Source organism: Phaeovulum veldkampii DSM 11550 (genome assembly GCF_003034995.1).
Taxonomy (GTDB): domain Bacteria; phylum Pseudomonadota; class Alphaproteobacteria; order Rhodobacterales; family Rhodobacteraceae; genus Phaeovulum; species Phaeovulum veldkampii.
On sequence record NZ_PZKF01000001.1, the window covers coordinates 112,727 to 168,165 of the forward strand.

Sequence of the window (55,439 nt, forward strand, 5' to 3'; positions counted from 1 at the left end):
GCAAAGGGCCGTAGCGCCGCCGTCCCCTCGGCCTCGTCCGAGGGCAGATAGATCGCAGGCTCTACCCGGACGGCCTCCACCTCCAGCGCGCCCATCTGTTCGGCCCGGTCGATCCGATAGCGCCCGCGCGCCTCGGGCATGTCCAGCTCAAGCACATCACCCGCGCCCATATGGCCCAGCGAAGGCGGCAGCGAAAACCGCACCCCGTCGCGCGCCACCCGCGCCTCCGACAGCCAGCGTTCCACAATCCGCTGCGCCTCTGACCGCGTCAGCGCCAGCGGCAGTTCAGACTGCGCCGCATCGCCCCCTGCCTCGTCGGGAAAGACCGCCTCGACCGCGCTCACCTCATAATCGCCCTCGGCACCGACATAGGCGAGGCGGACCCGCCCCGCCGTCTCCGCCTCTGGCGCCCGCTCGGCCTGCAATCGCGGCCCCTCGCCCAGCGCCAGATCATCAGCGCCAAGCCGCAGACCCGCGCGCCCGTCGCGCAGGCGGAACACGATCTTGCCGTCACGCTCGGCTGCATCAAAGCCATAGGCCAGCATCAGCCCCTGCAACGCCGCCCGCCCGCTTTCGCCGCCGTGCAACGCATAGCCTCGCACCAGCCCGTGCAGCCGCGACACGTCGATGTCGCGCAGTCCCGCCGCAGCGCAGATTTCGGCCACCACATTGGCCAGAGGCTGCACACCCACCCGCCCCGAAATCCAGTGCCCGCGCGCGTAATTCGCGCCATCCGACCAGACATCGGTCAGCCCCGGAAACTGTGGATAGGGTCGCGCGTCCCAGGCCCATACATGCGCGCGCATCGCGTCCACCATCGGCCCGCCATAAAGATCAGACACGGGGTTGTTGGCAGGTTCCCCCCAGAATTCCATGACGGCCCGCAGATACTGCATCTGGATCAACTCGTCCCGCCGCCCGTCGGAATAATGGGGCAGCCCGGACTCCGAACTTTTGGGGTCCAGAAACCGATTGGGCTGGTTGCTGCCCTTGTCAACCGCGGCACAGCCGATCTCGGTGAACCAGATCGGCTTTGACCGCGGCACCCAGTCAGTCGGCTCTGCCGCCCGCACCCCCGCCACCCGGTCGTGGTGCACATTCTCCCACCAGCCGCGCAAATCCTTGTAGCGCCAGATCCAGTCCTCGCCATGGGCACCATCACGGATCGGCGTGCGGATTTGCGCATCACGGTGCTCGGGCGCGGCGTAATACCAGCTGTAGCCTTCCCCCCCCGCGATATTCGCCTTCAGATAATCCAGATCGTAGATCGAACCCCATCCCGCATCGGCGTGGTCGTCGCCGTCGCGCCAGTCCGACAGCGGCATGTAATTGTCGATGCCGATAAAGTCGATATTGACGTCCGCCCACAACGGATCGAGATGAAAGAACACCTCGCCATTACCCGGATGATCGCCGAAATATTCCGACCAATCGGCAGCATAGCCAATCTTGCAGCCAGGGCCGAGAATGGCGCGCACATCGGCCGCCAGCGCTCGCAGGGCAGCCACCGCAGGAAAGCTGTTGGCACTGCCCCGCACCCGCGTCAGCGAGACCAGTTCCGAGCTGATGCAGAACGCATCCACCCCGCCCGCCATGGCACACAGATGGGCGTAATGCAGCACGAAGCGCCGCAGCGACCATTCGGGCGGCCCAGCATAAACCAGCCGTCCCTCCTCGATGCTGAAATCGTCGGGCGCCGCCTGCCCGAAAAAGGCCGCGACCTCGTCCGCCGCTGTCGCGCTCCTGTCGGGGCTGCCGCTCTGACCCGGCGCAACCGACAGCGTGATCCGCCCGCGCCACGGCAGCGCCGCCTGCTCGGCCCCGCCCCAGGGGTCGGGCAGACCGTTGCCCTCCAGCTGATCCATCAGGATGAACGGGTAAAAGACCACGCTCTTGCCCGCGGCCTTCAGCGCCGCAATCGCCTCTCGCACCGACTGATCCGAGGGCGTCCCACCATAGACCGACCGTCCCTCGATCCGCGGCACCTCGTCGGCTTCGAGGCGCAAGATGCCCCCCGCCTGCCAGGCCATATCATTGTCAAACAACCCGAAAAGCCCGCGCTTTCCGGTCCGCCCCTCATGGTCCCGCGTCTCGACCTTGGGCCGGATACGGCAGGCCCCGCAGCGCAGATCATCACCAAACCACGACACCACCAGCGAGACCGACCCGCAGGCGGGCAATTCCTCGTCCAGCGCCCGCAGCGCCACGGCAAAGTCGGTCCCCCCCGCCGCCGAATGCACATTGGCAGCGACATTCTCGCCCAAGCCCTTGGCGTAATGCACCGCTGTTGTCGCCAACGCATATTCCCCGGTGCCCGGAATCAGTGCCACGGCGCGCACCGCACGTCCCAGATCAGACCCCGGCGCAACCAGCGGCCCCTGCGCCGGGCGCACCACCTCAAATGTCAGCTGTGGCACCCGGTTGCCAAACTTTTCCAGTTGCAGGTTCTCGAACACCACATAGGCAATACCGCGATAGGCCGGAGCCCGCCCCGCGCCCTCCACCGCCTCGATCTTCGGGTCTGGAAGCTGATCTTCCGACCCACAATAGACCCGCAGGTTCAACCCCGCGGTCTCCAACTCGATGCCATCGGCCCAGACCCGGCCCAGCCGGGTGATCTCGCCCTCGCACAGCGCCACCGCCAAACTGACGCTATAGCTGTATTGCGTCACGCTGGGTCCGCTAGGCGCCCCCTTGCCACCGCCGCTGGTGGTCTTTTTCTCGGCAAAGCGCGTGGCCCAGATCACCTGCCCGGCCACCCGCACCCGGCCCCAGATCCGCCCCACGGGCGCACCTTCGCTGGCCCCGGTCAGACGGAACCGGTCGATCCGCCCCGTCTCCACCGCGGCTGAACCCGACCCAAGCAACCTCTGATCAATCGCCCGACCTATGGTCGCGCCGACCGAACGGCCGATCACCGCCCCCGACAGGCCCAGAATCGTGCCGCCAAAGCCAGCCCCGAACGCCGCCCCCACCGCCGAAAGAACTATCGTCGCCATTACATCGCCCCTTCCGGAAACCGAAACCGCGCCACGATCCGGCGGCGCCACGGAGCCGAAAGCGGGCTTTCCACCACCGCGTGCCCCGAATAGGCGTGAATGAAACTGGCCTGCCGCCCGACCTGCCCCACCAGCCCCAGATGCTTGGCCACCCCGCCGTCGCGCATCCGGAACAGCAGCACCTCGCCCACAGCCTCCGGCTCCCGCCCCGGCAGCGCGATCAGATGCCGCCGCGCCCCCGCCCACAGCCGCTCCTCGTGCGCAGGCTCTGACCAGTCGGCGGTATAGGCGGGCACCGGCTCCGGCTCGGCGCCATACAACTCTCGCCAGACGCCGCGCAAAAGCCCAAGGCAGTCGGTGCCCGCGCCCTTTGTCGAATGCTGATGCAGATAGGGCGTCCCGATCCAGCCACGGGCCAAGACCGCGGCGCGTTCCCCGATCATCGCGACATCCTCCCGCCATCATTGCCGCCGGTCCGGGCGGGGTAGGAACTCATCCAGTCTTCGCCCGGCAGATGCGGAAAACCACGAAAGTTCAGAAAGTTTGCAAACTTTAGCCGACATGTCTCTTCGCGCCGGTCGCAACCGGCGCTGATCCGCACCCGGTCGCCCGGCGAAACCGGCGCGCGCAGCCCCTGCCACAACTCGATCCGGCGCTCGCCATCCGCCGCCAGCCGGTCGTTCTTGACGACCCCGACCAGCCCCGCCGCAGCGCCCGTCAACACATCGAAGCGGCCCTTTTCAAACCAGCGGTCAGCAAACCCCCGCAGATTGGCAAAGCCAAAGACCTGCCCGCCCGCCACCGTCTCGATCGTCACCTCGGCAAGGTAGCCCGCCTGGGCCAGATCAACCCGGCAGGCCGCGTCCCCCAGAATGGCCGAACAGCGCGGGTGATAAATCCGGCCCTGCTCACGCCCCAGCGCCTCGGCCAGCCCCCGTAGCTCGGCGGTAAAAGCCCCTTCTGCCCGGCGGATTTCGCCCAGATGACCACGAAACAGCAACGCCCGCTGCCCCACATCGGCCCAGTTCACCAGCCAGGCGCGCACCTCGGCCCCGTCATAGCGCCCGGCCTGAATATCGGCCTCGGTGATCGCGGCGCTGCTCAGCGCGCCCACCGCCTCGCTGTTGTCCACCGAAAGCCCGGTGGTCTGCGCCAAAGCCCGCGCCGTCATCCCCGACTCGGGGCGAAAGTCGATCCCGTCAAAGCCCAGCGCGCGGTCATGGTCGGTGAACCCCAGCACCCGCCCATCGGGCCGCGTCACCGCCCAGACCCGGCACAAGGTCGTGCAGCCGGCCGCCAGATGCGCCTTCAACGCCTCGCAATAGCCCATCAGACCCGCACCTCCACCACCGGAACCTGCGGCACGTCGCCCGCCTGAAACGAGGCGACCGACACCTGAATCCGGTCGGTATCAAACCGCACCGGCACGTCGAACTCATAGCCCGCCGTCACCACCGCCCCCTGAGGCGGCGCCACCGCGAACTGCACAAGTCCGGTGGCACAATCCACCGAAAATGCCGAATCCGTGCTCTGATGATGGCCCTGAATCCCCACCCGCACCGTTCCCGCCACCGGCTTGGTGATCGGCCGGGTATAGCTGACCCCGCCCGAAGCATAGATCTTGGACAGCGCAAACTCCGTGCTTCGGCCATCTCCGATGCCAATGAGCTGATCTTCCCAGCCCACCGCGCGCGACGCCGGACAGGATTTCCAATCCGACCAGTCCTTCCAGCGAAAGCCATGCAACTGCCCGCCCCGCGCCTCGAAAAAAGCAATCAGCGCCTCGACATCGTCCAGACTGCGCAAGCCCAGTCCGGCGTCGTAATATCGGCGTGAATGGGCCCAGGGCGTGTTGCGCTCCTCATGCCCCGAGGCCAGCGCCACAATCTCGGTGCGCCGCTCCGGGCCGCCGACCGAGCCGAAACTCAGGTTCGCCGGAAATCGAACTTCGTGAAATGCCATTTTCGTCTCCTCAGCGGTTGCGCTCGCCCCGCGCCAGCGCGCGGCTCAGTTGCGCCGCGATCTGGCCCTGGCTGCGGGCAAAACCCGCGGTGTCGGGCGTGGTGACATTCATCGTCACGTTGATCGCCCGGCCCCCGCCCGCCGCCTGCACCCCCAGCCGCCCGTCAGCACCGCGCGCCAGCGGCATGATCGCCTCCGGCCCCGCCTCGCCCATCAGGCCGGTGCCGCCGCGCATCGGGAATGCCGTGGCCTGCGCCACGACGCCCCCCTTGGCAAAGGGCATCACGCGGCCCTGCGCAAAGGCCCCGCCCGTCGCAAAAGGCAAGGCCCCGCTGAAAAGCCCGTTCAGCCCGTTGGCAATCGCCCCCCCCAGCGCGCTCTGGATCGGCCGCATCGCCACCGAATAGACGCTTTGTGCCATCGTCTCGGCCACGCCTTTCAGCGCCTCCGACAGCTTCATCCCGTCAAAGATCAGCCCGTCAAAGGCGCTGCGCAGCCCGCGCCCGATTCCGTTTGACAACTGGCTCACCTCGCGCCCGGTAAAGACCATACTCTCCCGCATCCGGCCCAGTTCGGTGTTGAAACTCGCCGCCATCACCTCGGCCCCGCCCAATGATTTCTCAAGCGCCGCCGCCTGCTGGCCCAAGCTGTCCAGCCCGTCCACCTCGATCATTCTCCGCTCCTTTCGCCTGATCCGGCCAGCGCGCGGCCAGTTCGTCCAGCCGCGCGCGCGTCAACGGTGCCGGTCCCGCATACGCCCCCAGCATCAGCGCCAGTTCGGCGGGCGTCAGCCGCCAGAACTCCTCGGGCTGCAGCCGCAACCCCACCAGTCCGCCCCGCATCAGCCCTGGCCAGTCCAGCCCGCTCATGGGGCGCCCGGCACCGTGAAGGCGCGCGCCAGCAATTGCGCCGCCAGCCGCGCCGCCTCTACCGGACCGCCACCAATCTCGACCGTGCGCATATCCTCGGCACTGCCCTGCCAGCCACCCCCGCGCAGCCCCGCGACCAGCAGCGCCAGCACGTCGCGCGTGGAAAACCGCCCGCCTTCGAACCGCTCCACCAGATCAATCAGGCTGCCCGGCTCCAGCGTGGCCTCCAACTCGGCCAGCGCCCCCAGCGTCAGCTTTGCCACATGGCGCCGGCCATCCAGCCAGACCTCCACCTCACCCGCCCAGGGGTTCGCCATCACAGCGCCGTAAAGCTCAACTGCCCCGCCGAGGCGAGGCTGATCTCATAGGTCGCCTCGCCATTGTGGCTGCCCGCATAATCGATCGACGAAATCAGGAACGGCCCCTGCACGATGCCGAAATCTGGGATGATGATCTGAAACCCAGGCGTTTCACCGTCAAAAAATATCTGGCGTGCGCGTTCATCCGTCACCGCATCCCGAAACACGCCCGAACCGCTGATCGAGGCCGATTTCACCCCCGCCCCCGCCAGCAGCTCGCGCCAGCCGCCCTGCGATTCAAGGCTCGTCACATCCACCGTTTCCGCGTTGAAGCTGATCCGCGTTGCGCGAAGCCCCGCCACCGTCTCGAACAGGCCGGAGCCATTCAGATCGACCTTCAAAAGCAGATCCTTGCCGTTCTGCGCTGCCATGTCTTGTCTCCGTTCTGTGTTGCTCAGGTTTCGATCCGGGCGCGAAATGTCAGGTCGATCCGGCGCAGGGCGCCGGTTTCCACCCGCCGGGCGCGCGCGCGCAGGAACCACAGCCCGACCAGATGCCCGCGGCTCAGCGTCAGGCCCGCCCCCCTCGCTGATGCCCCCGTCAGCGCCTCCGACACCGCCGCAGCCACCGCCTTGGCGGTCTGAAATCCGGCAGCATCGGTCACCACCGACACTGTAAAATCATGCTCGGCCCCGGCCCCCGTCGCATCCGAGGCATCGCGTACATCCTCGGGGCCAAGGCTGACATAAGTGCCCGCCACCGGGCCGGGCGGGGCCGCGTCAAACACCGCCTCGCCCACCAGCGCCGTCACCGCCGGATCATCCCGCAACCGCGCATAAACCGCCGCTTGCAACGCGGCGCCTGCTGCATAGCTCATGCCACCACCTCCTCTTGCGCAAAGCAGGTCAGATAGCGCGCGCCGGGGTCTGCCTCGGCCACCGCCAGAATGCGGAACACCCGCCCCCCCTCACGCAGCCGTTGCTCGGGCCGCGGGCGGCGCGGGCTGCCCTCGGGTGCCGCCCGCAGCGTGATCCGCCACGCCACCAGGGCCAGCGTCAGCAACTCGCCCGCCCGCTCGCGCCCCGCACCAGCCCGCACCTCGGCCCAGACCTCACCCAGACCGACCCAGTCCAGCACATGCCCGCCCGCGCCATCGGGGACGCGCCGCGCCTCCTCCAGCACCAGCCGCCGGTTCAGACGCGGCGCGCTCATCCCTGGCCCCCCAGCACACGCACCGTGCGCCAGCGCTCGATCAGCGCAAGCACACCAAAGGGCATCGCCTGCCCGCCACCGCCCTCATGGCGGCTTTCATAATATTGCGCGGCCAGCAAGAACACCGCCTGCGCCAGATCGGCGGGCAGTTCTGCCCACCCCGGCCCAAAGCCCGCGGTAAAAACGATCTCCACCGCGCCCCCCAAGGGGATCGGGGGCAGCACGCCCCCGACCCCCGCGATCCGCGGCCGCCCCAGATCACGGATCAGCCGGTAGCGCGCAGGGTCAACCACACTCAGCCCGCCCGCCCGATCCAGCAACCGCATCGCCTCGACCGATACCACCGGCGCCACTGGCAGCGGCTGCGCCCCGGTGCCACGCCAACACTCCAGCTCCAGCAGAAAACGCCGCGCCAGCAGCGCCTTTGCCGTCCGCCCCTCGATCGCCGCCAGCGCGGCCCGCAAATAGGCCTCCAGCGCTGCATCCTCGGCCGCCACATCGGCAAAGCCGCTGCCCAGCCGCAGATGATCGCGAAATGCCACCACCGGCAGCGCCCCTGCGGGCACCGGCTCCTGTTCGATCAATCTCATCCGATCTCTCCGAAAACGCCCCGATTGGTTCCGGACGCGGGCCCCCCGCCGCCGCTCGGACGGAGGGAGCAGCTAGACGACGGCAAGGCCGACCCGCGCCCGGAGCGCTGGGGCCGGTTTCCCGGCCCCGTTCACCGCCTCAGGCGACGGCGAATTTCAGCAGCTTGATCGCAGCAAAGTCGCTGACATCGCCGCCCACGCGCTTCGAGGCGTAGAACAGCACATGCGGCTTGGCCGAGAACGGATCGCGCAGCACCCGCAGATCGGGGCGCTCGGCAATGGTGTAGCCGTATTTGAAATCACCAAAGGCAATCGCATAGGTGCCAGCGGCGATGTCGGGCATATCCTCTGCAATCAGCACCGGATACCCCATCAGCCGCGCCGGCTCGCCTGCCGCCAGCCCGTCCGACCACAGAAACCGGCCATCGGCATCCTTCATCTTGCGCACCGCGCCCGCGGTTTTGGAATTCATCACGAAGGTCGCATTGGCGCGGTATTCGGCATCCAGCGCATAGACCAGATCGACAATCGCATCCGACGAATTCAACGTGGCGAAATCACCGTCATTGCCGGTCGCCACATAGCCCAGCTTGCCCCAACTCCACGCCGCCTCGGCCACTTTCGGATGGGTCAGAAAGCCGGTGGGCTTGTCGATCCCGTCGCCGATGACAAAGGCCCCCGCCTCGGCGCGTGCAAAACGGTCGGCAATGCGGTTGGCCAGCCAGTCCTCGATATCAAAGGCGCTGTCATCCAGCAGCCGCTGGCTCGCCTTCGGCATCGCGGCCAGTTCGTGCAGCGGAATGCTGATCCGGTCGATCTGCGGCGTCACGGTTTCGGTCAGCGCCGCGGTTTCCGACGCCCAGCCAGAGCCAAGCTCGGAATGGTCCACCAGCACATCGAACGAGGTCGCCTCGACATTCACCACATTGGCGATCTGGCGGATCGAGGCGGTGGCCTTCAGCACCCCGCGGATCGTCTCCGAAGTGCGCGGATCGACCAGATAGCCACCCTCACCGGCCACCTGCGTGTTCAGGGCCTTGCCCTCCAGCATCAGGCCCCGCAGCCCGTCATCATCGCCCGAGCGCAGATAGGCCGCAAAGGCCTTCTGATGCGGCGCGGCGGTCTCGACGGCGGCCGAAAGCGCGGGGCGGCCTGCGATATGGGATTTTGCGTGGATCATGGTCACTCGCTCTTCCTGCTGTTGAAGCTTCATCTTGATTTCGTCCTGAAAGCCTTTGACCTCATTCAGGAAATCAGCCAGGGCAGCCTTCACCCCGACGCCTTGGCCCTCAGACATGCCTGCCCCGATCCGGGACTTGGTCTCGGTCATCTTCGCTCTCCTCTTGCTTCAGTCGTGTCGGTGGCCTAACGGTCCGCCAGCATCCGGGCCGCATCGGCAAATGCCGCGGCCAGATCGCGCAGATCGTCGGCTCCAGGCACCTCGCCCTTCGCGCCGACCCGCGCCTGCGGCAGCATCGGGAAGGTCACCACCGACACCTCCCAAAGCTCCAGTTCCGTCAAAAGGCGGCGCCCTTGGCCATCCTTTTCCGCCGCAACGGTGCGATAACCGATCGACAGCCCGTCGATCGCCCCCGCCGAAATCAGCGCCGCCGCCTCGCGCGCCCTCGCGATCTCAGGCAAAAGTCGCCCCTTGACCCACAGCCCCCGCTCATCTTCGCGGATTTCATCCCACACGCCGATCGGCTGGGCCGGGTCGTGCTGCCACAGCATCTTGACCCGCCCCCCCTTGGCCACCAGCCGCGCCAGCCCCGCGCCATAGGCGCCCGGCTGCACCACATCGCCGCCCTGATCGGCCAACCCGAACAGGCTCGCATAGCCCGCAATTTCTGATCCCTCGGTCACCGCCAGATCGCCGCCCGGCGTGCAGAACTTTAGCTCCAGCCCGTAATAATCTGTCATCATGCGCTTTTCCTCATCTCGGGGCATATTCCAGAATGCCCTGCACCGCCTGCGTCAGAATCACGGCCACCACCCCGTAAACCGTCATCCACAGCCGCCGTTCCAACCCGCCGATCATCGCCTCGATCCGCTCCAGACGCTTCTCCACCTGCGAAAACTGCAAGGCCATGATCCGCTCGGTCGCCTCGAACCGCTGCTCATGCACCTCGAACGGCGCCTTGAGATAGCGCGATCCGCCTGCCTCCATCGCCTCAGCCCTCCACCAGGGGCGGCAATCCCAGCAGCGCACGCTTTTCCGCGGCGGTCAGAAATGCCGCCTCGCCCACCCGTTTCCATTGCTGATCACGCTCACCCGCCAGCGCCGGGATCTGGTCCAGATCGGGCCGCAACTCGACGATCTGCCCCATATGGGTCGATAACCAATAGGCAACCGCCGCCGTCACTCGGGTAGCCAGCGGCAACACTGTCAGTCGGTAAAACGCCCGATGCGCCTCCTGATAATTGGCATAGGTCGCATCACCCGGTATGCCCAAAAGCATCGGCGGCACACCAAAGGCCACCGCAATCTCGCGCGCCGCCGCCTCCTTGGTGGCGTGAAACTCCATGTCCGAGGGCGAAAACCCCATCGGCTTCCAGTCCAGCCCACCCTCCAGCAACATCGGCCGCCCCGCATTGCGCGCGCCCTGATGGTGCATCTCCATCTCGAACACCAGCCGATCATACTGCTCGGGAGCCAGCATCCCTTGCCCGTCGGTGCCCTTGTAGACAATCGCCCCCGAGGGCCGGGCAGCATTGTCCAACAGCCCCTTCGACCAAGCGCTGGCACTGTTGTGCACGTCAATCGCCGTGGCCGCCGCCTGCATCGGGCTCAGCCCGTAATGGTCATCCTGCGGATGGAATGCCTTGATATGGCAAATCGGGTCGGGGTGCCCGGTCATGTCGAACCGATGCTTGCGCCCGCCTACGGTATAGTCATAGGCCACCGGCCAGCCATCCGCCCCTGGCACGATGCTGATCCGGTCGGCACGCAGCACATGCAACTCGCGCGGCAACCCCGGCTCCTCAGCCACCGCCTCCAGATAGCCGTTACCCGACAGCAGCATCTGGCCATACAATGCCTCGAAAAGCTCGGCCCGCCCCTGCCCGGCATTGGGCCTGCGCATCAACTCCAGCAGCGGATGCAGCTCATAGCGCCGCGCGGCATCCTGGCACACCAGCGGCAGCGCTGCCGCCGCCTCGGCAATCAGCTTGACACAGCGAAACCCGACCGGGTTTCCGGTAAACCCGGTCCGCGTCAGGCTGCCCACATCGCGCGGCGACCAGACCACCCGGCCGGTGCCCGCCGCCAATGCCACCACCCGCCCCGTGGCCGAGGCCTTGCGCTGGGGCGCAGCTCGTTCTCCGCCGTCCCGGCGAAAGAATTGCATCACCATGTCCATCTCCTTGCAGGCCGACCCAACCGGGCCCGGCGAAACGAAAAGGGCCGCGACAATCGTCCGGCCCTCGCGCGCGATCCCTCTGCCGCAACGGGGGCTTCGCGCCCCCGCACCCCCGCGGGATATTTCAACAACGGGAAGGCCCCTTCATCTTGGCTTGACTATCGCCGCCGGAGACTTCCCCGGTCAAAGTACCCGCACCTGCGGGCGCTGGTAATGCGCGGCAGGCTCCACGATCAGTTCGTGCAGCGCCCAGACCAGCGCATCCAGCCGGTCGGGGCTGCCGCGTCCGCGATAGCCCTGCGCCGTCATCCGGCACATCTGATCTTCCAGCGCGCCCAAGCCCCGCAAGTGGCTCACGCGCCCCTGTTCGTAAAGCGCCGCAACCGGCTCGGCCCGCAGCCCCTTGCCCCGGCCCGCGCGCAGCGCGCGGAACGGCACCAAGGGATCAATCTGCCGGATCACGCTTTCCACCAGATCGCCGCCCTGGTTGACCTCGGCCACCAGCCGCTCGGCCCCATGCCGCTGCATAGCGGCCAGCGCTGCCCGCGCCCATTCCGCGGGCGAGGCCCCCTTCACGGTCGCATCCTCCAGCACATAAGCGCGCCAGTCCTGCACCGGCCCCCGCGTGACCGCCCCCACTACGACGATACCGCATTCATCCGCCGCCGCACCGGAACTGACCACCGGATCGACCGCTACCACGATCCGGTCCAGATCGGGCGCGGCCTCGATCCGCACGGCCTCCAATCCTGCTGTTGTCCAAAGCGCCCCCTCGACCTCTTCCAGCAAGATGCCATCCAGTTCCTGCCGCCCGATCCGGGTGCCCGCATAGCGCGCCCGCACCTCATCCAGAAACGAGGCCGCCAGATAGGCCCGGTTCGCCTCGGTCGGCGCATGGGTCAGCACGGTGGAGGGGTTGCGCAAAATCGCCTTCAGCACCCCCACATTGCGCGGGGTCGTGGTCACCACCTGCTGCGGGTGGTCCCCCAGCCGCAGCGCGAATTGCAGCATGTCCCAGGCCTCCTCGGCGCGCTTCCACTTGGCCAGCTCATCCGCCCAGGCCGCATCGAATTGTGGCCCCCGCAGGCTTTCGGGCTCATGCGCCGAAAACACCTGCGCGGTGGCGCCATTGGACCAGACCAGCCGCTTGCGCCCCGCCTCCCAGTCGGGCCGACGATCAGGCGGCGAACATGCCAGTATCCCGCTGTCGCCAAACACCATCACTTCGCGCACCTGATCGACGGTTTCCCCCACCAGCGCCACCCGCCGCGCCCGGCCGGGGTCGGCGGGGCGCGCGCCTTCCACCTGCGCGCGCACCCATTCCGCCCCGGCCCGCGTCTTGCCCGCCCCGCGCCCGCCCATGATGACCCAGGATCTCCAGGCCCCCTCGGGCGGCAATTGGTGCGGCAGCGCCCAGAATTCGAACAACCACGGCAGTGCCAGCAGCGCCTCCGCGCTCAGCCCCGTCAGAAACTCATCCACCTCCTCCGGCCTCGCGGAGGCAAGCCAGGCGGCGCCCGATCTCGTCTCGCGCCGCATCGAGGTCGAGCGCATGATCCCGCACGACCCCGGCAACCTGTTTGCGGAGTTTTTCAACCCTGGTCCTTTCATCCATCACCATCTGCAAGGCGGCGCGAAGATCCTTCACCGCCTGCACGGCGGTCTTGACCTCTCCGGTCTTGCCCTGCCGAACCTCTCGCAAGGCCGCCGCCAGTTCGCCGGCCGTCTCGCGAAAAATCTCCTCCGTCTCCGAGATCAGATCCGGAGCCGCTTCCTCCTCCGAGAAAGTCATTGTCATCTGCTGCTGCACCCGCCTCTCATGCCGATCCGCACGAGCAAAACGAAAAAGCGGCTCCGGGTTTCCCCGTGCCGCTTGCCCACTTCTCCTAGCATGTCAGATTTCTACTATAAGCCGTTCGCAAAGTCAAGCATTAAATCTATGGTTGCAAGTTTCATCTTGGTAAAAATATCCCGGGGGGCGCTGGGGGCAGCGCCCCCCGCTTCTCCGGCTCATACCTATTCCCCGGTCAGCCCATCCGCTCCGAGGCGTAAGAGCCGGGGCTTGCCGGAAAGACCACCGTCTTGGCCCGGTTCAGAAACACCCGGTGGTGAATATGGGCATGAATAGCGCGAGCCAGAACCTGCGCCTCAACATCGCGGCCCAGGCTGACATAATCCTCCGGGCTTTGCGCATGGGTCACGCGCACGGTGTCCTGTTCGATGATCGGGCCTTCGTCCAGATCGGCGGTCACATAATGCGCCGTCGCCCCGATCAGCTTCACCCCTCGCTCATAGGCCTGCTTGTAAGGGTTCGCGCCCTTGAAACTGGGCAGGAAGGAATGATGAATATTGATGATCCGCCCCGACATCTTCTGACAGACCGCATCTGACAGAACCTGCATGTAGCGCGCTAGAACCACCAGTTCGGCCCCGGTTTCCTCGACCACCGTCATCAGCCGCGCCTCGGCCTCGACCTTGGTCTCCTTGCTGACCTTGACGTGGTAAAACGGGATATCGTGGTTCACCACCAGCTTCTGATAGGTCAGATGGTTCGACACGACCCCCACAATCTCGATCGGCAGCGCCCCAATGCGCCAGCGATACAGAAGATCGTTCAGGCAATGCCCGAAGTTCGACACCATGAGCAGCACCTTCATTCGCCGCCCCGCGTCATGCAGTGCCCAGACCATGCCGAATTCAGCCGCCACCGGGGCAAAGCCCGCACGCAGATCGTCGCCGCTCATCCCGGTTTCGGACAAAAAGGTGATCCGGGTGAAAAAAGTTCCGCTCTGCGGGTCGTCGAACTGGGCACTGTCGGTGATATTGCAGCCCTGCGCCGCCAGATTGGCCGATATCGCCGCAACAACCCCCCGCTGCGACCGGCAGGTCACTGTCAAAACATAGGCCGTCATTTCTGCCCGTCCCCCATCGCTCGTGTTATCCTTGCGCGCAACACTGCGCCCCGGCGCGCGCGCCGCCTGCCCCCTTGCGACCGCCGCGCCGTCAAAGGCGACGGGGCGGCCTGTGGGGTCTTGTCAGATCTGCTTTTCGGGAATGTTCACCACCAGACCATCCAGCGCCTCGGTAACCTTGATCTGACAGGTCAAGCGCGAGCGTTTCGGGTCGGGCAGATAGGCAAAGTCGAGCATATCCTCTTCCATCGCCTGCTTCTTCGGCAGCTTGTCCACCCATTCGGGCGCCACATAGACATGGCAGGTGGAACAGGCGCAGGCGCCGCCGCAATCGGCGTCGATCCCCGGAATGCCGTTGTCGCGCGCGCCTTCCATCACGGTCAGGCCGGGGCGCACATCCACGACATGCTCGGTGCCGTTGTGTTCCACATAGGTGATCTTCGCCATCGCTCTTCATCCCTCCTGTCGGGGCTCCGCCCCTCTGCGGCCAAAGACTTAGGCCAAGCGCCGGGAATTTGCCAGCCCCCGTTGCCCAGACCGAAAAGGGCGCCCGAAGGCGCCCTCTCGACCAAATCCCGTCCCGACCGTTCAAAACACCGGCAGCGCCACAAAGCGCGGCTCGCCACCGCGCCGGATCAACAACAACAAAGACTTGCGCCCTGCCGCTTTCGCCTCGGCCACCCGCGCGTCCAACTCGGCCAGCGAGGCAACCGGTTGCTGCCCCGCCTCGGTGATCACATCACCCGCGCGCAGGCCCTTCTTCGCCGCCTCGCTATCGGCCGAAACCGAACGGATCAGCAGCCCCTGCGTGGTCTCTGCCAACCCCAGTTCCACCGCCTGATCGGGCGACACCGGCACAATCGTCATGCCCAGCATCTCGCGCTCTGTCGGCTGCGGGGTGCTCATGCCGGTCTGCACCGGCTCGGCCTCGGCCAGTTCGCGCCGTCCCAGCGTGACCAGCAGCGTCTGGCTCTTGTCGCCGCGCGTCACCGTCACCCGCACCGCCTGCCCCACCGGCGCATCGGCCACGCGGCGCACCAGATCGCGGGTGTTCTTGACCTCGCCCCCGTCAAAGGCGGTGATCACATCGCCCGCCAGCATCCCCGCATCGGCCGCAGGCCCCGCCGGAACATCGGTCACCAGCGCGCCCACGGTGGATTTCAGCCCCATCGCTTCGGCCATATCGGGGCTGATGTCCTGAATCTTGACTCCCAGCCAGCCGCGCCGCGTCTCGCCGAATTCCCTCAGTTGGGTCACAACCTTCTGCACCACATTCGACGCCATCGAGAACCCGATCCCGATCGACCCGCCATTGGGCGACAGGATCGCGGTGTTCACCCCCACAACCTCGCCGTTCATGTTGAACAACGGCCCGCCCGAGTTGCCCCGATTGATCGCCGCGTCGGTCTGAAGGAAATCGTCATAGGTGCCCGACAATTCGCGGTTGCGCGCCGAAACGATGCCCGCCGACACCGAAAAGCCCTGCCCCAGCGGGTTGCCCATCGCCATCACCCAGTCACCCACCCGGATCACATCCGAATTACCGAATTTCACAAAGGCAAGCGGCTTGGTGCTTTCTACCTTCAGTACCGCAATATCGGTTTTCGGGTCGGTGCCCACCACCTTGGCTGGCAGCGTATTGCCCGAAAAGAATTCCACCTCGATCTCGTCGGCGCCTTCAATCACATGGTTATTGGTGACGATGAAACCGTCCTCGGAAATAACAAACCCCGACCCAAGCGCATTCGACCGCTGCGGCGCTGTTTCGCCCGGCCCGCCCGGCATCCCGAAATCGCGGAACAAATCCTCAAACGGCGAACCTTCGGGAAAGATCGGTCCGGGCCGCACTGGCGCCGCAACCGTGGTCGAGGTGGTGATATTCACCACCGCCGGGCTGACCTGTTCGGTCAGATCGGCAAAACTTTCCGGCACCCCGCGCGCGAATGCGGGCGCCGTCGGACCTGTCGCCAGCGCAAGCCCCAGCATCGCCGCCCCGGCAAACCGGGCCAGCCCACGAACCGCGCCCCGGCCGCCCAAAGCCTGCGGAATTGTCTGTGCCGTCATCGTTTCACCCTCCGAACTGCTCTGCCCCGACGGGGAGTATTGCTGGCATACACCTAAGCAGCGCCACAGCAAATGAAAGCCCCCTCGCGCCGCGTCAAACCGATGTGATCGGCGCCACTGTCTCAGCCCGCAAGGCGTTGCGCAAGCCAGACGATGCCCACCCCCAGCGCAAGCGCCACCAGACCGGCGGTCCGCCGCTGTTCGGGGCGCATCGCGCGCAGCAGGTCCAGCGCCTCCTCGATGCGCGAAGGGGCCAGTGCAAGCACCAGCCCCTCCACCACCAGAACCAGACCGATCCCCAACAGGACCATCGCCATCATTCGGCCTTGTCAGACCGCAGATAGTCGAAAAAGTCGCTGTCGGGCTGCATCACAATCGACGAATTGCCCGATTTCAGCGCGCGCTCATACGAGGTCAGCGACCGGGTGAAGGCAAAAAACTCCGGGTCGCGGCCGAAGGCTTCGGCATAGATCGCGTTGCGTTGGGCATCCGCCTCACCGCGGGCGATCTCGGCCTGCTTGCGCGCCTCCGAGGTCAGCTCGACGACCGTCCGGTCCGCACTCGCCCGCACCCGCTGCGCCGCCTCGCCACCACGGGCGATCTCGTCGGCGGCCTCGCGTTCGCGCTCGGCCCGCATCCGGGCAAAGGTGGCGGCAAGGTTCTGCTCGGGCAGGTCGGTGCGCGTCAGCCGCACGTCGATCACCTCGACGCCCAGCGCCGCCGCCTCGCGCCGCGCCAGATCGCGGATGCGGTTCATCAGCGCGGTCCGGTCATCTGACAGCACCGTGGTGGACGGCACAGCCCCCATCACCTCGCGGATCGCGGCGTTGATGATACGGTCCAACCGCACCTGCGCCGCCCGCACCCCTTCCGACCCCACAGCCTCGCGGAACTCGATCACATTGGTGATCCGCCAACGCGCAAAGGCATCGACGACCAGACGGCGGTCATCCAGCGGGGTCACTTCCAGCGGCTGGGTCGGCAGGCTCAGGATGCGGTCGTCATAGCGCACAACCTCCTGGATCAGCGGCACCTTGAACGCCAGACCGGGGTCTTCCTTCACCGCCTTCACCTGACCGAATTGCAGCACCAGCGCCTTCTCGCGTTCGTCCACGATGAATACCGACGACAGCGCCAGCCCCGCCAGAACCACCACCACAGGCAAAATGTATTGCGACCGGGCCATCAGTTGGAGCCTCCTTCGGTGGTGGCAGGGCGTTGCAGCCGATCCAGCGGCAGGTAGGGCACCACACCGCCCTCGCCCGACACACCATCAAGGATCACCTTGTCGATGCCACCCAGCACCTTTTCCATCGTTTCCAGATACATGCGCCGACGGGTCACATCAGGCGCCTTCACATATTCGTCGTAGACCGAGACAAAACGGCTCGCCTCGCCCTGGGCGTCGTTGACCACCTGCGCCCGGTAGGCTTCGGCCTCTTCGACCAGCCGCGCGGCTTCCCCGCGCGCACCCGCCAGAACCCGGTTGGCATAGGCGTCGGCCTCTTTCTCCAGCCGGTCGCGTTCTTGCTGCGCGGCCTGCACTTCGCGGAAGCTGTCGATCACCTCGCGCGGCGGGTCGGCGCGGTCAAAGTTGATCCGGATCACGTTCAGCCCGGCATTGTAGCTGTCCAGCGTGCCCTGCACTGCGGCCCGCAGATCGGCGGCAATCGCGCCACGATCCCGGTTGAGGATCGGCGCCAGTTCGCTGCGCGCGATGATGTCGCGCATCGCGCTTTCGGCAACAGCACGGATCGTGTCGGCCGGATCGGCAAGGTTGAACAGGAATTTCGCCGGATCGTCGATGTTCCAGACCACCTGAAACTCGATATCCACGATGTTCTGGTCGCGCGTCAACATCAGCCCGCTGTCCAGCAGCCCGGCGCGACCGGTGCCCACGTCGGTCGTGCGTTCGCCGGTGACCTGCACGATCTCGGCCCGCACCGCAGGCCAGGGGGCAAAGTTCAGACCAGGGTTCCCGGTGCTTTGATATTCGCCGAACAGCAACTCGACCGAACGCTCCTCGGGCCGCACGGTGTAGAACGAGGCGAACGCCCAAACCCCCAGCGCCGCCAGCGCCGCCAGCCCCAGCGTGCCGCGCGTCAGCCGCGGCGCGCCCGGCATCTGGCCGCCGCGCCCGGTCTTGCCGCCACCGCCACCGCGCCCGCCCATCAGAACGCGCAGTTGTTCGGTGCCCTTCTTCATGATCTCCTCGATCTCGGGGATCGGCGCGCCCTCGCCGGGCCTGCGCCCACCGCGACGGCCGTTGGGATCGCGGTCGTCGTCATCGCCGCCGCCGCCACTGCCCCAGGGACCTCCGTTGCTCATCCGTTTCTCACTTTCCAGTTGCTTTGTTATCTAGCGACTTGGGCGCGGAGGCGAAAAAATCAACCCGCCCGCACCGGTTTTCGCAATGTCACCAGTTCTTCGGCCATCGTCGGATGCACCGCGCAGGTGCGGTCAAAATCCTCTTTGGTGGCACCCATCCGGATCGCCACCGCCGCAAGCTGGATCATCTCGCCCGCTTCGGGCGCCACGATATGACAGCCCAGCACGCGGCGCGTCTGCGCGCAGACGATCAGTTTCATCAGCACCCGCCAGCCGCGCCCGGCAAAGCCCTGGCGCATCGGCTTGAAGCTGCTGGCATACACCTCGATCGGCCCGACCTCACGCGCGGCCTCTTCGGTCAGCCCCACCGCCCCCAACTCGCAGGGCTGGGTAAAGACCGCCGCCGCCACCAGATCGTGATCGGCCTGCCGTGGGGTCGCACCAAAGACCGTATCGGCAAAGGCATGCCCCTCGCGGATCGCCACCGGCGTCAGGTTCACCCGGTCGGTCACATCGCCCACCGCATAGACCGAGGGCACCGAAGACTGGCTCCAGCCATCCACCACCACCTCGCCGCGCCGTCCCAGCCGCACCCCCGCCGCCTCCAGCCCCAGCGAGGCGGTGTTGGGAACCCGGCCCGTGGCATAGACCACCGCACTGAAAATCCGCGCGCTGCCATCGGTTGCAGTCACCCGAAAGCCGGCCCCGTCGCGGTCGATCCGGGCCACATCGCAGCCCACATGAATCTCGACCCCGCCCTCGCGCATCAACTCGGCGACATGGCCGCGGGCCTCGTCATCGAACCCGCGCAGCACCTGCGCACCGCGATAATACTGCGTCACCTTAACGCCCAACCCGTTCAGGATGCAGGCAAACTCGCACGCAATGAAACCGCCGCCCACGATCAGCACGGTTTCGGGCAGCGCCTCCAGCCGGAACAGGTCGTTCGATGTCAGGACATGGCCTGCGCCCGGAAACTCCGGCACAAAGGGCCGCCCGCCGGTCGCCACCAGAATGTGCCGCGCCCGCACTCGCCCGCCACCGGCCAGCCGCACCGTATGCGCATCCTCCAGCACCGCGCGTTCGGGGTAAACGGTCACACCCGCAGCCACCAGCCCCCCGCGATAGGCCGCTTCCAGCCGGTCCAGCTCGGCATCCAGCCGCGCGCGAAACGCGCCCCAGTCGAACCTGCCCGCCGCCACCTGCCAGCCATAGGCGCGCGCATCCTCGAACGCCGCCGGAAAGCCCGAGGCAAAGACCATCAGCTTTTTCGGCACACAGCCGCGGATCACACAGGTGCCACCCAGCCGGTATTCCTCGGCCAGCGCCACCCGCGCCCCATGCTCGCCCGCCGCAATCCGCGCCGCCCGAACCCCGCCCGAGCCGCCACCGATGACGAACAGATCAACGTCAAAGGGCATTGGTCAGTCCAGATCGGTGAAAATATTGGCGCTGTCGCCAAAATCGACCTGATCGTGGGCTATGGTGCCCTCGTTGATGTCGCGCACCTCGACCCGACCATCGCCCTGCCCGATCACCACCACATCGCAAATGTCGATGAACAGGCCGTTTTCCACCACGCCGGGGATCTGGTTCAGCACCAGCGCCAACTGCCGCGGATCGCCAATCCGGTTGAGGTGCAGATCGACGATGTAGTTGTTTTCATCGGTCAGGAACGGCTTTTGCCCGTTCAGCCGCAACGTCGTGGTGCGGCCCAGCACATCCATGCCGACCAGCGTTTCCTCGATCAGCGCGCGGGTGGTCTGCCAGCCGAACGGCACCACCTCCACCGGCAGCGGGAAGGCACCCAGTTGCGCCACTTCCTTGGCCGCATCCGCGATGACCACCATCATGTCCGACGCGGTCGCCACGATCTTTTCCTGCAACAGCGCGCCGCCGCCACCCTTGATCAGGTTCAACTGGCCGTCGAATTCATCGGCGCCGTCGATGGTCACATCCAGCCATTTCGCCTCGTCCAGCGTCACCACCTCGATGCCCATCTGCCGCGCCAGATCTGCCGTCCGGGTCGAGGTCGGCACGCCCTTGATCTGCAAGCCCTCCTCGCGCACCATTTCGCCCAGGCAGCGCACCATCCACGCCGCGGTCGAGCCGGTGCCCAAGCCTACGCGCATGCCGTCTTCTACATATTGCACCGCGCGCTTTGCGGCGGCAAACTTGGCCTTGTCGATAGGGGACAGTTCTGCGGACATGGGGGGCTCCTCTTCCTCTCGCCCGGTTATAGGCAATCCCCGCCGCGCGTGCGAGGCAAAATTCATCCCCTTCTCCTTGCCTGCGCGTCGCATTTCAGCCGCGCAGAGCCGGGCGAACCGTGCTAAGGGGGCGCCCGGAAACGAGGGCGAGGCACCATGAGCACCATCGACGGACTGCCCCCCCTGCGCGCGGTGATCGCAGCGCATGGGCTGGTTGCGAAAAAGCAGCTGGGGCAGAATTTCCTGCTGGACCTGAACCTGACCGCCAAGATCGCGCGCACCGCGGGCGATCTGGCCGCCTGCGACGTGCTGGAGGTCGGCCCCGGCCCCGGCGGGCTGACCCGTGGCCTGCTGGCCGAGGGCGCGCGCCATGTGCTGGCGGTGGAAAAAGATGCCCGCTGCCTGCCCGCACTGGCCGAAATCGCCGCCGCCTATCCCGGCCGGCTGGAGGTGCTCAACGCAGACGCGCTCGACATCGACCCGCTGGCGCATCTGACGCCGCCGATCCGCATCGTGGCGAACCTGCCCTACAACGTCGGAACCGAGCTTCTGGTCCGCTGGCTGACACCGCCGGTCTGGCCCCCGGTCTGGCAAAGCCTGACCCTGATGTTCCAGAAAGAGGTGGCCGAACGGATCGTGGCCAAGCCCGGCTCCAAGGCCTACGGGCGGCTTGCGCTGCTGGCGCAGTGGCGCTGCGAGGCCAGGATCGTGATGACCCTGCCACCCGAGGCCTTCACCCCCGCGCCCAAGATCCATTCCGCCGTGGTGCATCTGACGGCCCTGCCCCAGCCGCGCTATCCCGCCGATGCGGCCATCCTGTCGCGCGTGGTGGCCGCGGGGTTCAACCAACGCCGCAAGATGCTGCGCGCGGCGCTGAAAGGCATCGCCCCCGACATCGAGGCCCGGCTGGAGGCCGCCGGCATCGCCCCCACCCAGCGGGCCGAGGAAATCCCGCTGGAACGGTTCTGTGCGCTGGCGCGCGAGCTGGAACGGGGCTGACACGCAAACGAAAACCGCCGCACCCTCGGGCGCGGCGGCTGTTCATCTCGGTTTGCCTTATTCGGCGGCGTCCGGTGCATCCTTGGGCGCAGCCGCCGCAGGCTCGGTCCCGGCCTCGGCCGCATCGGGGCGCGGCTTGCGCGGCGCGCGCGGGGGCCGCGGGGCGCGTGCGGGCTTGTCAGCAGCGGCAGGCTTGTCAGCAGCGGCAGGCTTGTCTGCGGGCGCCGCCTTGTCAGACGCGGCGGGCGCCTCGGGCGCGGGTGCCGCAACAGGCGCAGGCTCTCGCACCGGCCGCTCGGCCCGCTGTTCTGGCCGCTGTTCTGGCCGGTTGTCGGCCCGAGCATCGGGGCGGCGGTCGCCCGGCTTGCGCTCCGGGCGCGGGCCACGGTCATTGCGCCGCTCGGTCCGCTCTGCGCGTTCCTGCGCAGGCTCCTGCACACGCGCCTCGGGCGTTTCAACCAGCCCCGGCCCGTCCTCCTCGCCCCCGCGCATCAGCGGCGCCAGATCGGGCTGCTCGCCCTCTTCGATCCGCGCCTCGACCCGGTCGCGCGGCGTGTAGGTCGCGCCCCCATTGCCATTGGCGCCGGTATGGCCATTGCCATTGCCCTGATGCGGCTGGCGGATTTCCTGCTCGCGCGCCATTTCGCGCTGCGCCTCGCCCAACATGCGGGTGTAATGCTCGGCGTGTTGCAGAAAGTTCTGCTCGGCCACGCGGTCGTTGCCCAGCTGCGCATCGCGCGCCAGCATCAGATATTTGTCGATGATCTGTTGCGGCGTGCCACGCACCTTGCCCTCGGGGCCCGAGCTGTCAAAGACGCGGTTGATGATATTACCGATGGAGCGCTGCCGGTTCGATTTCGAACGCGAACGGGATTTGGATGATCTCATGAGCTTTCGTGTGTTTGTGCCCCTGCGGGCTTTGGCCTTCGCCTGCCCCGCTGGTCGCCCGTGATCGCCGGGGCGATGGTCGGACGCAGGACATGCAGTGAAAAGCTGACCCGTGCGGCGAAGCGCGCTCCGTCCGTCACGGGCCTGACTAACCACGACCTGCCACCGCTGACAAGCCGAATCTTCGCAAAACCGTGACACTCGGGCCCCAAGCGGGCAAAATGGCCGGATGCAGCGGCGAAAGGGCGCAGATTGGCCCCGCTCAGGCCGGGCCGTGCCCGATCACCACGCGGTCACGGCCATCCAGATCGGGGCGCACCAGCACCCGCGCCAGCCCCGACTCGGCCATCATGGCGGCGACTGCCGGGCCTTGCGTGGGGCCGATCTCGACCATCAGCCGCCCCCCCGGCGCCAGATGCGCCCCGGCCCCCGCCAGCAGCGCGCGGTAGGCATCCAGCCCGTCGCCGCCGGGACTCAGCGCCAGATGTGGCTCCCAGTCGCGCACCTCGGGGGCAAGGCCCGCCATCTCATCGGCGGCGATATAGGGCGGGTTCGACACGATCAGATCGAACCGCCCCGCCACCGCCCCCCACCAGTCCGACACCGCAAACTCTGCGCGCGCCGCCACCCCCAGCGCCACGGCATTGTCGCGCGCCACCGCCAGCGCGGCGGGCGAAAGATCGACCCCCAGCCCCGAGGCCATGGGCCGGTCTGCCAGCAGCGACAGCAGGATGCAGCCTGTGCCGGTGCCCAGATCCAGCACCCGCAGGAACGCCCCCTCCAGCGCGGCCGCCACCAGCGTCTCGGTTTCGGGGCGCGGGTCCAGCGTGTCGCGCGTGACACGAAAGCCCCGGCCCCAGAAGTCGCGGGCACCGACGATCTGGCTCACCGGCTGGCGCGCGGCCCGCGCGGCCAGGGCTGCGTCAAACGCCGCCGCCTGCGGCGCGGTCAGCGCATCGGCCAGATGCAGCGTCAGCCGGTCGGGCGCCACCCCCAGGGCATGGGCCAACAACCTGCGCGCATCGCGCGCCGCACTCTCGATCCCGGCAGCACCCAACCGCGCGACGGCCGCTCGCAGCGCCTGATCGGCGGTCACGCCTCCATCTCCGCCAGTTTCGCGGCCTGATCATGGGCCACCAGCGCGTCGATCACCTCGCCCAGATCGCCCGCCATGATCTGCGCCAGCGCATACAGCGTCAGGTTGATCCGGTGATCTGTCATCCGGCCTTGGGGAAAGTTGTAGGTGCGGATGCGTTCGCTGCGGTCGCCACTGCCCACCTGCGCCTTGCGATCCGCCGCCCGCGCCGCATCGGCCCGACCGCGCTCCATGTCATAAAGACGCGCGCGCAGCACGGCCATCGCATTGGCGCGGTTCTGGTGCTGCGATTTTTCCGAACTCGTCACCACGATCCCGGTGGGGATATGGGTGATCCGCACCGCCGAGTCGGTGGTGTTCACATGCTGCCCGCCCGCCCCGCTGGCGCGCATCGTGTCGATGCGGATATCGCTGGCGGGGATGTCGATATCGACCTCCTCGGCCTCGGGCAGAACCGCCACGGTGGCCGCCGAAGTATGGATGCGCCCACCCGCCTCGGTCGCGGGCACACGCTGCACCCGATGCACGCCGGATTCGTATTTCAGCCGGGCAAAGACGCCCTCGCCCGCGATCCGCGCCACCGCCTCCTTGACGCCGCCCAGCTCCGTTTCCGACAATTCCAGAATCTGGAACTGCCAGCCCATCGTCTCTGCATGGCGCTGATACATGCGCAAAAGATCGGCAGCGAACAGCGCCGCCTCTTCGCCGCCGGTGCCAGGGCGGATTTCCATGATGGCGGGGCGCGCATCGGCGGCATCGCGCGGCAACAGCGCGATCCGCAGCGCCTCTTCCAGCGCGGGCAGCGTGTCCTTCAGCCGCGCCACCTCTTCTTCGGCCAGCGCCCGCATCTCGGGGTCGGCGCGCATCGCCTCGGCCTCGGCCAGATCAGCCAACCCTTGCTGCCAGGCCGCGATCTGCGCCACCACCGGCTTGAGATCGGAATATTCGCGCGACAGCACGGCAATGTCGGCCGCCGACGTGCCCGCCGACAGCTTGGCTTCGAGAAACTCGAAGCGCCGGGTAATCTGATCAAGCTTGTCCTGCGGCAGCATGGCCGCGATGTGGCCCGAAGCCCGGCCCGGGTCAAGAGGCCGCGCGCGCCAAACAAAAGGGCGCGGGTTTCCCCGCGCCCTCAGTTGCCCGTTCGGGGCAATCTTACATCGGCGCCGGCCGCGGCGTGGACGAGGTGCGCACCGGCAGCAGCGGATGCTCGACCTTCGGCTGCTCGCCGGTCAGCGTGGTCAGGAAGGCCACCATGTCGTTGACCTGATCATCGGTCAGTTCGGCACCCAATTGCGAGTTTGCCATGATCGACACGGCCTCGGTCAGATCCCACACCTTGCCGGTGTGGAAATAGGGCGCGGTAATGGCAATGTTGCGCAGCGGGGCAGCGCGGAACACATATTCCTCGCCCGCGGTTTCGGTCACGGTAAAGCGGCCCTTGTCGCCCTCGGGCAGGATTTCCGCGCCCGGTTTTTCGACAACGCCGAACGGGTAGTAGCCGTTCCCGCCCAGGTTGATGCCCGAATGGCACGACGCGCAGCCGGTATCCATGAACAGCGCCAGACCGCGTTTTTCCTGCTCGTTGATCGCGCCGTCCTGCCCCATCAGGAACTGGTCAAACCGCGAGTTCGGCGTGATCAGCGTGGCCTCGAAAGCTTCGATGGCGGTGGCGAAATTGTCAAAGGTGATCGGATCGGCTTCCCCCGGGAAGGCCGCCTTGAACGCCTCCACATAGCCCGGCATCGAGGCCAGCGTGGCCTCCACGTTTTCGGGGGTGTTGTTCATCTCGACGCCCGCCTGCACCGGCCCCTTGGCCTGATCGGCCAGCGTATCGGCCCGACCGTCCCAGAACTGGGCGATGTTGAAGATGGCGTTCAGCATGGTCGGCGCGTTGCGCGGCCCGGCCTGCCAGCCATGCCCGACCGAGGTTTCCAGCCCGTCAACCCCGCCGATGCCCACGTTGTGGCACGACTGGCACGAGAACAGCCCCGATTTCGACATCCGCGGATCAAAAAACAGCATCGCGCCCAGATCAATCCGGTCACGGGTCAGCATGTTGCCTTCCGGCACGGGCGGCTGCATCGGGATAGCTTCAAAGATGTCCCGCGCCGCCTCGCGCAGGGCTGCATCATCAGCGAATGCCGGCGCACCCAGCGCCACCGCAATGGCCAGTGTGGATGCGAAATAGCGTTTCATGGCTTGGTCCTCCGTAGCCGCGTTATGTGGAATAATTCTAGGTCAAGAATCCGTGATCGCATTTGATCTAGATCAGATACCTCTTTGCGAAGCCGCAAAAACTTGACCGAACGGTCGGCTTCGGGCAGCGTAAAACGGGGCGCCCCGCCGCCCCGGAAAGCAGGACAGATGGCTCTGGAAGACGCGAAAAAACAGGTAGATACGGCCTTCACCCGCAGCGATCTGCGCGGCCTCAGCTTTGAAAATGCCTTCGGCGGGGCGACCAGTTTTCTGCGCCGAAAATATACGAAAGATTTGAGCGGCGTCGATCTCGCCGTCACCGGCGTGCCCTTCGATCAGGCGGTGACGCACCGCCCCGGCACCCGTTTCGGCCCCCGCGCGATCCGCGAGGCCAGCACCCTTCAGGCCTTCGATGCGCCCTTCGGCTGGGGCTATGACCCGATGTTGTCGCTGAACGTGGTCGATTACGGCGACCTGGCCTTCGATTACGCCAAGGTTGGCGATTTTCCCGCCGCGGTCACAGCCCATATCCGCACCATTCTGGCCGCAGGCGCCGGCAGCGTGACGCTGGGGGGCGATCATTTCATCACCCTGCCGATCCTGCGCGCCTATGCGGAAAGATTCGGGCCAATGGCGCTGATCCAGTTCGACGCGCATTCCGACACCTGGGCCGATGACGACATGGCCCGCATCGACCACGGCACCTTTCTGTATAAGGCGATCCGGCAGGGTCTGGTCGATCCTGCCGCCACCGTCTCGGTTGGCATCCGCACTGACAACCCCGACACTTTGGGCGTGACGATCCTTGATGCGCCCTTCGTGCATCAGGCGGGTGTGGCCGAAACCGTGGCACGCATCCGCGCCGGGGTGGGCGACCGGCCCTGCTATATCACCTTCGACATCGACTGCCTCGACCCGGCCTTTGCCCCCGGCACCGGCACTCCGGTCTGGGGCGGCTTGGCCAGTTGGCAGGCTGCGGCCCTCTTGCGCGGGCTGGCCGGGGTGAACATGATGGGCGGCGATATCGTCGAGGTTTCGCCCCCCTACGATACCACCGGCGCCACGGCGATCGCCGGCGCCCATGTCGCGATGGAACTGATCGCCCTTTATGGATGGAGCCGCAGACCATGATGACCAAGACATTCCTGTTTGCGCTGTTTGTCGTGCTGGCCATTGCCGCGGGCATGGCCTGGGTGCGGCTGGCCCCGCTCGATGCGACGCTGTGGCATGTGAACCCCGCCATCGCGATCAAACGCGACAGCCCCAACGACTACCTTCTGCGTCCCGTGGGCGGGACGGGCGGCGATGCCGTGGCCCCGGTCTGGGCGACCGATCCGGTCACTCTGGCGCAGCGGCTGGTGGCGGCGGCGCTGGCCGAGCCGCGCACCCGCATTCTGGCGGGCGGCGCCGATCAGGGCTTTGTGACGCTGGTGCAGCGCTCGGCGCTCTGGGGCTTTCCCGACATGATCTCGATCCGCACCGATGCTGCCCCCGGCGGCGCCACCGCGGCGATCTGGTCGCGCGCGCGCTTTGGCTATTCCGACATGGGGGTCAACGAAGCGCGGGTGCAACGCTGGCTTGCCGCGGCAACCGAGGGGCTGGCGGTCGCGCCCTGAGCTGTCGCGCCAAACGAAAACGGGGCGGGCACATGGCCCACCCCGTTTCCAAGTCCCGGTGAGCCGTCACTCAGGCCAGCGCGAGGTTGGTCGCCGATTCGCGACCATCACGGCTGGTTTCGATGTCGAAGGTCACTTTCTGACCGTCGTTCAGGGCACGGATGCCCGCGCGCTCAACGGCCGAGATGTGCACGAACACGTCTTTCTTGCCGCCATCCGGCGCGATGAAGCCGTAGCCTTTGGTCGAGTTGAACCACTTCACGGAGCCAGTAGCCATCGTGATATCTCCTTCAATATGCCACCCGCACCATTGCGGCGGCCCGGCTCAGTCAGGGCAGAATCGAAAGACTGACCGATGAAGGAACAGCGGGTCGATAACTGTAACGTCGCCCCGTTGCGATACCAGCATTTCCGGCAAAATGCAAGCCACCTCTGCGCCCCCTCCCCAACGCACCCCGCGCAAACGGGCATTTCTCGCCTGTATTTTTGCCCCGCAGACGCTAGGCTGTGGCAAAAGCAAAGAGGACAGAATGACCGGCACCTGCATCCTGATCGGCGCGCCTCTGGCCTGCGGCCAGCGCGACCCCGGCTGCGTAATGGGGCCTGCGGCCTACCGCGTCGCTGGGCTTGCGGCAGCACTGGCCGACCTCGGCCACCGGGTCGAGGACCGGGGCGACGTGACCCCGCCCCCGGTATCCGCCACCACCTGCACCAACCCCGCCGTGCGCGAACTGGGCGCAACGCTGGCCTGGACCGAGGCACTCGCCCAGACCGCACAAACCGCAATGCCCCAGGGCGTGCCGATCTTTCTGGGCGGCGATCACGCGCTGTCGCTCGGCTCTGTCGCGGGGGTCGCGGCCCATGCTGCGGCGGTCGGTCGGCCGCTGTTCCTGCTGTGGCTCGACGCACATACCGACTTTCACACGCTGACCACCACCACCTCGGGCAATCTGCACGGCACCCCCGTAGCCTATGCTGCGGGCCTGCCGGGCTTTGCTCCGTTCCCGCCCTTCCCGGCGCCGATCCCGGCCGAAAACATCTGCCTTTTTGGCATCCGCTCGGTCGATCCTGCCGAACAGGCCGCCCTGCACGCCCACGCCATTCAGCCGGTGGATATGCGCGCGCTTGACGAACAGGGCGTGTCGGCCCCGCTCCGCGCCTTTCTGGCCCGCGTCGCGGCGGCGGGCGGGCTGCTGCATGTCTCGCTCGATGTCGATTTCCTCGACCCCGCCATCGCCCCGGCGGTCGGCACCACCGTTCCCGGCGGCGCCACCTTCCGCGAGGCGCATCTGGTGATGGAGCTGTTGCACGAATCCGGTCTCGTGACCTCGCTCGATCTGGTCGAACTCAACCCCTTCCTCGATGAAAAGGGCCGCAGCGCCCGGCTGATGGTCGATCTGGTGGCCAGCCTGATGGGCCGCAAGGTCTTCGACCGGCCCACCCGCAGCCTCGACTGACCCTTTCATCTTGGCCGAAATATCCTCGGGGGGCACGGGGGGCAGACAGCCCCCCGCTCCGTCCCGTCAGCCGCGCGCGGCCAGAACCGAGGCGTCCAGAATATCCAGCGCCTCGTCAAAGACCGCATCGGGAATGGTCAGCGGCGCCAGAAACCGGATCACATTGCCATAAACCCCGCAGGTCAGCAGGATCAGCCCGCGCTTCAGTGCCTCTTCCCGCACCCGGTTGGTAAAGGCCGGGTTCGGCTCGGCCTTGCCCGCCACGTTGAATTCCACCGCATTCATGAATCCGGGGCCGCGGATATCCACGATTTCCGGCACCTGATCGCGCAGCGCGGCCAGCCGCTGCTTCAACCGCTGGCCCAGCCGGGTGGCGCGGTCGCACAACGCCTCTTCCTCGATCACATCCAGCACGGCATGCGCAGCGGCCACGCCCAGAGGGTTGCCCGCATAGGTGCCGCCCAGACCGCCGGGGTTCGGGCTGTCCATGATTTCGGCCCGGCCCGTTACCGCCGAAATCGGCATCCCCCCGCCCAGCCCCTTGGCCATTGTCACGATATCGGCAGCCACGCCATGATGCTCCATCGCGAACAGCTTGCCGGTTCGGGCAAAGCCGGTCTGCACCTCATCGGCGATCAGCACGATCCCGTGCGTGTCGCACACCGCCCGCAGCCGCGCCATGAAGCCCGCCGGCACCTCGTAAAACCCGCCCTCGCCCTGCACCGGCTCCACGATGATCGCGGCCACCCGGCCCGGCTCCAGATCGGCCTTGAACAGCCGGTCCAGCGCCTCCAGCGCATCCTCGGCCGAAACGCCATGCAGCGGGTTCGGAAAGGGCAGATGCCAGACATCGCCCATCATCGGGCCAAAGCCCGCCTTGTAAGGCTGCACCTTGCCGGTCAGCGCCATGCCCATGAAGGTGCGGCCATGAAAACCGCCCGCAAAGGCCACCACGGCCGCGCGGCCCGTATAGTGGCGCGCGATCTTGACCGCGTTTTCAACGGCTTCCGCGCCCGTCGTGGCAAAGATCGTCTTTTTCGCAAAATCGCCCGGCAGCAGCCGGTTCAGGCGCTCGGCCAGTGCCACATAGGTTTCATAGGGCACGACCTGATGGCAGGTGTGGGTAAACCGATCCAGTTGCGCCCTGACCGCTGCCATCACCTTGGGGTGCCGGTGGCCGGTGTTCACCACCGCAATGCCCGCGGCAAAGTCGATGTAGCGGTTGCCCTCCTTGTCCCAGATCTCGGCATTTTCCGCGCGATCGGCGTAGATCTGGGTGGTCATGCCGACGCCCTTGGCGATGGCGGCATTCTTGCGGTCGGTCAGGGTGGTCATGGCGCTCTCCGAATCTGGACCTTTCTGTTTTGCCGGATTTTTTCGCCGCCCGACAGGATAAGCCCGACCCGCCAGCGCCGTTTTTCGACGCCGCCCTTGGCGCGGGCCACCCAAAGGCGCAGACTGAGCCGATCTGACGACTGCCGATCTGACGGAGATGCCGATGCGCGCCGCTTTTCTGCTGCCCCTCGCCCTTGCCGCCTGTGCCGCTCTTGCCAACCCGCTTGACCCGCTGCCCGAGGGCGGAGGCTGGCGCGTCACCGCTATTGCGGGTGCCCCGGTTCCCACGGGCGCCGAGGTGACAATCGAACGCCCCGACAGCCGCGGCATTTCCGGCCGCGCGGGCTGCAACCGCTACGGCGGCCAGATCAGCGCCACAGGCGCGCGGCTGAAAATCGGCCCGCTGATGGCCACCGAAATGTTCTGCGTCGATCTGATGACGGTCGAGCAGGCCTTCTTCGCCGCGCTCGATCAGGTGGACAGCGCGCGCAGCACCGCAACCGGGGTAGAATTGCTGGCAGGCGATCGCGTCGTGATCACGGCCACGAAACAGGTCCGCTTTCCTTGACCGCCTCCATCGCCACATAGGTTGATGTCGCGGCCACATGCGGCAGGGTCGAGATGCGTTCGGCCATCACCCGGCGATAATCGGCAATGTCGCCGGTGCGAACCTTCAGCAGATAGTCAAAGCCCCCGGCGATCATGTGGCATTCCTCGATCTCGGGCACGGCGCGCACCGCGCGGTTGAAGGCCTGCAACGCCACCTCGCGCGTGTCCGACAGGCGCACCTCGACAAAGGCCACATGCGCCAGCCCCATGCGGATCGGGTTCAGCACCGCCCGATACCCCGCGATCACGCCTGCTTGTTCCAGCCGCTTCATCCGTGCCTGAACCGGGGTTTTCGTCAGCCCCACCCGGCGCGCCAGATCGGCGATGCTGATGCGACCATCGGCCGCAAGCGCGGCCAGAATGGCACGGTCGAATCGATCCAGCGCAAACAGGTCATTTGCCATGCCATCTGGTCTTTCTTTGGTCAGATCGCCTGCCTGCCAGCAATGATAGGGCGAACCGCCTGCAATTATGCCGATATCATGCCCCATCGGCAAGGAGAAGGCGATGGATACCCTCTGGCAGCCAATCGACACCGGCACGCTGGCGCCCGAAGGCCCGCTTCTGGCGCAACTGATCGAACAGGCGGCGCTGCCCGCCGCAGCACGGGCGCGCATCAGCGCCCGCGGCGCCGATCTGGTGGCGCGTATCCGCGCAGGCGCCCGGCCCGGCCTGATGGAATCGGTGCTGGCCGAATACGGGCTGTCAACCGAAGAGGGCGTGGCGCTGATGTGTCTGGCCGAGGCGCTGCTGCGCGTGCCCGACGCCGCCACGATGGATGCGCTGATCGAAGACAAGATCGCGCCCTCCGACTGGGGCCGGCATCTGGGCCGCTCGGCCTCGCCGCCGGTCAATGCCGCGACTTGGGCGCTGATGCTGACGGGCCGCGTGCTCGCCGATGCCGAACCCGGCATCACCGGCCATCTGCGCGCGGCGATCAAGCGGCTGGGCGAGCCGGTAATCCGCGCCGCAATGGCCCGCGCGATGAAGGAAATGGGCCGCCAGTTCGTACTGGGCGAAACCATCGCCGCCGCGCTGGACCGCGCCAGAACACTGGAAACGCAAGGCTATACCTACAGCTATGACATGCTGGGCGAGGCCGCTCGCACCGCCGCCGATGCCGCCCGCTACGCCGCCAGCTATGCCGACGCCATCGCCGCCATCGCAGACGCCTGCCGGGACGGCGACATCCGCACCAACCCCGGCATTTCGGTAAAGCTCTCGGCGCTGCACCCGCGCTATGAGGTGGCGCAAGAGGCCCGCGTGATCGCCGAACTGGTGCCCGTGGTCATCGACCTTGCCCGCCGCGCTGCCGCCGCGGGCATAGGCTTTAGCATCGACGCCGAAGAGGCCGAACGGCTGACGCTCTCGCTCAAGGTGATCGCCGCGGTGCTGGCCGACACGGGGCTGGCGGGCTGGGACGGGTTCGGCGTGGTGGTGCAGGCTTATGGCCGCCGCGCGGGGGCGGTGATCGACTGGCTGCATGCGCTGGCCACCCGGCTTGACCGGCGCATCACGGTGCGGCTGGTCAAGGGCGCCTACTGGGATGCCGAGGTGAAGCGCGCGCAGGTGCTGGGGCTGACCGACTTCCCGGTCTTTACCCGCAAGCTGGCGACCGATGTCAGCTATATCGCCAATGCGCGCAAGCTGTTGGGCCTGACCGACCGGATCTATCCGCAATTTGCCACCCATAACGCCCACACCGTCGCGGCGGTGCTGGAGATGGCGCAGGGCCGCCCGTTCGAATTCCAGCGCCTGCACGGCATGGGCGAGCGGTTGCACGATCTGGTGCTGACGACCCACACCACCCGCTGCCGCATCTATGCCCCGGTCGGCGCGCACCGCGACCTGCTGGCCTATCTGGTGCGGCGCCTGCTGGAAAACGGGGCAAATTCGTCTTTCGTCAACCAGATCGTCGATGAAACCGTGCCGCCCGAACGGGTCGCGGCCTGCCCGCTGACCGCGCTTGAGGCGCTGGCAGACCCCGCCAACCCCAAACTCGTCCGCGGCCCGGCGCTGTTTCCAGGCCGCAGCAACAGCCGCGGCTTTGACCTGACCGACACCCGCACCCTCGCGGCGATCGAGACCGCACGCACCGCCCCCGCCACGCCCGCGGCCGCACCGCAGATCGCCGGGCCGGTCACGGGCAGCGCGCCCCAACCTGTGACGAACCCCGCCACCGGCGCGGCCGTGGGCCATGTCCGCTGGGCCATGCCCGCAGATGTGGACACCGCCCTTGCCGCCGCGCAGGTCTGGCAGGCCAGCCCCGCCCACCGCGCCACGGTGCTGCGTCGCGCCGCCGATCTTTACGAGGCAGACTTCGGCCCGATCTTCGCCCTTCTGGCGCGCGAGGCGGGCAAGACCCTGCCCGACGCGGTGGGCGAATTGCGCGAGGCGGTCGATTTCCTGCGCTACTACGCAGCGGGCGCCGAGGCGCTGACCCATCCGCCGCGCGGCACCTTTGCCTGCATCAGCCCGTGGAACTTTCCGTTGGCCATCTTCACCGGCCAGATCGCCGCAGCCCTGGCCGCCGGCAATGCGGTGCTGGCCAAACCCGCCGAACAGACACCGCTGATCGCGGCCCATGCCGTGCGGTTGCTGCACCGCGCGGGCGTGCCCGCAGCGGCGCTGCAACTGCTGCCCGGCGACGGGCGCGTCGGCGCCGCGCTGACGCGCGCCCCGCGCGTTGACGGCGTGGCCTTTACCGGCAGCACCGACACCGCGCAGGCGATCCGCCGCGCGATGGCCGACAACCTTGCCCCCGACACGCCGCTGATCGCCGAAACCGGCGGGTTGAATGCGATGATCGTCGATTCCACCGCCTTGCCCGAACAGGCGGTGCGCGACATCCTCGCCTCCAGCTTCCAGTCGGCGGGGCAACGCTGTTCGGCCCTGCGCTGCCTCTATGTGCAAGACGACATCGCCCCGCATCTGACCAAAATGCTCTTTGGCGCGATGGATGAATTGCGGCTGGGGGACCCGTGGCACCTGCAAACCGACACAGGCCCCCTGATCGACGCTGGGGCCGAGGCCACCATCCGCGCCCATATCGAGACCGCCCGCGCCGAGGGCCGCGTGCTCAAGGAACTGCCCAGCCCCGGGCAGGGCCATTACATCGCGCCGACCGTGATCGCCGTGTCGGGCATCGCCGATCTGGGGCGCGAAATCTTCGGCCCCGTTCTGCATCTGGCCACCTTCCGCGCCGCTGAGCTGCCGCAGGTGGTGGCCGATATTGCCGCCACCGGCTACGGCCTGACCTTCGGGCTGCACAGCCGCATCGACGGCCGGGTGCAGGCGATCACCGAGACGCTGCCGGTGGGCAACATCTATGTCAACCGCAACCAGATCGGCGCGGTTGTGGGGAGCCAGCCCTTCGGCGGCGAAGGGCTGTCGGGCACCGGCCCCAAGGCGGGCGGACCCGACTATCTGCCGCGCTTCACCCGCGCCCCGCGCCCCGCCCCTGGCGCCACCCCCGGCCCCGCTGCCGCCCCTGCGGCGGTGCAGATGGCGCTGGACGCCACCCGAGCCACCGAACCGCTGGAGAGCCACGACCTGCCCGGCCCCACGGGCGAATCAAACCGCTTGCGACTGATCCCGCGCGCGCCGCTCCTCTGCCTGGGCCCCGGCACCAAGACCGCCGCGGCACAGGCCGATGCCGTGCGCGCATTGGGGGGGCGCGCGGTGCCGGCCGCCGACCTGCCCGCCGCAGCACTCCAAACCCTCGGAGGCTTTTCCGCCGCGCTCTGGTGGGGCGATGCGGAAACGGGCCGCGCCCATGCCCGCGCGCTCGCCGCACGGCCCGGCCCGATCCTGCCGCTGATCGGCACCCTGCCCGACCGTGCCCATGTCGCCCACGAACGGGTGATCTGTATCGACACCACCGCCTCGGGCGGTAACGCCGCGCTTCTGTCTCAGGCCGACGACGCTTGACGGCCCGGCGCGGATCGGAAAGGCTGCGGCCATGTTCCCGATCCGCGACCATAACCCCTCGCAGCGCCCCGCCTATGTCACCTGGGCGCTGATCGCGGCCAATCTGGCGGTGTTCGTGCTGACCCTGCCGCTGGAGGGCGCGCCAAGCCAACTTTGGCTGGCCTGGGCACTCTATCCCGCCGAGGTGACGACGGGCACCGCCTATGGCGGGCTGCTGACCGCGATGTTCCTGCACGCAGGAATTTTGCATCTGGGCGGCAACATGCTGTTTTTATGGGTCTTTGGCGACAACCTCGAAGAAGCTTTGGGCCATCTGGGCTTCTTGCTGTTCTACCTCGCCTCGGGCGTCGCCGCCGCCGCGGCGCAGATCGCGGGCGATCCGATGAGCCCGATCCCGATGGTGGGCGCCTCGGGGGCAATCGCCGGCGTGATGGGCGGCTATCTGCTGTTCTTCCCCCGTGCGCGGGTTGACGTTCTGTTCATCATCGTCATCCTGATCCGGGTGGTCCCGATCCCGGCCTGGATCGTGCTGGGCGTCTGGTTCGGGCTTCAGGTGCTGAACGGCGCGATGGCCGACCCGACCACCGGTGGCGTGGCCTACTGGGCCCATGCCGGAGGTTTTGGCGCGGGGCTGCTGCTGGCGCTGCCCGCATTCCTGCGCCGCGGTGGCCCGGCGTTCTGGTCACGCACCCACGGTGTGCCACCCCACCCCGCGGCCAGCTATTCGGCAACCCGGATTCCGGCGGTGCGCCGCAGAAAATAATCCGCTCTGTGGCCTGCTGTGGCCTGGCAGAAATATCGCGTCGGTGAATTGTCCCGGCACGGGGCAAGACCGGGGCGCAACGGCCCCGCCCCTCAGCCCTCGCGCAGCACCTTGCACAGCGGCTGGAACAACTCGGCATTGCCTGCGATCACACTGCCCGAGCCAAAGATGTCTTGCCCCTCGCGCACCGCCGACACGAAACCGCCCGCTTCCTTGACGAGGATCAGCCCCGCCGCCATGTCCCAGGACTGGATGCCGCGCTCCCAGTAGCCATCGTAGCGCCCCGCCGCCACATAGGCCAGATCCAGCGCCGCCGACCCCCAGCGCCGCACCCCGGCGCAAACCGGCATCAACCGCGCCAGATCCTGCAAGGTTGCAGGCAATGCGGTGCGCCCGGCAAAGGGTATGCCGGTGGCAAAGATCGCCTCGATCATGTGCCGCCGCCCCGAGACCCTCAGCCGCTGGTCGTTCATGAAGGCGCCCATGCCCTTTTCGGCCACGAACATCTCGTCCTTGGCGGCGTCGAACACCACGCCCGCCACGACCTCACCCTTGTGTTCAAGCGCGATCGACACCGCCCAATGCGGCAGACCGTGCAAAAAGTTGGTGGTGCCATCCAGCGGATCGACGATCCAGCGCCGCGTCGGGTCTTCGCCCGCCGCCTCACCGGTTTCCTCGCCCAGCCAGCCATAGGTCGGGCGCGCGCCACGCAGCTCTTCCTTGATGATCCGCTCTGCCTCGCGGTCGGCCTTGGTCACGAAATCCCCCGCGCCCTTGGTCGAGACCTGAAGGTTCTCCACCTCGCGAAAGTCCTTTACCAGCGCGCGGCCCGCTTTGCGTGCGGCCTTGATCATCAGGTTGAGGTTGGCGCTGCCTTGCATCTGTCTGGCTCCTGTTCGTCCGGCGCCCGCTATACGCGGCGACGGCAGGGAATCCAAGCCGTCATCCTCCGCGCGGGAACCGGCGCCTCGGCGTTCCGACCCGCGGGCATTGCAAACCGCGCCTCAGGCGCGCTGCAACTTGACCGGCTCGGTCCGCGCAAGGCGCAGGAAATGCGCCATGAAGGGTTCGGTCGCATCCTCGGCCCGCGTCGCGGCATAAAGCCGTTTGGTCAGGCCCCGCTCGGTCACCGGGCGGGTGATGTAATCGGGCTGATATTTCACCTCGCGCAGCACCCAGTCGGGCAGCACCGCCACCCCCCGCCCCGAGGCCACCAGCATCAGGATCACCGCGGTCAGTTCCACCTGCCGCACCGCGCGCGGCTCCACCTTGGCCGGGGCCAGCAGTTCGGTGAAAACATCCAGCCGCCCCCGGTCCATCGGATAGGTGATCAGCACCTGATCGCGGAAATCCTCGGCCTCGACCCAGGGCTTGGCGGCAAGCGTGCTGGTGGCCGCCGCCACCAGCATCGGCGCATAATCGAACAGCGGGTGAAAGGTGACGCCCTCGATCGTCTCGGGGTCGGACGAGATCACCAGATCGACCTCCTGACGCAGCAGCGCGGGCAGCGCGCCAAAGGCCAGACCGGGGCGAATATCCACATCCACCTCGGGCCAGGCGTGGCGGAACTGTTCCAGCACCGGGAACAGCCAGTCAAAACAGGCGTGGCATTCAATGGCGATGTGCAGCCGCCCGGCGCGCCCCGACCGCAGCGCGCTGAATTCCGCCTCGGTCGCCGCCACCTCGGGCAGCACCCGCTCGGCCAGCCGCAACAGCCGCAGCCCCGCCGCCGACAGCTTCAGCGGCTTTGAGCGGCGCACGAACAGCTCCACCCCCGCCTGATCCTCCAGCCCCTTGACCTGATGGCTCAGCGCCGATTGGGTGATGTGCAGCACATCCGCCGCCCGTGCGAGCCCGCCCGCATCGTGAATGGCCTTGATCGTGCGCAGATGACGAAGCTCCAGATGCATTATGCGGCGCGGCTCATGATCGTGTTGAGGATTATGAATTTGTCTCACATGACTCGATAGGGCACAAGGGACCATCCAAAGGGGGCCGCCATGACCACGCCGCGCATCAGTTTTGAATTCTTCCCGCCGCAAACACTCGATGCCTCGTTCCGCCTGTGGGAAACAGTGCAGGTGCTGGCGCCGCTGAAACCGTCCTTCGTTTCCGTGACTTATGGCGCGGGCGGCACCACGCGGCAGCTGACGCACGAGGCGGTCACGACGATCGGCAAGAACTATGGCCTGAACGTCGCCGCGCATCTGACCTGCGTCGATGCGACCCGCGCCGAAACGATGGAGATCGTCAACGCCTACGCCGAGGCGGGCGTGCGCGAGATCGTGGCACTGCGCGGCGATGCGCCAAAAGGGGCAGACCGCTTTACCCCGCACCCCGAGGGCTTCGCCTCTTCGGTCGAGCTGATCGCGGCGCTGGCCGCCGACGGGCGCTTTACCATCCGCTGCGGCGCCTACCCCGAGCCGCACCCCGACGCCGCCGACCCGCTGGCCGACGTGCGCTGGCTGAAACGCAAGATCGACGCCGGCGCCACCAGCGCGATCACCCAGTTCTTTTTCGAGGCCGACACCTTCTTCCGCTTCCGCGATGCCTGCGTGAAAGAAGGCATCACCGCCCCCATCATCCCCGGCATCCTGCCGATTCAATCGTGGGAGGGCGCCAAACGCTTCGCCGCCCGCTGTGGTACCCGCGTGCCGCCCCGGCTGGACGAGGCCTTTGCCACCGCCAAACGCGACGGCCGCGAAGATCTGCTGTCGCTGACACTGTGCACCGCGCTCTGCGACAAGCTCGTCCAGGGCGGAGTCGAGGATCTGCATTTCTACACCCTCAACCGCCCCGGCCTGACGCGCGATGTCTGCCACGCCCTTGGCGTGACGCCCGATGTGGGCCTTGAACAGGTCGCCTGACCCCTCGTGCCCCGCCAGATCGGCCTGCCAGACATGCAAACGCCCGCGGACAGACCCGCGGGCGTTTGCCGTCCTGCCGTCGCTGTCAGCCGTTCAGCGACAGCGCCGTGACCGTCGTCATCTGGCCAAAGCCGTTGAACCGCGTGTTGGTCGCGCTGGAATACGCGCCCATGCCCATGAAGATCACATAGTCCCCTTCGGCCAGATCGGCCGGCAACGGCAGGTCGCCCGGCAGCCGGTCAACACTGTCGCAGGTCGGACCAAAAACCACGCGCCCGACCAGTTCGCCGCTGCGCGGCTTGCCCTCGGGGGTGTGAACCTCGATCCGCTCGATATTGCCGACGATCGGCAGTTCGGTCAGCCCGCCATAGACGCCATCGTTCAGGAACACATGCACCCCGTCGCGCACCGCCTTGACCTGCGTGATCAGCGCAAATGCATCCCCCACAAGACCACGCCCCGGCTCGCAGACCAGCTTGGGCCGGGCCGACCCGAAGGCCTCGGTCGCCACCCGGTCGATCAGCGTGAAGATCGCCTCCAGCGCAGGCGCCTCGCCCGGCTGCCGGTGCGAGGGAAAACCGCCGCCGACATTCAGCCGGAACGCGGGCACGCCCGCCGTCTCGCAAATCTCGGCCGCGGCGCGCAGATAGGCGTCCCAGGTCATCGGATCGGTGCATTGCGTGCCGGGGTGGAAGGTCAGCGACGGCACAAAGCCCGCCGCGGCCACGCGGCGCAGCAGCACCGCCGCCAGTTCCGCGGTCGCGCCGAACTTGGCGCCAAAGTTGTAGGCCGCGCCCGCCACCGGCAGCTTGAATCGCACCGAAATCTCGCAGCCCAGCGGCGGCACCATCTCGATCAGCTTGTCCAGCTCCGACACCGAATCGACCGACCAGCTTTTCACGCCCGCCGCCACCGCATGTGCAATCTCGCCGCGCGCGCGCACCGGGTTGTTGTAATGCAGCGCCGCACCGGGGGCGAGACGGCGGATCATGTCGATCTCGGCGGGCGAGGCCACGTCAAAGCCCTGCACCCCCGCGGCCACCAGGTTTTCAATGACCATCTCGTCGGGGTTCGACTTGACCGCATAGGTCACCATGCCGGGAAACCCGGCGATGAAGCGGCGCGCGGTCGCCTGCAATACGGTCGGCGCAAACACCATCACCGGGTGCTCGGGTGCCTGTGTGCGGATGATTTCGGACGGCGCGGCCCAGATCGTTTTAGACAGTCCCATCGGCGTGCTCCCTGCCAACAAGACGCATTAGCCCCTTGCCCCGGCATACGGGTTGGGAGACGCTTGCGCGTTCAAACCAACCAGGCCAGGTGCGTATGAGCCGCCCTTTCACCTGAAACTTAAGTCTGCGCGATATGAGCCACAATTTCACCGATCAAAAGGCTAGAAATGCTGCGCAGCGTCGTTATAATGACGAAAATTCCGGTCAAACTGTCGGTGATGACATATGGACGACCTCGACAGGCATATCCTGCGGCTGCTGGGCGGCGATGCGCGCATGTCGGTGGCAACACTCGCCCGACGATTGAAGGTTGCGCGCTCCACCATCCAGGCCCGGCTGGAGCGGATGGAAACGACCGGCGTGATCGCCGGCTACACGATCAAGCTGGGCGAGGCGGCGCGCCAGGGCCGCATCCGCGCCACCGTCATGCTGCAGATCGAACCGCGCGCACAGCCCGCAATCCTGACCCGGCTCAAGACCATCGCAGAGGTCGAGCGCATCCATTCCACCTCGGGCCGGGTTGATCTCTTGCTGCAACTCGCGGCAGGCTCCACCGCCGAACTCGATGCTGTGCTTGACCAGATCGGTGCGATGGCGGGGGTGAAATCCTCCGAAAGCCTGATCCACCTCTCGACCAAGATGGACCGCGCCGTCTGAAACCTCCCCTTTCCCGTTGCCGAAATATCCTCCGGGGGTCCGGGGGTGGAAAACCCCCGGCGCCCGCCGCCCGCACAGCGCCTTCCCCTCTGGCCTTCCCCTCTGGCCTTCCCCTCTGGCCCCGCGCGCGGTAAAGAGCCTGCAACAAACGCAGGATCAGACCGATGCCGATGGAAAAGACCTTCTCCCCCGCCGAGGCCGAAGCCCGGATCGCCGCCGAATGGGAGGCCGCGGGCGCCTTCGCCGCAGGCGCCAACCAAAGCCGTGACGATACGTTCTGCATCATGATCCCGCCGCCGAACGTCACCGGCAGCCTGCACATGGGCCACGCCTTCAACAACACGCTGCAAGACATTCTCGTGCGCTGGCACCGGATGCGCGGCTTCGATACGCTGTGGCAGCCGGGGCAGGACCATGCCGGCATCGCCACGCAAATGGTCGTGGAACGCGAACTCGCCCGCACCGGCCAGCCCTCGCGCCGCGATCTGGGGCGCGAGGCGTTTCTGGAAAAGGTCTGGGAATGGAAGGAACAATCCGGCGACACGATCATCGGGCAGCTCAAACGCCTCGGCGCTTCTTGTGACTGGTCGCGCAACGCCTTCACGATGGACGCACATTTCCAGCAGGCGGTGATCAAGGTCTTTGTCGATCTCTACAACAAGGGCCTGATCTACCGCGGCAAGCGGCTGGTGAACTGGGATCCGCATTTCGAAACCGCGATTTCCGATCTGGAGGTCGAGAATACCGAAGTGCAGGGCCATATGTGGCACTTCAAATATCGCCTCGCAGGCGGCGAGACGTATGAATACATCGAGCGGGACGGCGACGGCAACGTGACCCTGCGCGAGGTGCGCGATTACATCTCGATCGCCACCACGCGGCCCGAAACCATGCTGGGTGACGGCGCGGTGGCGGTGAACCCCTGTGATGAACGCTATGCGCCGATCGTGGGCAAGCTGGTGCATCTGCCGCTGTGCGACCGCCTGATCCCGATCATCACCGACGACTACCCCGACCCCGACTTTGGCTCGGGCGCGGTAAAGATCACCGGCGCGCATGATTTCAACGACTATGCCGTGGCGATGCGCAACCACATCCCGCTCTATCCGCTGATGGATACCAAGGGCCGGATGCGCGACGATGGCCTCCCCTATGCCGAGGCGGTCGAGATCGCGCGCGCCATCGCCGCCAACCCGGCGCTGGCCGACACCACCGACCTGTCGGCGGTCAACCTCGTGCCCGAAAAATACCGCGGAATGGACCGGTTCGAGGCGCGCAAGGCCGTGATCGCCGACATCTACGCGCAAGGTCTGGGCGTGATGGTCGAGGGCCCCGATGGCGAGATCGTGCCCTATATCGAGTCGAAACCCATCATGCAGCCCTTCGGCGACCGCTCCAAGGTGGTGATCGAGCCGATGCTGACCGATCAGTGGTTCGTCGATACCGCGCAGATCGTGCAGCCCGCCATCGACGCAGTGCGCGAGGGCCGCACAAAGATCCTGCCGGAACAACATGAAAAGGTTTACTTTCACTGGCTTGAGAACATCGAGCCGTGGTGCATTTCCCGCCAGCTGTGGTGGGGGCATCAGATCCCGGTCTGGTATGACGACGAGGGCAACCACTACTGCGCCGCCTCCGAGGCCGAGGCGCAGGCGATGGCGCCGGGCAAACACCTGACCCGTGACCCCGACGTTCTCGACACCTGGTTCTCGTCCGGTCTGTGGCCCATCGGCACGCTGGGCTGGCCCGAACCCACGCCCGAATTGCAGAAATACTTTCCCACCGATGTGCTGATCACCGGCTTTGACATCATCTTCTTCTGGGTCGCCCGGATGATGATGATGCAGCTTGCCGTGGTCGATCAGGTGCCCTTCCACACCGTCTATGTTCACGCCCTGGTGCGCGACGAGAAGGGCAAGAAGATGTCCAAATCCCTGGGCAACGTGCTCGACCCGCTGGAACTGATCGACGAATTCGGCGCCGATGCGGTGCGCTTCACGCTGACCGCGATGGCCGCAATGGGGCGCGATCTGAAGCTGTCCACCGCGCGGATCGCCGGCTATCGCAACTTTGGCACAAAGCTGTGGAACGCCACCCGCTTTGCCGAGATGAACGGCGTGTTCGAGGGCGCGGCACAGCCCGGCATCCCTGCCCCCGCCCATACCGTGAACCGCTGGATCATCGGCGAAACGGCCCGCGTCCGCGAGGCGGTCGATGAGGCGCTGGAAAACTACCGCTTCAACGATGCCGCCAACGCGCTTTATGCCTTTGTCTGGGGCAAGGTCTGCGACTGGTATGTGGAGTTTGCCAAACCCCTGTTCGATGGCGACCACGCCGCCGAAACGCGGGCCACGATGCGCTGGGTGCTGGATCAGTGCTATATCCTGCTGCACCCGATCATGCCCTTCATCACCGAAGACCTCTGGGGCCTGACCGGCACCCGCGCCAGGATGCTGGTTCACGCCGACTGGCCGGGCTATGGCGCCGAACTGATCGACCCCGAGGCGATGCGGGAAATGACCTGGGTTATCGGCCTGATCGAGGAAATCCGCTCTGCCCGCGCGCAGATGGGGGTGCCAGTGGCCGCAAAACTCGCCATGATCGTGGCCGAGGCCGACGAGCCGGCGCTGGCCGCACTTGCCCGCAACGAGGCGCTGATCTTCCGCCTTGCGCGGATCGAGACGGTGGCCGCAGGCCCCGCCCCCAAGGGCGCGGTCACGCTGGCCCTGCCGGGCGCCACCATCGCGCTGCCGCTGGCCGGCGTGATCGACGTGGCCGCCGAACAGGCGCGGCTGGAAAAGGCGCTGGGCAAGCTGGAAAAGGATCTGGGCGGTCTGCGCGGGCGGCTGAACAATCCGAAATTCGTGGCCTCCGCGCCCGACGACATCGTGGCCGAAAACCGCGAGGCCCTGGCGCTCGGCGAGGAAGAGGCCGCCAAGCTGCGCACCGCACTGGCACGGCTGGCTGAAATGGGCTGAACAGGACAGGGGGGGGCAGGATGACCGGACCGCGCTACACACGGCTTGTGCAAAGCCTGCCCGCCTCGGTGCCCTTCACCGGCCCCGAAACGCTGGAACGCAACGCGGGGCGGGCCTTCCGCGCGCGCCTTGGGGCCAACGAAAACGGCTTTGGCCCCAGCCCCCGCGCCATCGCCGCCATGCAGGAGGCGGCCGCAGGCGCCTGGATGTATGGCGACCCGGAAAACCACGACCTGAGGGCGGCTCTGGCCGCCCATCACGGCTGCGGCCCGGAAAACATCATGGTGGGCGAAGGCATCGACGGGCTTCTGGGCTATCTGGTGCGGCTGCTGATCGAGCCGGGCGATGCCGTCGTCACCTCGGACGGGGCCTATCCGACCTTCACTTTCCATGTGCTGGGCTTTGGCGGCGCGCTGCACAAGGTGCCCTACCTCGGCAACCACGAAGACCCCGCCGCCCTGATCGCGCGCGCCGCCGAGACGGGGGCGAAACTCGTCTACATCGCCAACCCCGACAACCCGATGGCCAGCCACCACCCCGCCTCGACCATCGCCGCCATGGTCGAGGCAGTGCCCGACGGTTGCCTGATGATCCTGGACGAGGCCTATATCGACCTCGCCCCCACCGGCACCGCGCCCGACATCGACCCCGCCGACCCGCGGGTGATCCGGATGCGGACCTTTTCCAAAGGCTACGGGCTGGCGGGCGCGCGGGTGGGCTATGCCATCGGCGCGGCACCGCTGATCGCGGCCTTCAACAAGATCCGCAACCATTTCGGCATGTGCCGCACCAGCCAGATCGGCGCCCTGGCGGCGCTGACCGATCAGGGCTGGAGCGCCCATGTCCGCGCCGAAGTGGCCCGCTCGCGCAGCCGTCTCGCCGCGATCGCCACCGAGAACGGCCTGATCGCCCTGCCCTCGGCCACCAATTTCGTCACCATCGACTGCGGCGCCGACGGGGTGTTCGCCCGCCGTGTCCTGGCCGGGCTGATCGAGCGCGGTATCTTCGCCCGGATGCCCTTTGTGCCCCCACACGACCGCTGCATCCGCATCAGTTGCGGCCCGGATGCCGAAATGGTCGCCGTAGCCGAGGCCTTGCCGCCGGCGCTGGCCGCTGCATGCACAGGCTGAGAAAAGACGCTTGACCCGACGCCCGAAAAGTTACATTCAAAATACCGAATTTAACGCACGGGTGAGGCCCATGAAACAATCGCTGCTGATGGAAAAATACCCGGTCTTCGACATGACCCTGCCGAAGTCCGAAACCTCCTGCGCCTCGGTCGATGACATCATCGCCGCGCTGAAGGCAAAGATCGACGCCCACCCGAAAGTGGCCTTTATCGCCACCTTCGACCATTACGCCCACACCGCAGCCATCGGCGGCACCATCGCCGACACGATCAGGGCGGCCAAGAACATCGTGTTCTGTTTTGGCGTGATGCTGCCCAATGCCCATGTTCTGGCGGTGCGCCCGCGCGCCATCGGCGTGGCCGATATGGGCGATCACTTCCACCTCACCTTCCTCGAGCCGCCGATGGAACTGGCGACGACGGAAATGGAAGCCTGGTGCAAGGCGCTCGCCGACAAGGCCTGACCGCTGCGGGGGGCGCCCCGGCGCCCCTCTCCCAGCGGTGATTTGCCCGCGCGGGCCGCATCGGCCACACTCCCCACACCAAGGGAGAGACCGATGACCAGAACATACCCCGCGCTTTGCGCCGCCCTGATCAGCCTTGCGCTGGCTCAGGGCACCACGGCCCAGTCGATGGACCATTCCGCCCATATCGGTGCTTCGCCCGCCGCGGCAGCCCCCGCCTCGACCGCCGCCTTCATCGCAGCCAATGACACGATGCACACCGCCATGGCGATCGACTACACCGGCAATGCCGACGTTGATTTCCTGCGCGGCATGATCCCGCATCATCAGGGTGCGGTCGCCATGGCGCGCGTGGTGCTGGACCACGGGACTGATCCCGAGGTCCGCGCGCTTGCCGAACAGATCATCGCCGCGCAAGAGGCCGAAATTGCCTGGATGCAGGACTGGCTGACGAAAAACGCCAACTGAGAGGCCCGCCCTTCATCTTGGCCGAAATATCCTCGGGGGGTGAATGGGCCGCAGGCCCAGAGGGGGGCAGACGGCCCCCCTGCCCTTCAGCCCGCAACCACAGCCGTGGCCGCAGCCAGTCCGCCCGGCCCGTGCGGTATGTCCAGCGCCCGCATCCCCGCCTCCATTACCGCCAGAACGCCCAGTGTCATATGCGCGTTCACATGGCCCATATGCGCCACCCGCAGGAAATCACCAAAGGCCGGGTCATCGGGCGCCGCCATTCCCAGCCCGATGCCGAGCGTCACCCCGGCCTCGGCCTCGCACCAGGCGCGCAGCCGCGCCGCGCCGCCATTCCCGATCCGCACCGCCGTCACCGCCCGCGCGCGGGCCGCGGGGTCGGTAATGTTCAGCGCAATGTCACCGCCCCGCCCCCAGGCCTCGAACGCCGCCCAGACCGCGCGTGCCAGCCGGTCGTGCCGCGCCCAGACATGGGGCAGACCCTCTTCCTCCAGCAGCATCGTCAGCGAGGTGCGCAGACCGAACAGGTGGTGCGTGGGCGCCGTTCCGGCAAAATGCATCCAGAAGTCGGGGCCAAAGGCGCGCGGCTCCCAGCGCCAGTAGGGCGTGGCCAGATCGGCCCGTCGCCCGGCCTCCAGCGCCTTGTCGGAAAACCACACAAACCCCAGCCCCGGCGGCACCATCAGCCCCTTCTGGCTGGCCGACACCATTACATCGACGCCCCAGTCATCCATCCGAAACTCGTCACAGCCCAGCGAGGCGATGCAATCCACCGCCAGCAGCGCCGGGTGCCCCGCCGCATCCATCGCCGCCCGGATCGCGGCAATGTCGTTTTTCACCGAACTGGCGGTATCGACATGCGTCACCAGAACCGCCCTGATCTGGTGCGAAAGGTCAGCGCGCAACGCGGCCTCCAGCCGGGCCGGGTCGGCGGGGGCCGATTTGCCAAAGTCGATCACCTCGACCTCTACCCCCATGGCGCGGGCGCTTTCGGCCCAGCCGATGCCGAACCGCCCCGTGGCCAGCACCAGCGCCTTGTCGCCGCGCGAAAACATGTTGGCATTGGCCGCCTCCCACGCGCCATGACCATTGGCGATGTAGATCGCCACATGCGCACTGGTCAGCGCAACCCGCCGCAGGTCGGGAAACAGCGTTGCCACCATCTCGACCAGATCGCCCGCATAGATATTGGGCGCGGGCCGGTGCATCGCGGCCAGCACCCGGTCGGGGATCGCCGAGGGGCCGGGAATGGCAAGATAGGGGCGGCCCTGCGCAAGGCTCATTGTCTATCTCCTGTTCTGACCACACATCGGTAAGACCGGCGGGCGGTCAGGTCAATCTGGCGTGACGCATGGCCGGGCTGCGGCGGGCGTGGGCTATTTCAGCGCGACCAGCACCGCCCCCGCTGCGATCAGCGCAACCCCCAGCCAGTTGTGCCCCGCCAGCCTCTCGCCCAGAAACACCACGCCAAAGATCGCCACCAGAACGACGCTCAGCTTGTCCAGCGGCGCCACGCGGGCGGCATCGCCCAGTTTCAGCGCGCGGAAATAGCACAGCCAAGACGCCCCTGTTGCCAGTCCCGATAGCAGGATGAAAAGATAGCTGCGCGCCGAAATCGTCGCCAGCGGTTGCCATTGCCCCGTCGCCAGCACAATGCCCGACAGCGCCAGCACGATCACCACGGTGCGCAGCAAGGTGGCGAAATCCGGCCCCACCCCGGCAATGCCGATCTTGGCGAAGATCGCGGTCAGCGCGGCAAAACCGGCAGAGCCCAGGGCCCAGACCTGCCACGACCCGGCAAGATGATGCATCAGCTTCCCCCTTCCGATCTTCCGGCGCCAGCCCGACGCCCCGCCAGAGGATCACAAGCCCGCGCCAAGGCCAAGTCCTTGCGAGGTGCGGCACCCGTGTTGTGCCCGATCCGAAGGCAGCAAGCCGCGCCGCGACCCTCGGCCAGCCGTCTCGCGCGCCCCGCCCCGCTTGCGCCCTGCCCGGCATCGGGCTATCCCGAACCAACCGCTCGCCCGTGCAAAGGCCCGCCCTTGGCAAAACCCTCCGATCCCTACCGCTCTTCGGCCCTGTTCGGCCGCCTCTGGCGCGACTATCTGCGCCATCACCGCCTGACCATGGCGGCGGCAATCGCCGTGATGGCAATCGAAGGGTCCACCCTCGGCGCGCTCAGCTACATGCTGGAGCCGCTGTTCGACCGTGTCTTTGTGGCGGGCGACGCGGGGATGGTCTGGGTTGTGGGCGTTGCAATCCTCGGGCTGTTCGTGTTGCGCGCGATCACCTCGATCGTTTACCGCACCCTGCTGACACGGGTTTCTCTGGGCACATCGACCGCGATGCAGATAGACCTGTTGCGCCATATCCTGACGCTGGATGCGCAGTTCTTTCAGGCCAACCCGCCCGGCGCGCTGATCGAACGCGTGCAGGGCGATACGATCGCGGTGCAGGGGGTTTGGTCCACTTTCATCACCGGGGCGGGGCGCGATGCGATCTCGCTGATGGCGCTGTTTGCGGTGGCGATCAGCATCGACCCGGTCTGGACCGCCACCGCGCTGGTGGGGGCACCGCTTCTGATCCTGCCGACGGTGGTGGCGCAACGCTATATCCGCCGCAAGACGCGGGCGATGCGCGAACAATCGGGCGAACGCGCAACCCGACTGGATGAGGTGTTCCACGGTATCGCCGCGGTCAAACTGAACCGGCTGGAGGCCTATCAGACCGACCGCTTTGCCCGTATCGCCGATGCGATCCGGCGCGCGCAGATCAAGATGGCGGCCTCGACCGCCGCGATCCCGGCGCTGATCGACGTGGTGACGGGGATCGGCTTTTTCGGGGTGCTGATTCTGGGCGGGCGCGAAATCATCGCGGGCGAACGGACGGTGGGCGAATTCATGTCGTTCTTCACCGCGATGGCGCTGACGTTCCAGCCGCTGCGCCGCCTTGGCGGGTTGGCCGGCACCTGGCAGACCGCGGCCGCCAGCCTTGAGCGGCTTTACCGGCTGCTGGACATCGCGCCGCGCGTGGTCAGCCCGGCCACGCCGCGCCACCCCGAACCGGGCCAGACCACGATCCGGTTCGAAGATGTGCATCTGGCCTATGGCGACACGCCGGTGCTGCGGGGGCTGAGCTTTACCGCCGAGGCAGGCCAGACCACGGCGATCGTAGGGCCGTCGGGGGCGGGTAAAAGCACGCTGTTCAACCTGCTGACCCGGATGGCCGACCCCGATCAGGGCCGCGTCACCATCGGCGGCATCGACACCCGCGAGATCGACCTGCCCGGCCTGCGGGCGCTGTTTTCCACCGTTTCGCAAGATTCGGCGCTGTTTGACGAAACCATCCGCGAAAACATCGTGCTGGGGCGCCGCGATGTGCCCGAGGCCGCGCTGGCCCGCGCGCTGGAGGCCGCCCATGTGGCCGATTTCCTGCGCATCCTGCCCGCCGGGATCGACACGCCCGCAGGCCCGCGCGGATCAGGGCTGTCGGGCGGGCAGCGCCAGCGCGTGGCAATCGCCCGCGCGGTGCTGCGCGATGCGCCGGTGCTGCTGCTGGATGAGGCGACCTCGGCGCTGGATGCCGCCTCCGAAGCCGTGGTGCAAGAGGCGCTGGAGCGACTGGCAGAGGGCCGCACCACATTGGTCATCGCGCACCGTCTGGCCACCGTGCGCGAGGCCGACAAGATCGTGGTGATCGAGGCGGGCCGGGTGGTCGAGGAAGGCACGCATGACGTGCTGATGGCCCACAACGGCAGCTATGCCGCGCTGTGCCGGATGCAGTTCGCGGCCTGAACCCTGCCTCAGTCTCGGCCCTTCAACTCGTCGCTCAGCCGCACTGGCCCTGCCTGCCCGGTCAGCCGCGCGCGATAGACCGGCAGGCTTTCGGCCACCCGCATCACATAGTTGCGGGTTTCGGTGAAGGGGATCGCCTCGATCCAGTCCACCACATCGACATGCGCCGCGCGCGGGTCGCCACGCTCGGCCATCCAGCGCCGCGGGCGGCCCGGACCGGCGTTATAGCCCGCCGCCACCAGCACCGGCGAGGACCCGAATTCATCGCGCAGACCGGCCAGATAGGCCGCGCCCAGCCGGGCGTTATACTCGGGGTCGGTGGTCAGCCGCGCCGCCTCGTAAGGCAGCCCCAGCCGCGCCGCCATCCGCCGCGCGGTTTCCGGCATCACCTGCATCAACCCGCGCGCCCCCGCCGCCGACACCACAGCCGCGTCAAACTCGCTTTCGCGCCGCGCGATCGACAGCGCCAGTTCCTTCGGAACCCCCAGATCCAGCCGTTCCAGACCCGACAGCGGGAAATAGGCCGCAGGCAACACCACGCCCTGCTGCGCGGCGGCCTTGGCCAGCATCAGCCCCAGATGCGGCTCGCGCCAATCCAGCGCCAGCCGGGCCAGACGGGAAATCTCGTCCCCGCTCAGGCTTTCGGCCAGATGCAGAAAGAACCGCTCGGCCTGCGCCTTGTCGCCCGCGGCCTGCAACAGCACGCCAGCCTGAAACACCGACGAGGCGGTGAACCCCGCGCCGCGCCAGTCGGGCAATTCGGGCGGGTTGGCCAGCGCCGGATCAAGCGGCAGCCCGGCGCGTTCCGACGCCAGCAGTCCATAAAATGCGGTCTGATGCTGCGCCGCTTTGGCATAGGCCGCGCGCGCCGCCTCGGCCTGACCCAGCGCCTCTTGCGCGCGGCCCTGCCAATAGCCCGCGCGTGACAGGCTGATGGGGCTGGCCACCGCGGCCTCCAGCCGCTGGAAATGGCCCAGCGCCGCGGGGGCATCGCCCAGCTTCAGCGCGGCATAGCCCGCAAGCCACTCCAGATCGGCATAATCACTGCCCGACGCCAGATGGTGCCGCGCGGCCAGACGATAGGCGCGCGCCGGGTTGCCCTCGCGCAGATCGCGCCGCGCCAGCCCCGCGCGGGCCTTGGCCCACAGCGCGGGCTCGCCCAGGGCCTCGGCGCTGGCCGACCGCTCCAGCACCAGATCGGCGGCGGCATCATCGGCATCCTTGCGCATCCGCCAAACGGCCCGGTCGCGCGCCAGACCCGCTGAACCCAGCATCCGTTCCGGGATCGCCTTGATCAGCGCATCGACCCCGGAGGCATCGGTCTGCAAGGCAATCCGCGCCTCGGCCACAGCGCGGGTGCCGGGGCTGACACGCGCCAGCATCCGCCGCGCCTGCGCCACCTCACCCTGATCCAGCAACCACGCCATGCGCCCGCCGTGATGGTCGGCCAAGGCGGCGCCATGGTCGGCCAGCAGCGCCAGTTCTTCGGCTTCGGTCAGGCTCAGCCCGCGCCAGGCGGCGGCGACCACGGCGGCGGTCTTGGCGCCCTCGCCACGCGCCTGATGCGCCGCGGCCAGCGCCAGCGCGCCGGTGCCGGTCTGCGGGGCGACCCCCGCGAAATAGGCCACCACCTCGTCGGGCCGGGCGCCTTGCAAGGCCGCCTCGCCCTTCTTGCGCAGCAGCGCCATACCCGGCCAGTCGGCCCGGCGCGTGGCGAAATCGGCGTAGTCGGCCAGGCTGCCCTGCCCCGCGCGCAGCCGCTGCCATTCCACGATGTCAAAGGCCAGCGGCCCCGATCCGCGCGCCGCATCGGCGGCCCCCGCCCAATCCTGCGCACCGACAGCCGCCAGCGCGCGCGCCAGCGCGGCCGGGTCTTCGGCGCGCGACGGCGCGGGAATCGCGAAAATGGAAAGCGCCGCCAGAACGGCAAAGGCTCGGATCATGGCTGCCTCGGGTGTTGTTTTACTCTTTCCTGCCTGCACCGGGGCCATGGCGCAAGACACAAACTTGGCAAGGCCGCGCCGCTCGTCTAGGGTCCGGCGCGATTTCAACCGGGCGAATCCGCCCACACACAGGAGCGTGTCATGTTCAAAGGGTCTTTCCCCGCACTGGTCACGCCGTTCAAGGACGGCGCGCTGGATCTGGACGCGCTCAAGAAGCTGGTCGAGTGGCACATCGACCAAGGCAGCCATGGGCTGGTGCCGGTGGGCACCACCGGCGAAAGCCCGACGCTGAGCCATGAGGAACATGGCCGCGTGATCGAAGAGGTGGTCAAGGCCGCCGCGGGCCGGGTGCCGGTGATCGCCGGGGCCGGTTCGAACGCGACCGAGGAAGGGATCGGGCTGATCCGCCACGCCGAGGCGGTGGGCGCCAATGCCGCGCTGGTGGTGACGCCCTATTACAACAAGCCCACACAGCGCGGGCTGGTGGCGCATTTCACCGCCCTGCACGATTGCTGCACGCTGCCAATCATCATCTACAACATTCCCGGCCGGTCGGTCGTGGACATGACGCCCGAGACCATGGGCGAGCTGGCACGGCTGCCGCGGATCGTGGGCGTCAAGGACGCCACCGGCAAGATCGAGCGCGTGAGCCAGCAGCGCGACACCTGCGGGCGGGATTTCATCCAGTTGTCGGGCGAGGATGCCACCGCACTCGGCTTCAACGCGCATGGCGGGGTGGGCTGCATCTCGGTCACCGCGAACGTGGCGCCAAAGCTGTGCGCCGAGTTCCAGGAGGCAACCCTGCGCGGCGATTATGCCACCGCGCTGGACTATCAAGACCGGCTGATGCCGCTGCACACCGCGATCTTTGTCGAGCCGGGGGTGGCCGGGGCCAAATATGCGCTGTCGCGGCTGGGCATGTGTTCGGAGGAGGTGCGGCTGCCGCTGACCCCGCTGCAAGACAGCACCAAGGCGCAGATCGACGCCGCCATGCGTCATGCCGGGCTGATCTGACGGGAAACACACCCGCGGCCCGGACCGGGCCGCGGCGACATCGGGAGGGGGCGGCGTGATCGACGATTTCAGCGGCCAGCCCGAAACACGCTGGCGGTTCTTTACCGACGGGGTGATGGGCGGCGTCTCGATCGGGGGCGTCAGCTTCGGGCGCGATGCGCAGGGCGCCTTTGCGCATATGACCGGCCGCGTCAGCACCCGCAACAACGGCGGTTTCATCCAGATCCAGACCGCGATCAGCCAGCAACCGCCCGCCAGGGCGCAGGGGCTGCGGCTGGTGGTGCGGGGCGACGGGCAGCGGTATTTCGTGCATCTGAAAACCTCTGCCACGGCGATGCCCTGGGATCATTACCGCGCAGGATTTGACACTGGCCCAGACTGTTCACCCGACTGGACCGAAGTGCGGCTGCCGTTCGCGGCCTTTGTGCGGTCGCGTCGCGGCCCGCAGCTTGACCCCCGAGCCGAGCGCTTGCTGACGCTGGGCCTTGTCGCCTACGGGCGCGATCATGACGCCGACATCGCCCTGCGCTCGGTGGGCTATTTCTAGCCCCCCTCACGCCGCCTTGCGGCGCCGGAACAGCCGCGCGATCGGGGCGAAGATCAGCGTCACCACCGGCACGATGACCAGCCCCAGCGCCAGCCCGAACACCCCATCGAGCGCTGCGGTCACGATCCAGCTTGTGACCCCGGCAGCCGCTGCGGGCACCGCCGCCGCGGCCAATACGGCCAGATCGTGAATCTGGTGACCGATCCAGCCCCAGCCAAAACCCTCAAGCCCGTGGATCACGATCGAGCCACCCACCCACAGCATCGCCGCCGTGCCAATGGCCGAGATTGCCCCCATGAACCCCGGCATCCCCCGCACGATCCCGCGCCCCAGCGCCCGCGTCAGCCTAAACCGCCCGGCCTGCGCCATCCGCAGGCCGATGTCATCGGCCTTTACCAGCACCGCCACCCCGCCATAGACCATCGCGGTGATGCCCACCGCGACCAGCGCCAGCACCACCCCTTCGATCCACAGATTGTCGGATTCGATGGCGGCCAGCGCGATGGTCATGATTTCGGAAGACAATATGAAATCGGTCTTGATCGCCCCCGCGACCCGGCTTTTTTCCAGATGCGCGGCATCCAGCGTTTCGGGATGGGGCGCGTGGTCATCATGCGGCCCCAGCAGGTGAAGGATCTTTTCCGCCCCCTCAAAGCACAGATAGCCCCCCCCGATCATCAAAAGCGGGGTCAGCGCCCAGGGCGCAAAGATGTTCAGCGCCATCGCTACCGGCAGGATCAGCACCAGCTTGTTGAACAGCGATCCGCGCGCGATCTTCCACACGATCGGCAATTCGCGCGCCGCCGGAAGTCCCTGCACATATTTCGGCGTCACCGCGGCGTCGTCGATGACGACCCCGGCCGATTTCGCGCCAGCCTTGGCCGCATCATCAATCACCGATCCGGCGACCTTGACCCCGACCTTGCCTGCCTGCGCCGCGATATCGTCCACCTGCACCGCAGCCAGCTTGGTCAGCGCCGCGATGTCATCCAGTAGCGCCAGAAGTCCGCTCATTCCGCCTGCCCCGCCCGTCTGCCCGTTTGTCCGTTTGCCCGTCTGGCCGTCTGGCCGTCTGGCGCGCAAGTTACGCCATGACCCGGAAATTGCAATCAGCGCCCGCCACCCCGCGCCGCCCTAGCCGCCCGCGGGCGTCAGCCGGATCAGGCGGCCCCGGGCATCATCCTCGATCAGCCAGACGGCGCCATCGGCGGCCACCGCCACATCGCGGATGCGCGCGCCCATCGGCCAGCGGTCAACCTCGCGTGCGCCATCTGGCGTGATCTCGACACGCACCAGCGCCTCGGCGCGCAGCCCGCCGATCAGCGCCGATCCCCACCAGCCGGGAAACAACGGTCCGTCGTAAAACGCCAGACCGGCGGGGGCGATCACCGGCGTCCAGTAGAGCACCGGCGGGGTAAACTCGGGTCGGGTGTCATGGTCGGGGATCGACAGGCCCGCGTAGGTGTCCCCGTTCGACACCTCGGGCCAGCCATAGTTCTGCCCCGGCGCGATCAGGTTCACCTCATCGCCACCACGCGGGCCCATCTCGTGCAGCCAAAGCCGGCCATCGGGGGCAAAGGCCAGCCCATAGGGATTGCGGTGACCCGTGGTCCAGGTCTGCGCCCGCACCCCGCCCGCCGCGGCTTGCGGGTTGTCGGGCGGCACCGTGCCATCGGGCAACAGGCGCAACACCTTGCCCAAGGGCGCGTCGGGGTTCTGGGCACCGTCGCCGCGCATCCGCTCGCCCACGCTCAGGAACAGATGCGCGCCATCGGGGGAAAAGGCGATGATCCCGCCGGGGTGGCCGCGGCGGCCCTGCGGACCCTGCCGCCAGATCGGCTGCGCATTCTCCAGCCGCGGCGCGCCGCCCGTCTCGACCAGACGCGCGCGCGCCAGCACAAGGCCCGCGCCGGTCCGGCCCGGCTCGGCATAGGTCAGGTAGATCAGACCGTCGGTCGCAAAGCGCGGCGAGACAGCCACATCCAGCAGCCCCAACTGGCCGTCGGCATCAACCTCGGGCAGCGGGCTCACCTCGCGCTTGTCGCCCTCGGGCGTGACCAGAAACAAACGCCCGCCGCGTTCGGTCACCAAAAGCCGCCCGTCGGGCAGAAAGGCTATGGCCCAGGGCGTGTCAAAGCTGGCAACCGGGGTGGCGGCAAAGGGCCGGTCGGGGCTGTCGGCGCTGGGCCCGGCATTGGTCTGGGCCAGAGCCGGGCACCCGCAAGCCAGCACCAGCGCAAGAACCGCCACCCGCCACATCGCATCAGCCATCATCCGCCCCCCGGTTCCGCCTGCCCCGTTCAGGATAGCGGCGGCGGGCGTAATGGAAACTCACGATCCCGCCAAGGGCGATTTACAACCCGCGATAATCCTGTTCCTGCCGGGCAGTCCAGCGCACAGTCAGCTCATGCCCGCCCTCGGCGGCGGTTTCGGTTTCCACCACCCCCGCCTGATGCAGCCAGGCGCGCTTGCGCCCCTCGGCAAAGGGAAGGTGCAGATGGGCCTCGTGCCGTTCCTCGCCCAGCCGCGCCTCGATCGCCTCCAGCAGCGCGGGCAACCCCTCGCCGGTCAGCGCCGACACGGCCTGCACGTCGCCGCGCCTTGCATCCTGCACCAGCAGCGCCGCGCGCAGGGCGGGGCCAAGACTGTC

At 67.4% G+C, this 55,439-nt stretch carries 57 protein-coding genes (2 of these 57 running past the window's edge); 16 read left to right on the plus strand and 41 right to left on the minus strand.

Annotated features, from left to right (window positions below):
- The 25 genes from C5F46_RS00545 to rpiA form a co-directional block, all read right to left on the minus strand.
- Positions 1–2,999 carry the 5' portion of a baseplate multidomain protein megatron gene (locus tag C5F46_RS00545; protein ID WP_107323405.1) on the minus strand. It extends 940 nt beyond the left edge of the window, so 2,999 of the gene's 3,939 nt are visible here — the first part of the coding sequence; it begins with the start codon at positions 2,997–2,999; its stop codon lies beyond the left edge, outside the window.
- Positions 2,999–3,442 (minus strand): C40 family peptidase, encoded by a 444-nt coding sequence (locus tag C5F46_RS00550; protein WP_107323406.1) that lies wholly within the window; start codon positions 3,440–3,442, stop codon positions 2,999–3,001. Before C5F46_RS00550 ends, C5F46_RS00545 begins: the two co-directional genes overlap by 1 nt.
- Entirely contained in the window at positions 3,439–4,329 is an 891-nt protein-coding gene (locus C5F46_RS00555; protein WP_107323407.1) for a DUF2163 domain-containing protein, read from the minus strand. Before C5F46_RS00555 ends, C5F46_RS00550 begins: the two co-directional genes overlap by 4 nt.
- Entirely contained in the window at positions 4,329–4,961 is a 633-nt protein-coding gene (locus C5F46_RS00560; protein WP_107323408.1) for a DUF2460 domain-containing protein, read from the minus strand. The genes C5F46_RS00555 and C5F46_RS00560 overlap by 1 nt, the downstream gene beginning before the upstream one ends.
- A 10-nt stretch (positions 4,962–4,971) precedes the next feature.
- Positions 4,972–5,634, minus strand: a complete 663-nt coding sequence (locus C5F46_RS00565; protein WP_107323409.1) for a phage tail tape measure protein — start codon at positions 5,632–5,634, stop codon at positions 4,972–4,974.
- Entirely contained in the window at positions 5,582–5,830 is a 249-nt protein-coding gene (locus C5F46_RS00570; protein WP_107323410.1) for a rcc01693 family protein, read from the minus strand. The genes C5F46_RS00565 and C5F46_RS00570 overlap by 53 nt, the downstream gene beginning before the upstream one ends.
- Positions 5,827–6,147 carry a gene transfer agent family protein gene (locus C5F46_RS00575; protein WP_107323411.1) on the minus strand — a complete coding sequence of 107 codons (321 nt, stop codon included), beginning with the start codon at positions 6,145–6,147 and terminating at the stop codon, positions 5,827–5,829. The genes C5F46_RS00570 and C5F46_RS00575 overlap by 4 nt, the downstream gene beginning before the upstream one ends.
- Positions 6,147–6,560, minus strand: coding sequence for a phage major tail protein, TP901-1 family (locus C5F46_RS00580; protein ID WP_107323412.1), 414 nt, complete (start codon positions 6,558–6,560; stop codon positions 6,147–6,149). Before C5F46_RS00580 ends, C5F46_RS00575 begins: the two co-directional genes overlap by 1 nt.
- A gap of 23 nt (positions 6,561–6,583) precedes the next feature.
- Positions 6,584–7,006 carry a DUF3168 domain-containing protein gene (locus C5F46_RS00585; protein WP_107323413.1) on the minus strand — a complete coding sequence of 141 codons (423 nt, stop codon included), beginning with the start codon at positions 7,004–7,006 and terminating at the stop codon, positions 6,584–6,586.
- Positions 7,003–7,341, minus strand: coding sequence for a head-tail adaptor protein (locus C5F46_RS00590; protein ID WP_107323414.1), 339 nt, complete (start codon positions 7,339–7,341; stop codon positions 7,003–7,005). The genes C5F46_RS00585 and C5F46_RS00590 overlap by 4 nt, the downstream gene beginning before the upstream one ends.
- On the minus strand, positions 7,338–7,931 hold the full coding sequence (locus C5F46_RS00595; protein WP_107323415.1) for a head-tail connector protein: 594 nt from the start codon (positions 7,929–7,931) through the stop codon (positions 7,338–7,340). Before C5F46_RS00595 ends, C5F46_RS00590 begins: the two co-directional genes overlap by 4 nt.
- A 139-nt stretch (positions 7,932–8,070) precedes the next feature.
- Positions 8,071–9,261: a phage major capsid protein gene (locus C5F46_RS00600; protein ID WP_107323416.1), complete on the minus strand. Its 1,191-nt coding sequence runs from the start codon at positions 9,259–9,261 to the stop codon at positions 8,071–8,073.
- A 35-nt stretch (positions 9,262–9,296) separates the two neighbouring features.
- On the minus strand, positions 9,297–9,854 hold the full coding sequence (locus tag C5F46_RS00605) for an HK97 family phage prohead protease (protein WP_235820034.1): 558 nt from the start codon (positions 9,852–9,854) through the stop codon (positions 9,297–9,299).
- A gap of 10 nt (positions 9,855–9,864) precedes the next feature.
- Positions 9,865–10,098, minus strand: coding sequence for a GTA head formation protein, RCAP_rcc01685 family (locus tag C5F46_RS00610; protein ID WP_107323418.1), 234 nt, complete (start codon positions 10,096–10,098; stop codon positions 9,865–9,867).
- Positions 10,099–10,102: 4 nt separating this feature from the next.
- Entirely contained in the window at positions 10,103–11,284 is a 1,182-nt protein-coding gene (locus C5F46_RS00615; RefSeq protein ID WP_107323484.1) for a phage portal protein, read from the minus strand.
- 189 nt (positions 11,285–11,473) lie between these two features.
- Positions 11,474–12,829, minus strand: coding sequence for a DNA-packaging protein (locus C5F46_RS00620; protein WP_235820040.1), 1,356 nt, complete (start codon positions 12,827–12,829; stop codon positions 11,474–11,476).
- A complete protein-coding gene (locus tag C5F46_RS00625; protein ID WP_235820035.1) occupies positions 12,765–13,100 on the minus strand; it encodes a hypothetical protein in 336 nt (111 codons plus the stop codon). The genes C5F46_RS00620 and C5F46_RS00625 overlap by 65 nt, the downstream gene beginning before the upstream one ends.
- Positions 13,101–13,317: 217 nt before the next feature.
- The gene (gene purU / locus C5F46_RS00630) at positions 13,318–14,202 is read right to left on the minus strand and encodes a formyltetrahydrofolate deformylase (RefSeq protein WP_107323420.1); all 885 of its coding nucleotides are present in this window, start codon (positions 14,200–14,202) and stop codon (positions 13,318–13,320) included.
- A gap of 123 nt (positions 14,203–14,325) precedes the next feature.
- Complete coding sequence (locus tag C5F46_RS00635) at positions 14,326–14,649, minus strand: 2Fe-2S iron-sulfur cluster-binding protein (RefSeq protein WP_107323421.1); 324 nt, start codon at positions 14,647–14,649, stop codon at positions 14,326–14,328.
- Positions 14,650–14,790: 141 nt separating this feature from the next.
- Positions 14,791–16,266, minus strand: coding sequence for a DegQ family serine endoprotease (locus tag C5F46_RS00640; RefSeq protein ID WP_107323422.1), 1,476 nt, complete (start codon positions 16,264–16,266; stop codon positions 14,791–14,793).
- Positions 16,267–16,388: 122 nt separating this feature from the next.
- Positions 16,389–16,583, minus strand: a complete 195-nt coding sequence (locus C5F46_RS00645; RefSeq protein WP_107323486.1) for a DUF2065 family protein — start codon at positions 16,581–16,583, stop codon at positions 16,389–16,391.
- Positions 16,583–17,452, minus strand: coding sequence for a protease modulator HflC (gene hflC, locus C5F46_RS00650; protein WP_107323423.1), 870 nt, complete (start codon positions 17,450–17,452; stop codon positions 16,583–16,585). The genes C5F46_RS00645 and hflC overlap by 1 nt, the downstream gene beginning before the upstream one ends.
- Positions 17,452–18,594, minus strand: coding sequence for an FtsH protease activity modulator HflK (gene hflK, locus C5F46_RS00655; protein WP_107323424.1), 1,143 nt, complete (start codon positions 18,592–18,594; stop codon positions 17,452–17,454). Before hflK ends, hflC begins: the two co-directional genes overlap by 1 nt.
- A 59-nt stretch (positions 18,595–18,653) precedes the next feature.
- The gene (gene gorA / locus C5F46_RS00660; RefSeq protein WP_107323425.1) at positions 18,654–20,015 is read right to left on the minus strand and encodes a glutathione-disulfide reductase; all 1,362 of its coding nucleotides are present in this window, start codon (positions 20,013–20,015) and stop codon (positions 18,654–18,656) included.
- 3 nt (positions 20,016–20,018) lie between these two features.
- Positions 20,019–20,804 carry a ribose-5-phosphate isomerase RpiA gene (gene rpiA, locus C5F46_RS00665; protein WP_107323426.1) on the minus strand — a complete coding sequence of 262 codons (786 nt, stop codon included), beginning with the start codon at positions 20,802–20,804 and terminating at the stop codon, positions 20,019–20,021.
- A gap of 156 nt (positions 20,805–20,960) precedes the next feature.
- Between rpiA and rsmA the strand changes: the two genes are divergently transcribed.
- Entirely contained in the window at positions 20,961–21,803 is an 843-nt protein-coding gene (rsmA, locus tag C5F46_RS00670; protein ID WP_107323427.1) for a 16S rRNA (adenine(1518)-N(6)/adenine(1519)-N(6))-dimethyltransferase RsmA, read from the plus strand.
- Positions 21,804–21,860: 57 nt separating this feature from the next.
- On the opposite strand, the gene C5F46_RS00675 is transcribed toward rsmA, so the two are convergent.
- The 4 genes from C5F46_RS00675 to C5F46_RS00690 form a co-directional block, all read right to left on the minus strand.
- On the minus strand, positions 21,861–22,691 hold the full coding sequence (locus tag C5F46_RS00675; protein ID WP_107323428.1) for a DUF4167 domain-containing protein: 831 nt from the start codon (positions 22,689–22,691) through the stop codon (positions 21,861–21,863).
- Between the two features lie 262 nt (positions 22,692–22,953).
- The gene (gene prmC / locus C5F46_RS00680) at positions 22,954–23,787 is read right to left on the minus strand and encodes a peptide chain release factor N(5)-glutamine methyltransferase (protein WP_107323429.1); all 834 of its coding nucleotides are present in this window, start codon (positions 23,785–23,787) and stop codon (positions 22,954–22,956) included.
- Positions 23,784–24,839: a peptide chain release factor 1 gene (gene prfA, locus C5F46_RS00685; RefSeq protein WP_107323430.1), complete on the minus strand. Its 1,056-nt coding sequence runs from the start codon at positions 24,837–24,839 to the stop codon at positions 23,784–23,786. Before prfA ends, prmC begins: the two co-directional genes overlap by 4 nt.
- Before the next feature lie 103 nt (positions 24,840–24,942).
- Positions 24,943–25,986 carry a cytochrome-c peroxidase gene (locus C5F46_RS00690; protein WP_107323431.1) on the minus strand — a complete coding sequence of 348 codons (1,044 nt, stop codon included), beginning with the start codon at positions 25,984–25,986 and terminating at the stop codon, positions 24,943–24,945.
- Positions 25,987–26,154: 168 nt separating this feature from the next.
- On the opposite strand from C5F46_RS00690, the gene speB reads away from it, so the two are divergent.
- Both speB and C5F46_RS00700 read left to right on the plus strand, forming a co-directional pair.
- Complete coding sequence (gene speB, locus C5F46_RS00695; RefSeq protein WP_107323432.1) at positions 26,155–27,117, plus strand: agmatinase; 963 nt, start codon at positions 26,155–26,157, stop codon at positions 27,115–27,117.
- Positions 27,117–27,602 carry a DUF1499 domain-containing protein gene (locus C5F46_RS00700; RefSeq protein WP_168796782.1) on the plus strand — a complete coding sequence of 162 codons (486 nt, stop codon included), beginning with the start codon at positions 27,117–27,119 and terminating at the stop codon, positions 27,600–27,602. Before speB ends, C5F46_RS00700 begins: the two co-directional genes overlap by 1 nt.
- A gap of 70 nt (positions 27,603–27,672) precedes the next feature.
- Here C5F46_RS00700 and C5F46_RS00705 read toward each other — a convergent pair whose 3' ends face one another.
- Entirely contained in the window at positions 27,673–27,879 is a 207-nt protein-coding gene (locus C5F46_RS00705) for a cold-shock protein (RefSeq protein WP_107323434.1), read from the minus strand.
- 253 nt (positions 27,880–28,132) lie between these two features.
- Here C5F46_RS00705 and rocF point away from each other — a divergent pair, with 253 nt between their 5' ends.
- A complete protein-coding gene (rocF, locus tag C5F46_RS00710) occupies positions 28,133–29,059 on the plus strand; it encodes an arginase (protein ID WP_107323435.1) in 927 nt (308 codons plus the stop codon).
- Positions 29,060–29,125: 66 nt separating this feature from the next.
- On the opposite strand, the gene C5F46_RS00715 is transcribed toward rocF, so the two are convergent.
- Positions 29,126–30,394, minus strand: coding sequence for a 4-aminobutyrate--2-oxoglutarate transaminase (locus C5F46_RS00715; RefSeq protein ID WP_107323436.1), 1,269 nt, complete (start codon positions 30,392–30,394; stop codon positions 29,126–29,128).
- A gap of 163 nt (positions 30,395–30,557) precedes the next feature.
- Between C5F46_RS00715 and C5F46_RS00720 the strand changes: the two genes are divergently transcribed.
- The gene (locus C5F46_RS00720) at positions 30,558–30,962 is read left to right on the plus strand and encodes an META domain-containing protein (RefSeq protein WP_168796781.1); all 405 of its coding nucleotides are present in this window, start codon (positions 30,558–30,560) and stop codon (positions 30,960–30,962) included.
- Here the strand turns inward: C5F46_RS00720 and C5F46_RS00725 are convergent.
- Entirely contained in the window at positions 30,931–31,407 is a 477-nt protein-coding gene (locus tag C5F46_RS00725; RefSeq protein ID WP_107323487.1) for an Lrp/AsnC family transcriptional regulator, read from the minus strand. The genes C5F46_RS00720 and C5F46_RS00725 overlap by 32 nt on opposite strands.
- A gap of 103 nt (positions 31,408–31,510) precedes the next feature.
- Between C5F46_RS00725 and putA the strand changes: the two genes are divergently transcribed.
- A complete protein-coding gene (putA, locus tag C5F46_RS00730) occupies positions 31,511–34,933 on the plus strand; it encodes a bifunctional proline dehydrogenase/L-glutamate gamma-semialdehyde dehydrogenase PutA (RefSeq protein WP_107323438.1) in 3,423 nt (1,140 codons plus the stop codon).
- 31 nt (positions 34,934–34,964) lie between these two features.
- On the plus strand, positions 34,965–35,696 hold the full coding sequence (locus tag C5F46_RS00735) for a rhomboid family intramembrane serine protease (RefSeq protein WP_107323439.1): 732 nt from the start codon (positions 34,965–34,967) through the stop codon (positions 35,694–35,696).
- Between the two features lie 92 nt (positions 35,697–35,788).
- Here the strand turns inward: C5F46_RS00735 and C5F46_RS00740 are convergent, their stop codons facing one another.
- Both C5F46_RS00740 and C5F46_RS00745 read right to left on the minus strand, forming a co-directional pair.
- Positions 35,789–36,577 (minus strand): inositol monophosphatase family protein, encoded by a 789-nt coding sequence (locus C5F46_RS00740; RefSeq protein ID WP_107323440.1) that lies wholly within the window; start codon positions 36,575–36,577, stop codon positions 35,789–35,791.
- Between the two features lie 123 nt (positions 36,578–36,700).
- Entirely contained in the window at positions 36,701–37,606 is a 906-nt protein-coding gene (locus C5F46_RS00745; protein WP_107323441.1) for a LysR family transcriptional regulator, read from the minus strand.
- 90 nt (positions 37,607–37,696) lie between these two features.
- Between C5F46_RS00745 and metF the strand changes: the two genes are divergently transcribed.
- A complete protein-coding gene (metF, locus tag C5F46_RS00750) occupies positions 37,697–38,563 on the plus strand; it encodes a methylenetetrahydrofolate reductase [NAD(P)H] (protein ID WP_107323442.1) in 867 nt (288 codons plus the stop codon).
- Between the two features lie 85 nt (positions 38,564–38,648).
- Here the strand turns inward: metF and C5F46_RS00755 are convergent, their stop codons facing one another.
- Positions 38,649–39,794, minus strand: a complete 1,146-nt coding sequence (locus C5F46_RS00755) for a type III PLP-dependent enzyme (RefSeq protein WP_107323443.1) — start codon at positions 39,792–39,794, stop codon at positions 38,649–38,651.
- A gap of 226 nt (positions 39,795–40,020) precedes the next feature.
- On the opposite strand from C5F46_RS00755, the gene C5F46_RS00760 reads away from it, so the two are divergent.
- From C5F46_RS00760 to copM, 5 genes are all read left to right on the plus strand, one after another.
- Entirely contained in the window at positions 40,021–40,452 is a 432-nt protein-coding gene (locus C5F46_RS00760) for an Lrp/AsnC family transcriptional regulator (protein ID WP_107323444.1), read from the plus strand.
- Between the two features lie 164 nt (positions 40,453–40,616).
- A complete protein-coding gene (locus C5F46_RS00765; RefSeq protein ID WP_107323445.1) occupies positions 40,617–43,430 on the plus strand; it encodes a valine--tRNA ligase in 2,814 nt (937 codons plus the stop codon).
- Between the two features lie 20 nt (positions 43,431–43,450).
- The gene (locus C5F46_RS00770) at positions 43,451–44,560 is read left to right on the plus strand and encodes a pyridoxal phosphate-dependent aminotransferase (protein ID WP_107323446.1); all 1,110 of its coding nucleotides are present in this window, start codon (positions 43,451–43,453) and stop codon (positions 44,558–44,560) included.
- A 70-nt stretch (positions 44,561–44,630) separates the two neighbouring features.
- Positions 44,631–45,023 (plus strand): DUF6858 family protein, encoded by a 393-nt coding sequence (locus C5F46_RS00775; RefSeq protein WP_107323447.1) that lies wholly within the window; start codon positions 44,631–44,633, stop codon positions 45,021–45,023.
- A 93-nt stretch (positions 45,024–45,116) separates the two neighbouring features.
- On the plus strand, positions 45,117–45,491 hold the full coding sequence (gene copM, locus C5F46_RS00780) for a CopM family metallochaperone (RefSeq protein ID WP_107323448.1): 375 nt from the start codon (positions 45,117–45,119) through the stop codon (positions 45,489–45,491).
- Between the two features lie 86 nt (positions 45,492–45,577).
- Here copM and C5F46_RS00785 read toward each other — a convergent pair whose 3' ends face one another.
- On the minus strand, positions 45,578–46,774 hold the full coding sequence (locus C5F46_RS00785) for a pyridoxal-phosphate-dependent aminotransferase family protein (protein WP_107323449.1): 1,197 nt from the start codon (positions 46,772–46,774) through the stop codon (positions 45,578–45,580).
- 93 nt (positions 46,775–46,867) lie between these two features.
- Entirely contained in the window at positions 46,868–47,302 is a 435-nt protein-coding gene (locus tag C5F46_RS00790; protein ID WP_107323450.1) for an EamA family transporter, read from the minus strand.
- Positions 47,303–47,617: 315 nt separating this feature from the next.
- Here C5F46_RS00790 and C5F46_RS00795 point away from each other — a divergent pair, with 315 nt between their 5' ends.
- Positions 47,618–49,285 (plus strand): ABC transporter ATP-binding protein, encoded by a 1,668-nt coding sequence (locus C5F46_RS00795; protein WP_107323488.1) that lies wholly within the window; start codon positions 47,618–47,620, stop codon positions 49,283–49,285.
- An 8-nt stretch (positions 49,286–49,293) separates the two neighbouring features.
- Here the strand turns inward: C5F46_RS00795 and C5F46_RS00800 are convergent, their stop codons facing one another.
- Positions 49,294–51,228, minus strand: a complete 1,935-nt coding sequence (locus C5F46_RS00800; RefSeq protein ID WP_107323489.1) for a lytic transglycosylase domain-containing protein — start codon at positions 51,226–51,228, stop codon at positions 49,294–49,296.
- Between the two features lie 141 nt (positions 51,229–51,369).
- Between C5F46_RS00800 and dapA the strand changes: the two genes are divergently transcribed.
- Together dapA and C5F46_RS00810 are read left to right on the plus strand one after the other, a co-directional pair.
- Complete coding sequence (gene dapA, locus C5F46_RS00805) at positions 51,370–52,242, plus strand: 4-hydroxy-tetrahydrodipicolinate synthase (RefSeq protein ID WP_107323451.1); 873 nt, start codon at positions 51,370–51,372, stop codon at positions 52,240–52,242.
- Positions 52,243–52,297: 55 nt separating this feature from the next.
- Positions 52,298–52,789 carry a CIA30 family protein gene (locus tag C5F46_RS00810; protein WP_201161454.1) on the plus strand — a complete coding sequence of 164 codons (492 nt, stop codon included), beginning with the start codon at positions 52,298–52,300 and terminating at the stop codon, positions 52,787–52,789.
- 6 nt (positions 52,790–52,795) lie between these two features.
- On the opposite strand, the gene C5F46_RS00815 is transcribed toward C5F46_RS00810, so the two are convergent.
- The 3 genes from C5F46_RS00815 to hflX all read right to left on the minus strand — a co-directional run.
- Positions 52,796–53,803: a DUF808 domain-containing protein gene (locus C5F46_RS00815; protein ID WP_107323452.1), complete on the minus strand. Its 1,008-nt coding sequence runs from the start codon at positions 53,801–53,803 to the stop codon at positions 52,796–52,798.
- A 120-nt stretch (positions 53,804–53,923) separates the two neighbouring features.
- On the minus strand, positions 53,924–55,060 hold the full coding sequence (locus C5F46_RS00820) for a PQQ-dependent sugar dehydrogenase (RefSeq protein WP_201161455.1): 1,137 nt from the start codon (positions 55,058–55,060) through the stop codon (positions 53,924–53,926).
- 82 nt (positions 55,061–55,142) lie between these two features.
- Positions 55,143–55,439: the final stretch of a GTPase HflX gene (gene hflX, locus C5F46_RS00825; protein WP_107323453.1), read on the minus strand. Its footprint extends 987 nt past the window's final position; 297 of the gene's 1,284 nt are visible here — the last part of the coding sequence; its start codon lies off the right edge, out of view; the stop codon is at positions 55,143–55,145.

Coding starts and splice junctions, on each gene's coding strand:
- C5F46_RS00550 (WP_107323406.1), bottom strand. CDS start 3,442: ATGATCGGGGAACGCGCCGCGGTCTTGGCCCGTGGCTGGATCGGGACG.
- C5F46_RS00555 (WP_107323407.1), bottom strand. CDS start 4,329: ATGGGCTATTGCGAGGCGTTGAAGGCGCATCTGGCGGCCGGCTGCACG.
- C5F46_RS00560 (WP_107323408.1), bottom strand. CDS start 4,961: ATGGCATTTCACGAAGTTCGATTTCCGGCGAACCTGAGTTTCGGCTCG.
- C5F46_RS00565 (WP_107323409.1), bottom strand. CDS start 5,634: ATGATCGAGGTGGACGGGCTGGACAGCTTGGGCCAGCAGGCGGCGGCG.
- C5F46_RS00570 (WP_107323410.1), bottom strand. CDS start 5,830: ATGAGCGGGCTGGACTGGCCAGGGCTGATGCGGGGCGGACTGGTGGGG.
- C5F46_RS00575 (WP_107323411.1), bottom strand. CDS start 6,147: ATGGCGAACCCCTGGGCGGGTGAGGTGGAGGTCTGGCTGGATGGCCGG.
- C5F46_RS00580 (WP_107323412.1), bottom strand. CDS start 6,560: ATGGCAGCGCAGAACGGCAAGGATCTGCTTTTGAAGGTCGATCTGAAT.
- C5F46_RS00585 (WP_107323413.1), bottom strand. CDS start 7,006: ATGAGCTATGCAGCAGGCGCCGCGTTGCAAGCGGCGGTTTATGCGCGG.
- C5F46_RS00590 (WP_107323414.1), bottom strand. CDS start 7,341: ATGAGCGCGCCGCGTCTGAACCGGCGGCTGGTGCTGGAGGAGGCGCGG.
- C5F46_RS00595 (WP_107323415.1), bottom strand. CDS start 7,931: ATGAGATTGATCGAACAGGAGCCGGTGCCCGCAGGGGCGCTGCCGGTG.
- C5F46_RS00600 (WP_107323416.1), bottom strand. CDS start 9,261: ATGACCGAGACCAAGTCCCGGATCGGGGCAGGCATGTCTGAGGGCCAA.
- C5F46_RS00605 (WP_235820034.1), bottom strand. CDS start 9,854: ATGATGACAGATTATTACGGGCTGGAGCTAAAGTTCTGCACGCCGGGC.
- C5F46_RS00610 (WP_107323418.1), bottom strand. CDS start 10,098: ATGGAGGCAGGCGGATCGCGCTATCTCAAGGCGCCGTTCGAGGTGCAT.
- C5F46_RS00615 (WP_107323484.1), bottom strand. CDS start 11,284: ATGGTGATGCAATTCTTTCGCCGGGACGGCGGAGAACGAGCTGCGCCC.
- C5F46_RS00620 (WP_235820040.1), bottom strand. CDS start 12,829: ATGCGGCGCGAGACGAGATCGGGCGCCGCCTGGCTTGCCTCCGCGAGG.
- purU (WP_107323420.1), bottom strand. CDS start 14,202: ATGACGGCCTATGTTTTGACAGTGACCTGCCGGTCGCAGCGGGGGGTT.
- C5F46_RS00635 (WP_107323421.1), bottom strand. CDS start 14,649: ATGGCGAAGATCACCTATGTGGAACACAACGGCACCGAGCATGTCGTG.
- C5F46_RS00640 (WP_107323422.1), bottom strand. CDS start 16,266: ATGACGGCACAGACAATTCCGCAGGCTTTGGGCGGCCGGGGCGCGGTT.
- C5F46_RS00645 (WP_107323486.1), bottom strand. CDS start 16,583: ATGGCGATGGTCCTGTTGGGGATCGGTCTGGTTCTGGTGGTGGAGGGG.
- hflC (WP_107323423.1), bottom strand. CDS start 17,452: ATGGCCCGGTCGCAATACATTTTGCCTGTGGTGGTGGTTCTGGCGGGG.
- hflK (WP_107323424.1), bottom strand. CDS start 18,594: ATGAGCAACGGAGGTCCCTGGGGCAGTGGCGGCGGCGGCGATGACGAC.
- gorA (WP_107323425.1), bottom strand. CDS start 20,015: ATGCCCTTTGACGTTGATCTGTTCGTCATCGGTGGCGGCTCGGGCGGG.
- rpiA (WP_107323426.1), bottom strand. CDS start 20,804: ATGTCCGCAGAACTGTCCCCTATCGACAAGGCCAAGTTTGCCGCCGCA.
- rsmA (WP_107323427.1), top strand. CDS start 20,961: ATGAGCACCATCGACGGACTGCCCCCCCTGCGCGCGGTGATCGCAGCG.
- C5F46_RS00675 (WP_107323428.1), bottom strand. CDS start 22,691: ATGAGATCATCCAAATCCCGTTCGCGTTCGAAATCGAACCGGCAGCGC.
- prfA (WP_107323430.1), bottom strand. CDS start 24,839: ATGCTGCCGCAGGACAAGCTTGATCAGATTACCCGGCGCTTCGAGTTT.
- C5F46_RS00690 (WP_107323431.1), bottom strand. CDS start 25,986: ATGAAACGCTATTTCGCATCCACACTGGCCATTGCGGTGGCGCTGGGT.
- speB (WP_107323432.1), top strand. CDS start 26,155: ATGGCTCTGGAAGACGCGAAAAAACAGGTAGATACGGCCTTCACCCGC.
- C5F46_RS00700 (WP_168796782.1), top strand. CDS start 27,117: ATGACCAAGACATTCCTGTTTGCGCTGTTTGTCGTGCTGGCCATTGCC.
- C5F46_RS00705 (WP_107323434.1), bottom strand. CDS start 27,879: ATGGCTACTGGCTCCGTGAAGTGGTTCAACTCGACCAAAGGCTACGGC.
- rocF (WP_107323435.1), top strand. CDS start 28,133: ATGACCGGCACCTGCATCCTGATCGGCGCGCCTCTGGCCTGCGGCCAG.
- C5F46_RS00715 (WP_107323436.1), bottom strand. CDS start 30,394: ATGACCACCCTGACCGACCGCAAGAATGCCGCCATCGCCAAGGGCGTC.
- C5F46_RS00720 (WP_168796781.1), top strand. CDS start 30,558: ATGCGCGCCGCTTTTCTGCTGCCCCTCGCCCTTGCCGCCTGTGCCGCT.
- C5F46_RS00725 (WP_107323487.1), bottom strand. CDS start 31,407: ATGGCAAATGACCTGTTTGCGCTGGATCGATTCGACCGTGCCATTCTG.
- putA (WP_107323438.1), top strand. CDS start 31,511: ATGGATACCCTCTGGCAGCCAATCGACACCGGCACGCTGGCGCCCGAA.
- C5F46_RS00735 (WP_107323439.1), top strand. CDS start 34,965: ATGTTCCCGATCCGCGACCATAACCCCTCGCAGCGCCCCGCCTATGTC.
- C5F46_RS00740 (WP_107323440.1), bottom strand. CDS start 36,577: ATGCAAGGCAGCGCCAACCTCAACCTGATGATCAAGGCCGCACGCAAA.
- C5F46_RS00745 (WP_107323441.1), bottom strand. CDS start 37,606: ATGCATCTGGAGCTTCGTCATCTGCGCACGATCAAGGCCATTCACGAT.
- metF (WP_107323442.1), top strand. CDS start 37,697: ATGACCACGCCGCGCATCAGTTTTGAATTCTTCCCGCCGCAAACACTC.
- C5F46_RS00755 (WP_107323443.1), bottom strand. CDS start 39,794: ATGGGACTGTCTAAAACGATCTGGGCCGCGCCGTCCGAAATCATCCGC.
- C5F46_RS00760 (WP_107323444.1), top strand. CDS start 40,021: ATGGACGACCTCGACAGGCATATCCTGCGGCTGCTGGGCGGCGATGCG.
- C5F46_RS00765 (WP_107323445.1), top strand. CDS start 40,617: ATGCCGATGGAAAAGACCTTCTCCCCCGCCGAGGCCGAAGCCCGGATC.
- C5F46_RS00770 (WP_107323446.1), top strand. CDS start 43,451: ATGACCGGACCGCGCTACACACGGCTTGTGCAAAGCCTGCCCGCCTCG.
- C5F46_RS00775 (WP_107323447.1), top strand. CDS start 44,631: ATGAAACAATCGCTGCTGATGGAAAAATACCCGGTCTTCGACATGACC.
- copM (WP_107323448.1), top strand. CDS start 45,117: ATGACCAGAACATACCCCGCGCTTTGCGCCGCCCTGATCAGCCTTGCG.
- C5F46_RS00785 (WP_107323449.1), bottom strand. CDS start 46,774: ATGAGCCTTGCGCAGGGCCGCCCCTATCTTGCCATTCCCGGCCCCTCG.
- C5F46_RS00790 (WP_107323450.1), bottom strand. CDS start 47,302: ATGCATCATCTTGCCGGGTCGTGGCAGGTCTGGGCCCTGGGCTCTGCC.
- C5F46_RS00795 (WP_107323488.1), top strand. CDS start 47,618: ATGGCGGCGGCAATCGCCGTGATGGCAATCGAAGGGTCCACCCTCGGC.
- C5F46_RS00800 (WP_107323489.1), bottom strand. CDS start 51,228: ATGATCCGAGCCTTTGCCGTTCTGGCGGCGCTTTCCATTTTCGCGATT.
- dapA (WP_107323451.1), top strand. CDS start 51,370: ATGTTCAAAGGGTCTTTCCCCGCACTGGTCACGCCGTTCAAGGACGGC.
- C5F46_RS00815 (WP_107323452.1), bottom strand. CDS start 53,803: ATGAGCGGACTTCTGGCGCTACTGGATGACATCGCGGCGCTGACCAAG.
- C5F46_RS00820 (WP_201161455.1), bottom strand. CDS start 55,060: ATGGCTGATGCGATGTGGCGGGTGGCGGTTCTTGCGCTGGTGCTGGCT.